Annotated in this window: 50 protein-coding genes, 1 tRNA gene and 1 pseudogene (1 of these 52 only partly in view); 41 read left to right on the top strand and 11 right to left on the bottom strand. The window is 51.9% G+C overall.

The window, feature by feature from the left end; translation table 11 throughout:
- The 7 genes and pseudogenes from PKO01S_RS10140 to PKO01S_RS10110 form a co-directional block, all read left to right on the top strand.
- On the top strand, nt 1-1916 hold a 1916-nt coding region (locus PKO01S_RS10140), incomplete at its 5' end, for an SbcC/MukB-like Walker B domain-containing protein (RefSeq protein ID WP_281278840.1).
- Nucleotides 1917-1932: 16 nt separating this feature from the next.
- Nucleotides 1933-2445: a YcxB family protein gene (locus tag PKO01S_RS10135; RefSeq protein ID WP_127531217.1), complete on the top strand. Its 513-nt coding sequence runs from the start codon at nt 1933-1935 to the stop codon at nt 2443-2445.
- Between the two features lie 325 nt (nt 2446-2770).
- Complete coding sequence (locus PKO01S_RS10130; RefSeq protein ID WP_127531216.1) at nt 2771-6658, top strand: endo-1,4-beta-xylanase; 3888 nt, start codon at nt 2771-2773, stop codon at nt 6656-6658.
- Nucleotides 6659-6853: 195 nt separating this feature from the next.
- Nucleotides 6854-7792, top strand: a complete 939-nt coding sequence (cysK, locus tag PKO01S_RS10125; RefSeq protein WP_127531215.1) for a cysteine synthase A — start codon at nt 6854-6856, stop codon at nt 7790-7792.
- A gap of 92 nt (nt 7793-7884) precedes the next feature.
- Nucleotides 7885-7960: transfer RNA gene (locus PKO01S_RS10120), tRNA-Thr, on the top strand.
- Between the two features lie 145 nt (nt 7961-8105).
- Nucleotides 8106-9062 (top strand): 3'-5' exoribonuclease YhaM family protein, encoded by a 957-nt coding sequence (locus PKO01S_RS10115; protein ID WP_127531214.1) that lies wholly within the window; start codon nt 8106-8108, stop codon nt 9060-9062.
- 135 nt (nt 9063-9197) lie between these two features.
- Nucleotides 9198-9476: pseudogene (locus PKO01S_RS10110) on the top strand (iron chelate uptake ABC transporter family permease subunit); the annotation flags it as partial.
- Between the two features lie 113 nt (nt 9477-9589).
- On the opposite strand, the gene yhbH reads toward PKO01S_RS10110, so the two are convergent.
- Nucleotides 9590-10753 carry a sporulation protein YhbH gene (yhbH, locus tag PKO01S_RS10105; protein ID WP_127531212.1) on the bottom strand — a complete coding sequence of 388 codons (1164 nt, stop codon included), beginning with the start codon at nt 10751-10753 and terminating at the stop codon, nt 9590-9592.
- Nucleotides 10754-11002: 249 nt separating this feature from the next.
- Between yhbH and PKO01S_RS10100 the strand changes: the two genes are divergently transcribed.
- Nucleotides 11003-11395: a DUF423 domain-containing protein gene (locus PKO01S_RS10100; protein ID WP_174818560.1), complete on the top strand. Its 393-nt coding sequence runs from the start codon at nt 11003-11005 to the stop codon at nt 11393-11395.
- A gap of 181 nt (nt 11396-11576) precedes the next feature.
- Nucleotides 11577-13475, top strand: a complete 1899-nt coding sequence (locus PKO01S_RS10095; protein WP_246070518.1) for a putative bifunctional diguanylate cyclase/phosphodiesterase — start codon at nt 11577-11579, stop codon at nt 13473-13475.
- 75 nt (nt 13476-13550) lie between these two features.
- Here the strand turns inward: PKO01S_RS10095 and PKO01S_RS28755 are convergent, their stop codons facing one another.
- The 3 genes from PKO01S_RS28755 to PKO01S_RS10085 all read right to left on the bottom strand — a co-directional run bounded on the left by PKO01S_RS28755 (nt 13551) and on the right by PKO01S_RS10085 (nt 15347).
- Entirely contained in the window at nt 13551-13697 is a 147-nt protein-coding gene (locus PKO01S_RS28755) for a hypothetical protein (RefSeq protein ID WP_164779557.1), read from the bottom strand.
- 1 nt (nt 13698) lies between these two features.
- Nucleotides 13699-14688, bottom strand: a complete 990-nt coding sequence (locus PKO01S_RS10090) for a hypothetical protein (protein ID WP_127531211.1) — start codon at nt 14686-14688, stop codon at nt 13699-13701.
- 80 nt (nt 14689-14768) lie between these two features.
- The gene (locus tag PKO01S_RS10085; protein ID WP_127531210.1) at nt 14769-15347 is read right to left on the bottom strand and encodes a hypothetical protein; all 579 of its coding nucleotides are present in this window, start codon (nt 15345-15347) and stop codon (nt 14769-14771) included.
- Between the two features lie 193 nt (nt 15348-15540).
- Here PKO01S_RS10085 and PKO01S_RS10080 point away from each other — a divergent pair, with 193 nt between their 5' ends.
- Complete coding sequence (locus PKO01S_RS10080; RefSeq protein WP_127531209.1) at nt 15541-15846, top strand: YunC family protein; 306 nt, start codon at nt 15541-15543, stop codon at nt 15844-15846.
- Nucleotides 15847-15972: 126 nt separating this feature from the next.
- On the opposite strand, the gene mtnA is transcribed toward PKO01S_RS10080, so the two are convergent.
- Nucleotides 15973-17037, bottom strand: coding sequence for an S-methyl-5-thioribose-1-phosphate isomerase (mtnA, locus tag PKO01S_RS10075; RefSeq protein ID WP_127531208.1), 1065 nt, complete (start codon nt 17035-17037; stop codon nt 15973-15975).
- Nucleotides 17038-17039: 2 nt separating this feature from the next.
- The gene (gene mtnK, locus PKO01S_RS10070) at nt 17040-18251 is read right to left on the bottom strand and encodes an S-methyl-5-thioribose kinase (RefSeq protein WP_127531207.1); all 1212 of its coding nucleotides are present in this window, start codon (nt 18249-18251) and stop codon (nt 17040-17042) included.
- Between the two features lie 231 nt (nt 18252-18482).
- On the opposite strand from mtnK, the gene PKO01S_RS10065 reads away from it, so the two are divergent.
- The 6 genes from PKO01S_RS10065 (at nt 18483) to sufB (ending at nt 24539) form a co-directional block, all read left to right on the top strand.
- Complete coding sequence (locus PKO01S_RS10065; RefSeq protein ID WP_127531206.1) at nt 18483-19061, top strand: DUF1802 family protein; 579 nt, start codon at nt 18483-18485, stop codon at nt 19059-19061.
- Nucleotides 19062-19305: 244 nt separating this feature from the next.
- A complete protein-coding gene (sufC, locus tag PKO01S_RS10060) occupies nt 19306-20085 on the top strand; it encodes a Fe-S cluster assembly ATPase SufC (protein WP_127531205.1) in 780 nt (259 codons plus the stop codon).
- A 22-nt stretch (nt 20086-20107) separates the two neighbouring features.
- Nucleotides 20108-21415, top strand: a complete 1308-nt coding sequence (sufD, locus tag PKO01S_RS10055; protein ID WP_127531204.1) for a Fe-S cluster assembly protein SufD — start codon at nt 20108-20110, stop codon at nt 21413-21415.
- A complete protein-coding gene (locus PKO01S_RS10050) occupies nt 21412-22638 on the top strand; it encodes a cysteine desulfurase (RefSeq protein WP_127531203.1) in 1227 nt (408 codons plus the stop codon). Before sufD ends, PKO01S_RS10050 begins: the two co-directional genes overlap by 4 nt.
- Complete coding sequence (gene sufU, locus PKO01S_RS10045) at nt 22625-23050, top strand: Fe-S cluster assembly sulfur transfer protein SufU (protein WP_127531202.1); 426 nt, start codon at nt 22625-22627, stop codon at nt 23048-23050. The genes PKO01S_RS10050 and sufU overlap by 14 nt, the downstream gene beginning before the upstream one ends.
- 91 nt (nt 23051-23141) lie before the next feature.
- A complete protein-coding gene (gene sufB, locus PKO01S_RS10040; RefSeq protein WP_127531201.1) occupies nt 23142-24539 on the top strand; it encodes a Fe-S cluster assembly protein SufB in 1398 nt (465 codons plus the stop codon).
- A 587-nt stretch (nt 24540-25126) separates the two neighbouring features.
- On the opposite strand, the gene PKO01S_RS10035 is transcribed toward sufB, so the two are convergent.
- Both PKO01S_RS10035 and PKO01S_RS29030 read right to left on the bottom strand, forming a co-directional pair.
- Nucleotides 25127-25669, bottom strand: a complete 543-nt coding sequence (locus PKO01S_RS10035) for an ImmA/IrrE family metallo-endopeptidase (RefSeq protein WP_127531200.1) — start codon at nt 25667-25669, stop codon at nt 25127-25129.
- Nucleotides 25602-26039: a helix-turn-helix transcriptional regulator gene (locus PKO01S_RS29030; protein WP_174818561.1), complete on the bottom strand. Its 438-nt coding sequence runs from the start codon at nt 26037-26039 to the stop codon at nt 25602-25604. The genes PKO01S_RS10035 and PKO01S_RS29030 overlap by 68 nt, the downstream gene beginning before the upstream one ends.
- 270 nt (nt 26040-26309) lie before the next feature.
- Here PKO01S_RS29030 and PKO01S_RS10025 point away from each other — a divergent pair, with 270 nt between their 5' ends.
- The 20 genes from PKO01S_RS10025 (at nt 26310) to PKO01S_RS09930 (ending at nt 42856) form a co-directional block, all read left to right on the top strand.
- Entirely contained in the window at nt 26310-26954 is a 645-nt protein-coding gene (locus tag PKO01S_RS10025) for an ECF-type sigma factor (RefSeq protein ID WP_246070517.1), read from the top strand.
- Between the two features lie 480 nt (nt 26955-27434).
- On the top strand, nt 27435-27872 hold the full coding sequence (locus PKO01S_RS10020; protein WP_127531199.1) for a phage tail terminator family protein: 438 nt from the start codon (nt 27435-27437) through the stop codon (nt 27870-27872).
- Nucleotides 27869-28051 carry a hypothetical protein gene (locus PKO01S_RS10015; RefSeq protein WP_127531198.1) on the top strand — a complete coding sequence of 61 codons (183 nt, stop codon included), beginning with the start codon at nt 27869-27871 and terminating at the stop codon, nt 28049-28051. Before PKO01S_RS10020 ends, PKO01S_RS10015 begins: the two co-directional genes overlap by 4 nt.
- Before the next feature lies 1 nt (nt 28052).
- Nucleotides 28053-29369 carry a phage tail sheath family protein gene (locus PKO01S_RS10010; protein ID WP_127531197.1) on the top strand — a complete coding sequence of 439 codons (1317 nt, stop codon included), beginning with the start codon at nt 28053-28055 and terminating at the stop codon, nt 29367-29369.
- Between the two features lies 1 nt (nt 29370).
- Entirely contained in the window at nt 29371-29832 is a 462-nt protein-coding gene (locus tag PKO01S_RS10005; protein ID WP_127531196.1) for a phage tail tube protein, read from the top strand.
- A gap of 38 nt (nt 29833-29870) precedes the next feature.
- Nucleotides 29871-30296: a phage tail assembly chaperone gene (locus tag PKO01S_RS10000; protein ID WP_127531195.1), complete on the top strand. Its 426-nt coding sequence runs from the start codon at nt 29871-29873 to the stop codon at nt 30294-30296.
- A 188-nt stretch (nt 30297-30484) separates the two neighbouring features.
- Nucleotides 30485-33115, top strand: a complete 2631-nt coding sequence (locus PKO01S_RS09995) for a hypothetical protein (protein ID WP_127531194.1) — start codon at nt 30485-30487, stop codon at nt 33113-33115.
- On the top strand, nt 33112-33861 hold the full coding sequence (locus PKO01S_RS09990; protein WP_127531193.1) for a LysM peptidoglycan-binding domain-containing protein: 750 nt from the start codon (nt 33112-33114) through the stop codon (nt 33859-33861). The genes PKO01S_RS09995 and PKO01S_RS09990 overlap by 4 nt, the downstream gene beginning before the upstream one ends.
- Nucleotides 33854-34822, top strand: coding sequence for an XkdQ/YqbQ family protein (locus tag PKO01S_RS09985; RefSeq protein WP_127531192.1), 969 nt, complete (start codon nt 33854-33856; stop codon nt 34820-34822). Before PKO01S_RS09990 ends, PKO01S_RS09985 begins: the two co-directional genes overlap by 8 nt.
- A complete protein-coding gene (locus tag PKO01S_RS09980) occupies nt 34823-35116 on the top strand; it encodes a DUF2577 domain-containing protein (RefSeq protein WP_127531191.1) in 294 nt (97 codons plus the stop codon).
- Nucleotides 35113-35511, top strand: coding sequence for a DUF2634 domain-containing protein (locus tag PKO01S_RS09975; RefSeq protein WP_127531190.1), 399 nt, complete (start codon nt 35113-35115; stop codon nt 35509-35511). The genes PKO01S_RS09980 and PKO01S_RS09975 overlap by 4 nt, the downstream gene beginning before the upstream one ends.
- Entirely contained in the window at nt 35504-36580 is a 1077-nt protein-coding gene (locus PKO01S_RS09970; RefSeq protein WP_127531189.1) for a baseplate J/gp47 family protein, read from the top strand. The genes PKO01S_RS09975 and PKO01S_RS09970 overlap by 8 nt, the downstream gene beginning before the upstream one ends.
- Nucleotides 36573-37157 carry a putative phage tail protein gene (locus PKO01S_RS09965; protein ID WP_127531188.1) on the top strand — a complete coding sequence of 195 codons (585 nt, stop codon included), beginning with the start codon at nt 36573-36575 and terminating at the stop codon, nt 37155-37157. Before PKO01S_RS09970 ends, PKO01S_RS09965 begins: the two co-directional genes overlap by 8 nt.
- Nucleotides 37154-37432, top strand: coding sequence for a ketopantoate hydroxymethyltransferase (locus tag PKO01S_RS09960; RefSeq protein ID WP_127531187.1), 279 nt, complete (start codon nt 37154-37156; stop codon nt 37430-37432). The genes PKO01S_RS09965 and PKO01S_RS09960 overlap by 4 nt, the downstream gene beginning before the upstream one ends.
- Before the next feature lie 7 nt (nt 37433-37439).
- Nucleotides 37440-40886: a hypothetical protein gene (locus PKO01S_RS09955; RefSeq protein ID WP_127531186.1), complete on the top strand. Its 3447-nt coding sequence runs from the start codon at nt 37440-37442 to the stop codon at nt 40884-40886.
- Nucleotides 40887-40949: 63 nt separating this feature from the next.
- Nucleotides 40950-41306 (top strand): hypothetical protein, encoded by a 357-nt coding sequence (locus tag PKO01S_RS09950; RefSeq protein ID WP_127531185.1) that lies wholly within the window; start codon nt 40950-40952, stop codon nt 41304-41306.
- Between the two features lies 1 nt (nt 41307).
- Complete coding sequence (locus tag PKO01S_RS29605; protein ID WP_127531184.1) at nt 41308-41451, top strand: XkdX family protein; 144 nt, start codon at nt 41308-41310, stop codon at nt 41449-41451.
- A 32-nt stretch (nt 41452-41483) separates the two neighbouring features.
- On the top strand, nt 41484-41711 hold the full coding sequence (locus tag PKO01S_RS09940; protein ID WP_127531183.1) for a hemolysin XhlA family protein: 228 nt from the start codon (nt 41484-41486) through the stop codon (nt 41709-41711).
- A 1-nt stretch (nt 41712) separates the two neighbouring features.
- Nucleotides 41713-42036: a hypothetical protein gene (locus tag PKO01S_RS09935; RefSeq protein WP_127531182.1), complete on the top strand. Its 324-nt coding sequence runs from the start codon at nt 41713-41715 to the stop codon at nt 42034-42036.
- Entirely contained in the window at nt 42017-42856 is an 840-nt protein-coding gene (locus PKO01S_RS09930; RefSeq protein ID WP_127531181.1) for a C39 family peptidase, read from the top strand. Before PKO01S_RS09935 ends, PKO01S_RS09930 begins: the two co-directional genes overlap by 20 nt.
- Before the next feature lie 165 nt (nt 42857-43021).
- On the opposite strand, the gene PKO01S_RS09925 is transcribed toward PKO01S_RS09930, so the two are convergent.
- The 3 genes from PKO01S_RS09925 to PKO01S_RS09915 form a co-directional block, all read right to left on the bottom strand.
- On the bottom strand, nt 43022-43876 hold the full coding sequence (locus tag PKO01S_RS09925; protein WP_307719828.1) for an HD-GYP domain-containing protein: 855 nt from the start codon (nt 43874-43876) through the stop codon (nt 43022-43024).
- 386 nt (nt 43877-44262) lie between these two features.
- On the bottom strand, nt 44263-45324 hold the full coding sequence (locus PKO01S_RS09920; RefSeq protein ID WP_127531179.1) for a ThiF family adenylyltransferase: 1062 nt from the start codon (nt 45322-45324) through the stop codon (nt 44263-44265).
- Nucleotides 45325-45348: 24 nt separating this feature from the next.
- Nucleotides 45349-46101 (bottom strand): molybdenum cofactor biosynthesis protein, encoded by a 753-nt coding sequence (locus tag PKO01S_RS09915; protein WP_127531178.1) that lies wholly within the window; start codon nt 46099-46101, stop codon nt 45349-45351.
- Nucleotides 46102-46223: 122 nt separating this feature from the next.
- Here PKO01S_RS09915 and moaA point away from each other — a divergent pair, with 122 nt between their 5' ends.
- From moaA to yfkAB, 5 genes are all read left to right on the top strand, one after another.
- Nucleotides 46224-47225, top strand: coding sequence for a GTP 3',8-cyclase MoaA (gene moaA, locus PKO01S_RS09910; RefSeq protein ID WP_127531177.1), 1002 nt, complete (start codon nt 46224-46226; stop codon nt 47223-47225).
- A gap of 40 nt (nt 47226-47265) precedes the next feature.
- Nucleotides 47266-47769 (top strand): hypothetical protein, encoded by a 504-nt coding sequence (locus PKO01S_RS09905; RefSeq protein WP_127531176.1) that lies wholly within the window; start codon nt 47266-47268, stop codon nt 47767-47769.
- 51 nt (nt 47770-47820) lie between these two features.
- Nucleotides 47821-49278, top strand: coding sequence for a bifunctional metallophosphatase/5'-nucleotidase (locus tag PKO01S_RS09900; protein ID WP_127531175.1), 1458 nt, complete (start codon nt 47821-47823; stop codon nt 49276-49278).
- A gap of 204 nt (nt 49279-49482) precedes the next feature.
- Complete coding sequence (locus PKO01S_RS09895) at nt 49483-50598, top strand: HD-GYP domain-containing protein (RefSeq protein ID WP_127531174.1); 1116 nt, start codon at nt 49483-49485, stop codon at nt 50596-50598.
- A 171-nt stretch (nt 50599-50769) separates the two neighbouring features.
- Nucleotides 50770-51899, top strand: the 5' portion of a protein-coding gene (gene yfkAB, locus PKO01S_RS09890; protein ID WP_127531173.1) for a radical SAM/CxCxxxxC motif protein YfkAB. Its footprint extends 13 nt past the window's final position; 1130 of the gene's 1143 nt are visible here — the first part of the coding sequence; its start codon is at nt 50770-50772; its stop codon lies beyond the right edge, outside the window.

Here is a 51899-nt window from a genome sequence, read left to right as displayed (position 1 = left end):
GGACGCTCGCCGAGCGGCGCGCCGAGGCGGAGCGGCTGCTGGCCGCAGAGCGGGCGCTCGCGGCGAAGCTGCAAGAGACGGAGCAGGCGCTCGCGCGGCTCCGTGAGGAGAAACGCGAGTCCGCCGAGCGCATAGCATCGGCGGATGCGGAGACGGCGAAGCTGCCGGAGCTGCTGGAGCAGCTTGCGAAGCTGCGGGACAAGCACCGCATTCTCGGCGAGCTGGCCGAGGCGGAGCGGAAGCTTGGCGATCTGTCCCGCGCGGAAGCGGAATTTACGGCGGGAGTGAAGCGCCTGCGAGGCGAGCATGACCGGCTGGAGTCGGCCTGGCTCGAAGGCCAAGCGAGTCTGCTCGCTGTACATCTGCATGACGGCAAGCCATGTCCGGTATGCGGCAGCAGCGAGCATCCGGCGAAGGCAGTGCCTGCCGGAGAATTGCCTTCCAGGGAATTGCTGCAGGCGAAGAAGGAGCAACTGCAGGCGGCTGAGCGCGAGCTGAGCGCCGCGATGGCCCAGGCAGCTGCCGAGCGGGAACGGCTTGATAGTCATAATCATCATTGGAATGAATACGGTATAGGTAAGGACTTGCCACTGCATGTACAGCAGACGTCGACGCTGGAGGAAGGTAAGCGGTTAAAGCAGGAGACCGAACGGCTGAAGACGGTCCGCGAGGGACTCGCTTCGTTACGGGATCGCGCGGCGTTAACCGAACGGCAGTTGGATGCGCATCAGCGGGAGAAGGACGTTCTGTCCGAGCAATTGCGGGAGCATACGGTCGAACGGAGCGCCAAGCAGTCTCGTCTCGAGACGGAACTTGAAGCGATCGAGGAGCCGCTGAGGACGCCGGAACGGCTGACAGCCCGGCTGCAGGAATGCAGCGGACGAGCGGCGGCGCTCGCGGCTTCCTGGAAGCAGGCGGAGGAAGCGCTGCAATCGGCGGCGACCAGGCTTGCTGAGCAGCGCGCGGCTGCCGCGCAGCTGGTCGAGACAGCTGCGGAAGCGGACAAGGAGTTGGAACACGCTTCGGACCGTTTTGCAGCGGAGCTTGCGAAGGACGGTTTTGCGGGCAAAGAGGAATACATGGCGGCGAAGCGGCCCGAGTCTGTCAGAGCGGCGCTCCGCGAGCAAGCGGACAGCTGTCGTGCCGCATCGGCATCTGCAGTTGATGCGGTCGTGCAATTGGAACGCGAGCTGGAGGGCCAATCGCAGGTCGATACTTCCGCGATCGAAGCATCGTTGACGCTCGTTCGCAGCGAACTGGAAGAAGCGCTGCTCGCGCTGCAGACGGCGGACCGATATGCGGAAGCAGCCGAGCGTCTTCGCGCGTCGATAGCTCAAGCGGCTGGACAATGCGCAACCTTAGAGGGACAGCTGGAGAAGGTTGCCGATCTTTATCAGATGGTGAAGGGCGACAACGCGCTGAAGATGTCCTTCGAGCGGTATATTTTAATCGAATATTTGGACCAGATTCTGCATGCGGCGAATGAACGGCTGCGCGGATTGTCCGACGGCCAATTCGTCCTGCTGCGCAGCGACCGCCTGGAGGCTCGAGGCAGGCAGAGCGGCCTGGGCCTTGATGTCTATGATGCCTATACCGGCCAGAACCGCGACGTGAAGTCGTTGTCCGGCGGCGAGAAGTTTAACGCATCGCTGGCGCTGGCGCTCGGGATGACCGATGTGATTCAATCGCATCAGGGCGGCATCTCGATCGAGATGATGTTCATTGACGAAGGCTTCGGCTCGCTCGACGAAGAATCGCTAGGCAAGGCGATCCTGACGCTGGTCGATCTGCAGAAGGCCGGCCGAATGATCGGCGTCATCTCGCATGTGCAGGAATTGAAGCAGGCGTTCCCGGCTGCAATTGAAGTGAGCAAGACGAAGGAGGGCCACAGCCGGGCATCGATCGTTCTGAAGTAGGAGGAATCGGCTGCCGATGCACAACGACGTGCGTTATCCTATTTTTCGCTATACGTTGTCGCTGGAAGATTACCGGCATTTTAACTTTCATCATAATCGGACGCTTGCTGTTCTATTGCTTATGCTTTACTTCGTCTTATTCGTCGGAACGGCGTTCATTGCCGGTGCGGAAGGCAAGCAATCCTATGCGGTTGTACCGATGGGAATGCTGGTCTGTTCCGTTATTGGAGCTATAATGTGGGGGAGCCACCGGTGGCAGACTTGGCGTTCATTCCGGTCTAATCCGTTCATTCGCCAAGAGCATACGATTGAGTGCGGCTCCGCCGGCATGCGGGTGCTGACTTCATCCAACGATCTTACGATACGATGGAAGGAAATGACGAAGATTGTCGAATTCCCTCGGCAGTACGCGGTCTTTATAGCCAATCACCAAGGGTTCGTTATCCCGAAAACGCATGTTGATCCAGGAGCCTTCCGCCGGATGCTCGAGCTCCATATTCCTCAAGATAGAATCAAGTTTAATGCGTAATAGAAGGCTGCGCCTTTGTTAGAAAGCCGAGTCCGGTTCGCCGGGCCCGGCTTTTTTGCACTCTCGTATCATCGTATCTTATATTGGATAACCATTGGAATTAGCTGGAACAGTCGCTGGCGATGCTCTCTTAAAGCTTCCAAAAATTATACCAATTTTCGACTTCGTATTAAAAAAGTAAAGTACAATCTTTAGTTCCTCTGGTAAAAGGATTTTGGGAAGCGCGATATAATCGAATGTAGGAAAGGGGGACTAGTCCGAGAAGTAAAATGAAAGCGCATTAATTGGTTTTAAATTATACAATACTTCGGAGGGGATCCACTAAATGAGCAGAAAACTTAAACGAGTTATCTCGATGCTGCTTGCAGCAGCTTTGCTAATTCCGACCGGCTGGCTCGCCAATGGCACGACGCAAGCGGCAGCGGCGGCAGCAACAGATACAGTATACCATCAGGATTTTTCATCCGGCAGCGTTAACAAAGAAAAAGTGAACGGCAGTGCGCATACGTCGTTCGTAACCGGCAAAGTATTTGCCGGCAATGATGATGGAGCAGCTATGTATGTAGATAACAGAACTCATGGCTATGATGCGATTGATCTTACATTTGCCGATCTTGGCTTAGTAAATGGCCAGAAGTACACGTATACCGTAACTGGTTATCTTGATAGCACTGTAACTCCTGCAGGGAAAAGTATGGTTGTTCAAACAGCTGGAACAACTTATTCACTTGCTTATGCTAGCGCCCCTATGGTAGCTGGTTCTGCTTTCACGATTACGAAGGAATTTACGATGGATTCGAGCCAAGATAAGGTCATCCGCATTCAAACAGATGAATCCAATGATCCAGGTACTTATGTACCGTTCTACATCGGAGATATTCTCATTATGACACCGCATAAAGAAGCGGGGCCGAAGGAAATTCTGCACGATACGTTTGCAACTGCTTCGGTCAAAGGAAAGGCAAATGGAGCGGCTCAGCTGTCGTTGGTAACGAACCAAGTGTTTAACGGCAATGCTGATGGCACGGCTGTATTAGTGGGCAACAGAGCAAACAACTGGGACGGGGTTGACTACACCTATGCTGATCTTGGTCTTCAAGACGGGCATACGTATACGGTGACTACTTCGGTCTACGTCGATGCGAATACGACTCTTCCATCCGGCACGCCACAATTCTTGCTTCAGAGTGCTGAGAATGACTATGGCTACATTTATGTAAGCAGCAATATGGTTGCAGGCGGCGCTGCGACATTAACGAAAGAGTTTACCTACGATGCCTCGAACGCCTCTACTCGCATCCGTATTCATACTAACGATGCAGGTGCAACTGTACCGTTCTACATTGGTGACGTATTGGTCACTGAGAAGGTGACGGAAGCCAGCAACGTAGTAGCTTCGGTCGATTTTGAGAATCAATCGGATGGGGGATTCGTTGGCAGAGGCAATAAAGAGACTCTGACCGTAACGAATGCAGAGAACCATACGACCGGCGGGCAATACGCTTTGAAAGTCGAAGGCAGACAAGATACTTGGCAAGGACCTTCGCTTAATATTGCGAGTATTGTAAAGGCGGGTTATGAATACAAAATTTCTCTATGGGCGAAGCTGAGTTCTTCTTCCAACGCTACACTCAGGTTGTCTACGCAAATCGGCGGTGACACTTATGTGACACTGCAATCTGCATCAGTAACGCCAACTAGCGGATGGGTTAAGCTTGAAGGTACTTACCGTTATTTCTCGAACAGCGCTGTGACGATTTATGTGGAGTCCGGCAACAAGAACGATACGTTCTATATTGACGATGTCTCCATCGAAGATACAGGCTCCGGTCCAATTATTTTGCAATCGAACGTTACACCACTCAAAGATGCATATGCAAACTTATTCCCAATCGGCACGGCGATTGTGACTGACGATGTGGAGAACGTAAGAAACGACCTTCTGAAGATGCACTTTAACATCGCAACGGCAGGCAATGGCATGAAGCCAGATGCACTGCAGGGTACCAAAGGGACCTTTACCTTCGATAGCGCAGATGCAATGGTAAATAAAGTGTTGTCCCAAGGCATGCAAATGCATGGTCACGTATTGGTATGGCATCAACAAACGCCTGCTTGGATGAATACAGTTAATGGTGATGGCAAAACTCCTCTGACCCGTCAAGAAGCGCTTGATAATTTGCGCACACATATTACGACGGTAATGGGGCACTTCCAGAATAAGGTAGTATCATGGGACGTTGTCAATGAAGCGATGAATGATAATCCTTCTAATCCTTCTGACTATAAATCGTCTTTGCGTGATGCCCCTTGGAAAAAAGCAATCGGCGATGACTACGTTGAACAGGCATTCCTGATTGCTAGAGAAGTGCTTGATGCTCATCCGGATTGGAATATCAAGCTTTATTACAACGATTACAACGAAGACAATCAGAATAAAGCAACTGCCATTTATAACATGGTCAAAGATATCAACGACAGGTATAAAGCAGCGCACAACGGCAAGCTCCTGATCGACGGTGTTGGTATGCAGGCTCATTATAATACCTCTACCAAAGCGTCCAATGTTGAACGTTCCCTCGATCTGTTCCTTTCCTTGGGCGTTCAAGTCAGCATCACCGAGCTTGATATTATGGCTGGCAGTAACTATGTCTTAGCCGATGCTGATTCTAAAAAACAAGCTTATCTGTATGCGCAGGTAATGAAAATTTTCAAAGATCATGCTAAGGCAGGAAAAGATATCGGACGTGTTACTTTCTGGGGCGTGGATGATGCAACGAGCTGGAGAGCAGAGAATAATCCATTGCTGTTCGATAAGAAGCTGCAAGTGAAGGAAGCTTACTACGCTGTTATTGACCCAGATAAATATTTGAGTGAGCATCAACAAACGGCAACTGAAACAAGAGTATCGACTGCAGTATATGGCACGCCTGTCATTGATGGTACAATTGATTCGATCTGGAATAATGAGAATATACCTGTATTGCCAATTGATCGTTATCAATCAGCTTGGCAGGGAGCACACGGACAAGCGAAAGCGCTGTGGGATGATCAGAATCTGTATGTTCTGTTCCAAGTCACGAACGCTGAGCTTGACAAATCAAGCACTGCTGCACATGAACAAGATTCCGTTGAAATATTCGTGGATCAGAACAATGGAAAAACGGCTAGTTATGAAGCAGATGACGGTCAATATCGCGTCAACTACGATAATGAAAAGTCGTTTAATCCAGCTAAAATCTCTGAAGGTTTCGATTCCGCTACGGTGCTTGACGGAACCAACTATACCGTTGAAGTTAAAATTCCATTAACTGCTATTACACCTGCCAATGATACGACGATTGGCTTTGACGTACAGATCAATGACGGTAAGGCTGGCAGTCGTCAAAGCATTGCATCGTGGAATGACGTGACAGGCCAAGGCTGGCAAGATACGTCAGGTTATGGCGAGTTGACTTTGTCCGGCAAAGTTCAAAGCCCTACTACTCCAGATCCAAATCCGAATCCATATATTCCTGGTGGACCTACACCAAAAGATCCAGATCCTAAGGATCCGGTAACGACCGACCCTGGAACGACAGATCCAGGTACAACACCAGGCAACGGTAGCAACGGCAACGGACCGAAATTCAAGGACGTGCCAGCTAACAACTTTGCTGCAGCTGCAATCCAGCGCCTCGTTGAGCTCGGCATCATTAACGGCGTTTCGAGCGACTCGTTCGCTCCGAAAGAAGATGTGAAACGTTCGCAGCTCGTCGTTATGCTCGTTCGCGCACTCGGACTCGAGACGAATGCGAATGCTGGTTCTCCATTTGCGGATGTACCAGCAAGCCGCAGCGACGCTGCAGCAATCGCAGCCGCGGTTGAAGCAGGTCTGATCAACGGCGCGAACGGAAGCTTCCGTCCGAACGATTCGATGACTCGCGAAGAAGCAGTCGTTGTCCTGATGAGAGCGTTCAACTATGCAGTCAAATCACTCGGTATTGACGCCAGCTCACTGGCAACTGTGGATGCAGCAGCATTCAAGGACGACGCTTCGATCTCCAAATGGGCATCGGAGAATGTTGCATTGGCAGTATCGCTCGGTCTTGTAACAGGCGATCCATCGGGCAAATTCCGTCCGCAAAGCGAAATCTCGCGTGCTGAAACGGCCGTTCTGGTCGACCGCGTGATTACGCTGCTGACGAAATTGCAAGCAGGAAGCGCTAAGTAATCTCGCAATATCAAGGCAACTCGAAGAAGGCTTGTCCGCATCGGTGCGGGCAAGCTTTCTTTGTTGTTTCCGTTCATACGGATTGCGCTGTCCGGATATGATATAGAAGATCGATTTTCGCTAACAGATAATGTAATTAGTTGAAAACAAAGCATGCCGCCCGGATGTTAATCGGATGGCACTGGAGGAGATCGTATGAGTCGCATTGCAAACAATTTAACCGAGTTGATCGGCCGTACTCCGCTGCTTCAGCTTACTAATTACGCGAGCCAGCTTGGGCTGGAAGCTTCGATCGTAGCGAAGCTCGAATACTTTAACCCGGCTGGCAGCGTGAAAGACCGGATCGGGTTCGCGATGATTAAAGATGCCGAGGAGAGCGGCAAGCTGCACCCGGGCTCGGTCATTATTGAACCGACCAGCGGCAATACGGGTATCGCACTCGCATTTGCCTCTGCTGCACTCGGATACCGGCTTATTATTGTGCTGCCGGAATCGTTCAGCTTGGAGCGCAGGGCGCTGATGAAGGCGCTCGGGGCGGAGCTTGTGCTGACGCCGGCATCGGAAGGGATGAGAGGCGCCATTAATAAAGCGGAGGAGCTGAAACAGCAAAATCCGGGCTCATACATTCCTCAGCAGTTCGAGAACAGCTCGAACCCGGCCGTTCACCGCCGCACGACGGCGGAAGAAATATGGGCTGACACGGACGGCGATCTGGACGTATTCGTCGCTGGCGTCGGTACAGGCGGAACGATTACGGGGGTCGGTTCTGTATTGAAGGAACGCAAGCCGTCCATTCACGTTGTGGCTGTGGAGCCTTCCGATTCGCCGGTGTTGTCCGGGGGCAAGCCGGGTGCTCATCGGATTCAAGGCATTGGGGCTGGCTTTGTTCCCGGTGTGTTCCAGCGGGAGGTTGTAGATGAGATTATAACGGTTTCTTCGGAAGAGGCATACGATACGTCTAGGAAATTGGCGAGACTGGAAGGTTTGCTGGTCGGCATTTCGTCTGGCGCGGCCGTGTATGCAGCGGCACAGTTGGCGAGGAAGCCGGAATATAGAGGCAAACGGATCGTCGTTATTTTACCGGATACGGGAGAGCGCTATTTGTCTTCCGGACTATACGGCGCTGTAGAATAATTTTTTCGACAAAAAACTCAATGATAAAGGTTGACTTGCTCCGGACAAAGGTGTATTCTATAAAAGTCGCTTCTGACGAAACAATCACAAGCGCTGATGTAGCTCAGCTGGTAGAGCAACGCATTCGTAATGCGTAGGTCGGGGGTTCGAATCCCTTCATCAGCACCATATGAACAAACCACGCGATCCGCTAGGATCGCGTTTTTTTGTGCGAACATACAAGCTAGATTTGCCAACCTATGATTTACGAGTCATCATAACGGCATCTCGTAGTATAATAGAATTATCGAACGTAAAATGATGGAGGACTGGCATGACGCAAATCAAGCAATTAGTAAGCTCGGATGAGTTTACAGGGTTTTATTTATTGAAGGAATTAGATATAAGACAGACGAATGCGACGCCGCCCAAAGATTATTTTGATATCGTAATTTGTGATTCAACCGGGCAATTGTCAGCGAAAATGTGGGACGTATCATCGACGGACAAAGAAACGTTTTTCCCAATGGGGCTTGTGAAAGTGCGGGGCATCGTGCAGACGTACCGTGAACGCCTGCAGGTCAAAATCGTTCAGATGCGCCCCGCGCTACCTGAAGATAACGTGTCGATTACCGATTTTATCCGTTCAGCTCCGATTCGGCCCATTGACCTCGTTCACACGATCAAACAAGCGGCTTCATCCGTTACCGATCCGGAAGTGCGTACAATCGTCGAATATTGTATCGGCAAAGCAGAGGACAAGCTCATGCATTATCCGGCAGCGAAGACGCATCATCATGCTTACTATGCGGGGCTGGCGTATCATATTGTAAGAATGCTTGAACTTGGCGAATTCGTCTGCCGGCAGCGTCCGTTCTTGAATGCGGATATGCTGAGGGCGGGCATTATTCTGCATGACGTAGCCAAGACAGAAGAAATGACGGCCCAGCTCGGCGTCGTATCCGACTACAGCGTCACCGGCAAGCTGATCGGCCATATTGCGCTGGCATCGTCTTGGATTACGGAAGCGGCCATTAAGAATGACTTGCCGCTTGATTCGGAGCGGGTCATCGGGCTGCAGCATTTGGTGCTGTCACACCATAATACGGGCGAATGGGGAAGTCCCGTACAGCCTCAGACGGCGGAGGCTGTTGCGCTGCATTATATCGATTCGCTGGATGCGAAGCTGCAGATGGTTGAGGATGCGCTCGATTCGACGCCGGATTCGGAAGCATGGACTCCTGTTATTCGGGGGCTCGATAATAAAGCGGTATACCGGACAAAGCCGTAACGTTAATATATGCTCTAATTGATAGGATGTTGACCGCGGTTCGGTAACGGTTAGCGCTGCATAGTCACGCGCTGCCGCTGCCGGACCGCGATTCATTTTTGAGCGAATGCATAGCGCCATTAAGTTATGGATGGGCTCTTTGCTGCCGCTGCGCTTGCGGGCTCTTGTGTCGCGGTGGGCGGGGGCATCAATTTCGTCGGTTTATTAGGTCCGCATCTAGCCCGTGTGCTGGTCGGTCCGAAGCATCAACTGCTGCTGCCGACGAGCGCATTCATCGGCGCGCTGCTTACGCTAGTTGCTGATACGATTGGCCGCGTCATACTGATACCGGAGATGGAGATGCCGACCGGTATTGTCGTAGCTGTAATTGGCGCTCCGTACTTCTTGTATTTGTTGGCGAGAACAAAAGCCTAGCCTATTGAATAGGCGAAGCGTAAGAAGCCTCCAGAATAGCCGCTCGATTGCGGCCGTTCTGGAGGCTTCAGTGATACTGGACGGGAGTCAATCCGGGACAGGCCTGATCTGCTTTAGCCTGGCACTTGATCTCTTTTGCGGAAGAAGGACTTCAAGGCATTATACACTTCCGTCTTCTCCCGGATGACATGGTACATGAAATGCGGGAATTGAATGTGCTTATAGGCGGACATGAGCGTACTCGAACGGTTGTATTGATTCACTTCTCCGTATCCGAACAGGTTGGCTCTCTTGAGCAGTTCACCAATCAGCTTGACACACCGCTCGTTATCGCTCGTCAGATTGTCGCCGTCGGAGAAGTGGAATGGATAAATGTTGTACATATTCGGCGGATACCGGCTGTCGATAATTTCGATCGCTTTAATGTAGGCGGAGGAGCAAATCGTGCCGCCGCTTTCGCCGCGGGTGAAAAATTCTTCTTCCGTTACTTCCTTCGCCTCCGTATGGTGAGCGATGAACACAAGCTCGACTTTCTCATATTGGTGGCGCAGGAAACGGGTCATCCAGAAGAAGAAACTTCTCGCGCAATACTTTTCGAACGAGCCCATACTTCCGGAAGTATCCATCATTGCCAATATTACGGCATTTGATTGCGGTTTGACGATTTCCTCCCACGTCTTATACCGCAGATCGTCAGGCGAGATATGATGAATGCCCGGCTGTCCGCTCGTCGCGTTGCGCCGCAAGTTCTCCATTATCGTCCGTTTTTTATCGATGTTGGACATAATGCCTTTCTTGCGGATGTCGTTGAACCTGACTTCCTTCGTCTCAAGCTGGTCGCGGTCTTTCTGCTTCAAGAACGGGAGCTCCAGCTCTTCGAACAGCATCGCTTCCAGCTCCGCCAGGCTGATCTCCGCTTCGATGACGTCCTCGCCAGGCTGATCGCCGGCCCCTTCGCCCTTCCCGGGACCTTGTGCCGCTTGCGGATCAACGCCGAGCACGTCGCCCACTTGGCTGTCGCCGTCCCCTTGACCGACATGTTTGTTCTTGTTGAAATTGTATACGATCCGGTATTCGTCGAGACTTCGGATCGGTACTTTGATGACTTGTTTGCCGTCGGACATGACGATGCTTTCCTCGGATACGAGATCGGGCAAGTTCTGTTTGATCGCTTCCTTCACCTTCTGCTGGTGGCGTGCTTGATCCTGGTAGCCTTTCCGGTGCAGCGACCAATCCTCGCGGGATACGATGAATAGAGGATCATGCTTGGAACTCATACCGGGACACCTCCTGTCTATAGCGGATCGATAACGTATGGATAGGGCACGTTTCTCGATATGGCCTCTTGCTCCTAACTATATTCAAGCAAGGGGACGGTTATGAGGGCGTATGTCCTCAGCCGTTTGATTGCTCTGCCCGGAACGCCACTGTTCTGTAACGGCTATTGTTAAGAAGCGAACAGTTGCTGTGCTATAATGAAGCGATAAACATGTGAAGTAGATATCAGCTTCGGAGGGATGAATTGAATGAGCGGGAAAGTGAACAAATACGGCGCATTCGGTGCTCTGCATGCGCTGCTGGCGGTGGCACTCGGCGCATTTGCGGCGCACGGGTTGAAGGACATGCTGGACGAGGACATGCTTACCATATTCGAAACGGGAGTCCGGTACCATATGTACCACGCCCTTGGTCTATTAGCTGTTGCGGCGTTGGCGGGCCGGTCGGACAACTCCAGACTGATGCTAAGAGGCGCGATGCTGCTTCATATCGGCATATATATTTTTTCGGGCAGCTTATACGTACTCAGCTTAAGCGGCGTTAAAGTGCTCGGAGCCATTACGCCGATCGGCGGCGTCTTGTTCATTGTGGGGTGGGCGATGATCGCAATCGCTTTGTGGAAGGGCCGCAAGGCTGAATAGGGCACCGGATAGAGCGCAAGAGCGGGGATCGACAATTGCGCTCTATTTTTGACGTCTAGTTCGACACAACCTAGCAATTTTTTCTATCGCGATCCGAATCATTCGTATATAATAGAACCATTAAACATTGATCGTTATTCGCAACAATGTATGAATATTCGGGTAGAGGAAGGTCATTCATTTGACGAGTCGGAACGAGACGCCTAAGACAAACCGGAATAGCTTCGATCTAAACGGCAATCGCTCCTTGCAATGGCTGTTCGTTAGCGTATGGTGCGCGGCAATCGTTGCAACGTTGTCCGCCGTGATGTTCGTCTTTCGGCAGCAATCGATGTATGCGGGGTGGTCTAGTGCTGCAACTGCCGTGATCGGTACTGCTGCAGTCGTACTACTACGCAAGACGTTGCGCGAGCGGCGGCGGTACGAGGCGGCCGCATTGGGTATCCGCCATAACCCGCTGCCATTCATCGAACTGGACGCTGAGCTTCGAATAACGCAATTGAACGCGGCAGCTGCGGAATCGCTCGGGTACTCCGGGGATACGCTGCAGCCGGTTGGCGAGCTGTTCGAACGGTTCGTGGAACCTGCGGATCACCGCGTTTTATCGGACAATGCCAAGCTTGCGGGGAACGGGATGAAGTCGCAGCTGTCGATCGGAATTTGTCCCTTATTCGGCGGGCAGACGCAATGGCGGGCGACTTTCGCTCCTTCCGGACCGATTGGTAGCGGGGGAACCGTCGGCTGCATCCTTATTGCGCAGGATTTAAGCGAGACGAAGCGGCATCATGAACGCATTCGTCATATGGCTTATTATGACGATTTGACCGGCTTGCCGAACCGCAGGCTGTTCGTTGAGCGGCTCGGGCAGATGCTTGAGGATTGCGAGGCAGCGGGGCGCGTCGTAACGGTCGCGCTGATCGATATCGATCATTTCAAACATATCAATGCTTCATTCGGTCATAGCTTTGGCGACATGCTGCTGCTGCAAATCGCCGACAGGCTGCAGAACGGCCGCAATGTGCAGCAGTTCGTATGCCGGATGGAAGGCGATAAGTTCGGGATTATCTTTACCGATGAGAGCGGGGGACAGCAGGCGAACGAATGGCTGCTGGAGCTGCTCCGAATGATTGAAGAGCCGTTCGAGCTGCAGGGCGTGCCGATTCATGTGTCGGCTAGCGCCGGCTATTCAACGAGCAAGCAAGAGTCTGACGACTGCGACCGGCTTCTGCGCAACGCCAATCTGGCGTTGATTAAGGCGAAGGAAAGCGGACGGAACGACTGCATGGCGTACTGCGAGGAGTGGGACGAAGCGTCGTTGGCGCGTCTTCGCATGCAGCACGATCTGCGGAAGGCTGTTGTGAACCGCGAATTTTTCCTTCATTATCAGCCGCAGTTCGATATGCTGACGGGCAAGATAGTCGGCGTCGAGGCACTGCTTCGCTGGCATCATCCGGAACGCGGATTAATTCCGCCGTCCCAGTTCATTCCGCTTGCCGAAGAGAGCGGCATTATCGTTCAGATCGGCCAATGGGTGCTGGAGGAAGCTTGCCGGCAGAACAAGGAATGGCAGGATGCGGGACTAACGCCGATTCCAGTATCGGTCAATCTGTCGATGCGCCAGTGCTGGCAACCGAATTTTCCCGAAATTGTCGCTTCCGTATTGAGCAACGTCGGCCTGGAGCCGAGGTATTTGGAGCTCGAAATAACGGAGTCGATGACGATGGATACGGCGAGACTGACCAGCTGTCTCGTTGCGTTGAACGAGCTTGGCATTAGCATCAGCATAGACGATTTCGGAACAGGATACAGTTCATTCAGCTATTTGAAAAACTTCCCCGTCGATCGGTTGAAGATCGACCGGTCGTTTGTCAGCGAGATTGATCAAGATCCTGACGATGCGGAGATCGTCGCAGCGATCATCGCCATGGCGCACAACTTGAATGTGCAAGTCATTGCGGAAGGCGTCGAGACTGCGCAGCAGGTGCACTTCTTGAAGCTGCACCGGTGCGAGAAGATGCAAGGCTACTACGGAAGTCCGCCGGTAACAAGTGAGCGTATAGCGGAGATGCTTGCCGCATAATGAAACAACGGAGCTGTCCCCATCGTCATGGTTGTCATGACTTTGGAGGCAGCTCCGTGTTTTTTAAGTGAGGAATTACCGTTTAGAGCCGCGCTTTAGGATTGTATCAAGAATACTTTCCCGTTTCTGTTTTCGTTCATCCATAATGACGTCTTGGCTCTTATAGACGAATGGAGCCGGTTTACGGGGAAGCGGGATCACGTTGGGTTTCTTATCTTTCATACTAGCTCCTCCTGCGAGTAAGAGTAGTATGAATTGTGCCCGATCGAGTGGGATATATACAAAAAAGCCCTCCGCTACTATACGGAGGGCACTTATTTAACCTAGCTTCAGCGTCATCATTGAGCGCAGCGTGCACTGCAGCGTATTTGCGAGCTGTAGAGGAATCAAGGCTCAAACGATCCGGACTCGCCCCGGTCGTTCCTTTGTCGGCAATCAACTCGAGTGTACGGTCGACTATTCGATAGAGGGAAAAGCCCGTCACGAAGTCCAGATCGTGCAACTGCAGCTTGCCGTTGATCAAACGATACAAATTCTCGTTTATTTTCTTAATCAATCCGACCAGATATGTCACCGTCTGATCAGATGTCCTCAGCTCACCCTCAAGATATTCGATGGCTTCCCCTTGATCTTTGCTTTTCTGAAGAAGAGTTTCCATTGATTCTCGAAGAATCCGCTCTTGGTTCTCGGAGTAGCCAATCAATCGGTCGATATGACCGGAAGCATCCGTTCGGGTGATTAGGATATCGAAGATTCTGGCTAATCCATTAAAAGTAAAGTCCGGCTTCTCGACAAGGTGAGCCCAGAACGCATAATCGGCCGGCCGCTTTTGCTTGTACACTTCTACATGAAACTCCGGGCTGCCAATAACGCTCATTTTGCCTATGTACCACTTCACAATCCCGTAATAAGCTGCTGTGCTAAGCAGGATGCATCCGAGAATGATAGACCATAGAGGGAAGTGACTATATTTCCCTGCGGCGAAACCGGCAATAATCGGGCCGATCACCGGGAGAGACGCCCATTTAATCGAACTGATGATTTTAAAATGCTTGGCATTCGCAATAATCAGCGTGACGGGCGAGAACCATGCCGTCTTTCGCCAAGGTTTTCCATTCTGCACGCGCATTTTGCTAATAACAGGATCGAGCTTCCCCTTCACATCATCCAGGTAGGCGTGATAATTGACTGGTGCGTTGAATTCTGGCTCCATTGCGGCAACCCTCCTGATCCTATATTACCAAAAAAAGAGCCGGTTCTTTAATGAACCGGCTCTGCTGAGCGATCTCTATGCTAGATCGAGTAATCGTCAATCTCGTTCAGTTTGAACGTATATACCTGCTTCTCGTCGACATGATAGACCGTAATTAATGAGGCCTCTTCATCCAAGTTGATGATTCGTCCCGGAATGTTCAACGAGACGCCTAATCCTTTGTTGATTCTGAGCCGGATCAGCTTATTCTGCGACATATATTCCCGGAATTGAGCAGCGATCAGAGCGAACGGGTTCGCAGGAGTTTCAGCCGCTGCTGCTGTGGAACGGCTGGCTGTTTTGGCAGAACTGCTGGACGACGATTGCGATGAAGCGGATTTCGACTTGGCAGTCTGTGTGTGCGGAGGAACCGCTTCTTCAGCAGAGCCTGCGGACGATCCGTTCTTTACAGATTTGGATGGGGAGCTGACAGTTGCTTGCTGCTGCAGTTGATCGATCAAACGTCCCAACTCACTGCCGGACAGTACACGGAAGTCAGGAAACCCGCCGTTGTTCAACACATGAAGCAGTTGCTCGAGCGCCTTTGCGTTCGTGTCTCCTTCAACAAGTATTTCTACTTGAAAAAGATGGGTCTTAAGTCCAGTGCTCTTGAGAGACATATAATTCCTCCGGCCTTGATTGATTATGATACTAATATACCAGATGATAGGCACATGGGACAACAAAATGAATGCGTTGTCATATAGGAAAAAAGAAACGTAGGCGCACAGCAGCACCACCTAAAATAGTGTGCATATAGTGAGGTAGGCAATACCGCCAGATCGATATTGAAGGAGGGGAGTCGGGAACCTTATGATGCGTATGGTCCCTTACGAACTGGATAACGGGCAAACGGTTATCGGCGTTGAGGTGAAGCTCCCGAAGACGACGCTGCTCGCCTGGATGACGGATAGAGGTTATATTATGTGCGGCGCTTTGGATGTGGGCTTGCTCAATCGCGATCTTGCCGACCGCGGCATATTGGCAGGCAGAGCGGTAGGCGTTCGCACGCTGGAGCAGTTGATGGAGGCGCCGCTCGAGTCGGTCACGACGCATGCCGAATCGATCGGTATCCATCCGGGCATGACCGGCAAGGATGCGCTGCTGTTGTTGTCCTAATGACTCAGAACAATTCACTATGCAGCAGCAATCGAAATCAATAAAATAAAGCCTCTGCTTCAAGCCGTTAAGATCATACGGCTTAAGGCAGAGGCTTTGATGGTTAGTCGAAGTCGATCGATCGGATTAATGCTCGAACAGCTTCTTCAAATTGACGTTGAACGGCGGTTTAATGATCCCTTTCTCTGTAATGATCGCCGTCACATACTCGTTCGGTGTAATGTCGAAGGCCGGATTGAACACTTTGACGCCTTCCGGCGCAGTCCGTTTGCCGAAGCCTTCCGTAATTTCTTCCGCATGGCGCTCTTCGATCGGGATGAGATCGCCGCTAGGCGTGTTCAGATCGATCGTGGAGAGCGGGCAAGCGACATAGAACGGTATGCCGTGCGCTTTCGCCAGGACGGCAACGCTGTACGTGCCGATTTTGTTCGCGACATCGCCGTTCGCCGCTACGCGGTCCGTGCCGACGATGACGGCGTTAATCCAGCCCTTAGACATGACCATTCCGGCCATATTGTCGCAAATAAGGGTCACGTCGACGCCGGCTTGTTGCAGCTCGAACGCAGTCAGGCGGGCGCCTTGGAGAACAGGACGAGTCTCATCCGCGAACACTTTCAAGTTGATGCCTTGTTCCTTCGCGAGATAGAACGGCGCCAGTGCCGTACCGTATTTGGCCGTTGCCAATCCGCCTGCATTGCAGTGCGTCAACACGCCCATGCCGTCTTCGAACAGCTCGAGCGCATGTACGCCGATCAGACGGCATGTTTCTTCGTCCTCGCTTTGAATCGCGATGGCTTCGTCCAACAGTGACTGTTTTAAGCTCTCAAGCGAGCCTCCTTCGGCAACGAGCTGAGCGGCGCGTGCTTTCATGCGGTCCAGCGCCCAGAACAAGTTGACGGCGGTCGGACGGGAGGTCGCTAAGTAATCGGCAGACTTGTTGACCGCCCCAAGCCATTGCTCCGGTGTACCTTCGGCATCCCGGGAGCCTAGAACGACGCCGTATGCGGCTGCAATGCCGATTGCAGGAGCGCCGCGGACGGCAAGATGTTTGATGGCGTCCCATACGCTCTCCGACGTGCGGAGTTCCAGATATACGACTTCGCCCGGAAGCAGCCGTTGGTCCAGCAAGTCGAGATGCGTCGTGGCCCAAATGACCGATTGAAGACCTGCATATTGCGAAGCGGTAGTCATGCTTAGAATCCTTCTTTCTTTACAATGTCAATCACGTGCTCGATCGAATCGGCTTGGCGGTTCGTTCGGATCAGCTCTGTGCCGACTGCCAGCGCAAGACGCTGCGCTTGCTCGCGAACGGCTGCGTCCGGAATTTTGTCAATGTCGGCTACGTGTGCAAGTCCGTATACGCGGCGAACCATTTTACAACCGGCGAACCCGATCGTATCTTGAAGGAGACGCTTCATATAAGCATCCTGATAACCTGGTGCGGACGCGGCTAAGCGATCAACGCAGTGATCGTTCCATAATGCGCGGAATTTCGTTTCGAACTGGTTCCATATGCTGCGGACCATCTCCAACAGATCGCTGCGGAAACGTGCGCGGGCATCGGCGTCCGAACTCCAATGCGCTTGGCCGGCAAAGTTAAGCAGCAGATTCGCAAGTAACGCGCCGATATCGAAGCCCATCGGACCATAGTAGGCGAATTCCGGATCGATCACTTTCGTCGATTCAGGCGTTGCGAAGATGCTGCCGGTATGAAGATCGCCGTGCAGCAGCGCCTCGGCGCGGATGAGAAACTTCTCGCGAAGCAGCGCAACTTCGCAATGAAGAGCGCCATCCTGCCAGATTGATTCGATAGCGTCTTGAATTTCGGCAGGGATGTCATTTGTATCTGCATTCGTGTAAGGATGATCGAATATGAGCTCTTCCGTTATTTTGCACAATTCCGGGTTAATGAAATCACGCACGAGCAGCTTCTTCTCCTGCTGGTTCATGCCCAGATCGGACGTGAAGAACAGCGTGTTCGCCATGAACGTCGAGATATGATCGGCGAACAACGGGTAAGACGTACCTTCCATCAGTCCGCGGCGCATAATGACATGGCTGCTGAGATCTTCCATAATGGTTAGCGCGAGCTCTTTATCGTAACGGTATACATGCGGTACTAGGCCCGGCGCAAGCTTGCCCTGCAAGATGAGCGCTTCGCTCTCGATACGGGCGCGGTCAAGCGTTAGAGGCCACGATTCGCCTACAACCTTCGCGTAGGGCAAAGCCTGCTTCATAATAAGGCTGCGGCCACTGGCCGGGTCGGTGATGTGGAAGACGAGGTTGAGATTGCCGTCGCCGATTTCGCGCGATTGCAGCGCAGCACCTTCCGGGAAGACGCCTTCGATAGATCGTGCGATCTCGATCGCTTCCTGCTCCGTTAATGGATGATACGTTGTCGTCACTGCAGAACACCTCCGTGATGAGTAAGGATAATTATGTCTTATAGGTTAACGGGACAGGTGCCCGCGTGAGCTGCCGTCCTTCTTACGTTGGACCATGAGCGATAGTCTGAATCACCTTACTCAGTATACTGAAATATGTTTCGCGTTGGAATAGCTTATTGGTATAATGGGGGATGGACTGCAAGGCTACTGTTGGCGGTATGATTGAACAGGGTAAGGGGGATACATATTATGGTAGAGACTAGTCAACCGGTCGCGCTCAAGGAATGGGCGGTCACCGTTCAATCGCTGGCAGCCGGCGAGTTGATCGTCGTGATGCGCAAGGGCGGCATCATCGAAGAAACGCGCGATTTTCGCCTGCTTCGGCCAAGCTTTTATTTGATGCCGGCATTCGAGCATCAGCGCGAGGAGCTATTGAAAGAATCGTATCAAGGCCGGATCGCTGGGACGCTTGAGGGGTGGTCGCGCGATGCGGAGTCGATGACGCTGAATGCATACGCGGAAGCGGTCGAAGATATTGAAGTGTACGACAGCGAGACACTTGACCGCATATTCGGCGAGCATATATGGACTGAAACCTTCGCTGAAGAACGACTGAAGTGGAAGAAGAAAAATCCGCTGCATGTCTTGCTGCTGCGCGTGTACAAGCTGGATCACCCGGTGGAAGTGCCGATGCGTCCTGCGTACACGGGGTGCAAGTCGTGGGTCGTACTCGAGGACGGCGTACCGGCAACGGGGATGACGCCGGTGCTGTCGGATGAGCAGTTCGAACAAGCGGCAGACCGAATCCGTGAGCTTCTTCAGGGCTGAAGTTTAAAAAAAAATTAGCCTTCATGCAAGCTTCATGCGGCTTCTATGAAACGCACATTGATTTGTAAATAAACTTATAATAAAATAATTATTGAGAATCAATGATAATCAGACTAGCTTGTACGTTGTGTGTTTCTCGCTAAGTCGGCATGGCTTCGAATCCCTTTCGACCTGAATGCGCGTCTAGTGAGTGGACAGCCACAACTGGAAGATATTTCTCAACTATTTGGAAGGAGCGGCATACATGTCGACACAATTCGTCATCAACGACCTGAAAGCGTCGGTTGAAGGTAAAGAGATCCTGAAAGGCATCAATCTTGAAATTAAAGGTGGAGAAATCCACGCGATCATGGGTCCGAACGGTACGGGTAAAAGTACGCTCGCATCTGCACTGATGGGTCATCCTAAATATGAAGTAACGGGCGGCACGGCGCTTCTGGACGGCGAAGACATTCTGGAGATGGGCGTCGATGAGCGCGCACTTGCAGGTATGTTCCTTGCTATGCAATATCCGAGCGAAATTACGGGCGTTACGAACTCCGACTTCCTGCGCAGCGCGATCAACGCCCGCCGCGGCGAAGGCAACGAGATCAGCCTGATCAAATTCATCCGCCAAATGGAAGGCAAGATGAAAGACCTCGAGATGAATCCTGAATTCGCACACCGTTACCTGAACGAAGGTTTCTCCGGCGGCGAGAAGAAACGGAACGAAATTCTGCAAATGATGCTGCTCGATCCGAAACTGGTTATTCTCGACGAAATCGACTCCGGCCTCGACATTGACGCACTGAGAATCGTATCGAACGGCGTGAACGCAATGCGTTCCGAAGACCGCGGCTTCCTTGTTATTACTCACTATCAGCGTTTGCTGAACTACATCAAGCCAGACTTCGTACACGTTATGATGCAAGGCCGCATCGTGAAATCCGGCGGTCCTGAACTGGCAGAACGTCTTGAGAACGAAGGCTATGACTGGGTGAAAGAAGAACTGGGCATCGTAGACGAAACGGTCGGCCAGGCTTAATCGGAGAAGGGGGCATTCGAGCATGAGCATTCAATTATCGACTCCCGTTAACCGGCAAGCTGCCGAGGCATTGTCGCGAAGCAAGGGAGAACCGGAATGGCTGACAGCGCTGCGCGCTGAAGCAGCAGAGTTGGCGGAGACGCTGGCGCTGCCGAAAGTGGAGAAAACAAGAATCGACCGCTGGAACCTGTCGGCGTTCGGTCAATATAAAGCGGCACAACCGGTAGCACAGCTAACGGAACTGCCGGAAGATGTACAAACGCTTGCCGCGAATGCGGAAGCTGGACTGCTCGTTCAACGCGGCTCCGGCTCTGTGTACGCGAAGCTGTCCGATGAACTGAAGGCGAAAGGCGTTATTTTCACCGATCTGGAGACGGCTGCGCGCGAGCACAGCAACCTGGTTCAACCGTATCTGCATACGGTCGTGCCGAATAACGAGGACAAATTGACGGCGCTGCACGGCGCGCTGTGGAACGGCGGCGTGTTCGTATACGTTCCGAAGAATGTTGAAGTTGAAATTCCGCTGCAAGCGGTTCTGTTCAACGATGATGCGGACGCGGCATTCGCGCCTCACATTCTGATTGTGGCGGATACGCACAGCCGCGTGACGTACGTCGACAACGTCGTGACGACAGGCGCTGCAGCATCGGCGGCAGCGGTTCATCATTCAATCGTCGAGATCGTAGCTAAGGCTGGCGCGCAAGTCAATTTCGCTTCCATTCATAACATGAGCGGCGAAGTGGTTGACCTGTCGATCCGCCGTGCAACGCTCGACAACGATGCCCGCGTGGAATGGGTTATCGGCGATCTGAACGACGGCAACACGCTGTCCGATACGAAATCGCTGCTGAAAGGCAACGGATCGACGTCCGATTCCAAAGTAATCAGCATCGGCTCGAACGCGCAGAAGATGAGCTTGACGACGCAAGCGGTTCATTGGGGCCGCAGCTCCGACAGCCAAATGATTACGCGCGCAGTAATGCGCGACGAAGCAACGGCTATTATTAACGGCATTACGAAGATCGAGAAAGGCGCAACGAAAGCGAACGGCGAGCAGACGGAGAAAGTGCTCATGCTCAGCCCGAAATCGCGCGGTGACGCTAACCCGATTCTGCTGATCGACGAGGACGATGTGACAGCAGGTCACGCAGCAAGCGTAGGCCAAGTTAACCCGGAGCAGGTATACTACCTGATGTCGCGGGGCATTTCCAAGAAGGATGCGGAACGGCTCATCATTTACGGTTTCTTGGCGCCGGTTGTATCGGAGGTTCCGATCGACGCCGTCCGTGAGCAGCTTCAGCGTCTGCTCGAAAGGAAGCTGGAGGCATGAATGTAAATGCGATACGGGAGCAATTCCCGATATTGCATCAAGAGATAAACGGGCATCCGCTCGTTTACTTAGACAGCGCGGCGACTTCACAGAAGCCGCGTTCCGTCATTGATGCGATAACACGCTATTACGAAATGGACAATGCCAACGTTCATCGCGGCGTTCATACGCTCGGCTCGCGCGCAACGGAAGCCTATGAGGGCGCCCGCGCAAAGGTTGCAGCATTCCTGAACGCAGCAAGTGAAGAAGAAATCGTGTTTACACGCGGTACGACAACAGCGATTAACCTGGTTGCAAGCAGCTATGCCCGCTCGGTATGCGGCGAAGGCGATGAGATCGTCATTACGCCAATGGAGCATCACAGCAACCTCATCCCGTGGCAGCAAGCGGCGAAGGCGACAGGCGCGACGCTGAAATATATTCCACTGCAGCCTGACGGCACGATTACGCTAGCCGACGTGGAAGCGACGATAACGAGCCGGACGAAAGTCGTCTCGATGACGTATGCATCCAACGTGCTTGGTGTTATCAACCCGGTAAAACAGGTCGCAGAGATTGCACACCGCAACGGTGCCATTATGGTCGTTGACGGCGCGCAAAGCACACCTCATCTGAAGGTGGATGTCCAGGATCTTGGCTGCGACTTCTATGCGTTCTCCGCTCACAAGATGTGCGGTCCTACCGGCATGGGCGCCCTGTACGGCAAGAAGTCACTGCTGAACAAGATGGAGCCGATCGAATACGGCGGCGAGATGATCGACTTCGTCGAACTGTATGAGTCGACATGGAAAGATGCGCCGACGCGGTTCGAAGGCGGAACGCCTCTTATCGCAGGTGCTGTTGGCTTAGCGGCTGCTATCGACTTCTTGCAGGAAATCGGACTGGATGACATTCACCGGCATGAGCAGAAGCTTGCTGCCTACGCCTACGAACAGCTGTCCGAGATCGAGGGCATTACGATCTATGGTCCGAAGCAAGGACGCGTCGGGCTCGTAACGTTCAATCTGGATGACGTTCATCCGCATGACGTGGCGACGGCTCTTGATTCTGAGGGCATCGCGGTTCGCGCGGGCCATCATTGCTGCCAACCGCTTATGCGCTGGCTGAATGTGAGTTCAACGGCACGGGCAAGCTTCTATTTGTACAATACCGAGGCAGAAATCGACCAACTGGTCGGCTCGCTGCTGCGGACAAAGGAGTTTTTCGGCCATGCAATTGGATGATTTGTATCGCAGAGTCATCATGGACCACTACAAAAATCCGAGAAACCGCGGTACGATGGAGCATGAGTCGGTTACGATTAACTTGAACAACCCAACCTGCGGCGACCGCATTGCGCTGCAACTGCAGGTGGAAGAGGGCAAAGTGATCGACGCGAAGTTCAGCGGCGAAGGCTGCTCAATCAGCCTGTCGTCGGCATCCATGATGACGGAAGCTGTCAAAGGCAAGACGTATGAGCAAGCGCTGGAGCTTGCGGATCGTTTCTCTTCCCTGATGAAGGGCGAGCCGGTCGAGTTCGATGAGCTGGAAGATATCGAAGCGCTGTCCGGCGTGAACAAGTTCCCGGCCCGCATCAAGTGCGCGACACTGTCGTGGAACGCACTCCGCAAAGGGATCGAGCATCAGCAGCAATAATAATTGTTGAATAGCGCCTGGGTTGGCTTGGACTGGGCTGAAGATAACGACAGCAATTGTCATAACTTTTTATAAGGAGGCGTGATCAGCCATGGCGAAGAAAATGCCAGAGATGGAAGAGTATAAGTATGGCTTTCGCGACGAGCATAAGGCGATATTCCAATCCGGTAAAGGATTGACGCCGGAGATCGTTCGCACGATTTCGGAAATGAAGGGCGAGCCGGAATTCATGTTGAACTTCCGTCTGAAATCGCTCGAGCAGTTCAACAAAATGCCAATGCCGCAATGGGGCGGCAACATGGACGATCTTGATTTCAACGACATCCAATACTACGTTAAGCCTTCCGAGAAGCAAGGTAAAACGTGGGAGGAAGTACCGGCAGAAATCAAGGAAACGTTCGACAAGCTCGGTATTCCAGAAGCGGAACAGAAGTTCCTCGCCGGCGTATCGGCTCAATACGAGTCCGAAGTTGTTTACCACAGCATGCAGGAAGATCTCGAGAAGCAAGGCGTTATTTTCACCGATACGGACACGGCGCTTCGCGAGCATCCAGAGCTGTTCAAAGAATATTTCGGCACCGTTATCCCGCCGGCGGACAACAAGTTCGCAGCGCTTAACAGCGCAGTATGGTCGGGCGGCAGCTTCATCTACGTGCCAAAAGGCGTGAAGTGCGAAATTCCTCTTCAAGCTTACTTCCGGATCAACTCGGAAAACATGGGCCAATTCGAGCGTACGCTCATCATCGCGGACGAAGACAGCTTCGTGCACTACGTAGAAGGCTGCACAGCGCCTGTATACAGCACGAACTCGCTGCATAGCGCGGTCGTTGAGATTATCGTCAAGAAGAACGCTCGCGTTCGTTACACGACGATTCAGAACTGGGCACCGAACATCTACAACCTCGTTACGAAGCGCGCCGTTGCGGAAGAAAACGCGACGATGGAATGGGTCGACGGCAACATCGGCTCCAAGCTGACGATGAAATATCCTGCGGTTGTCCTTAAAGGACGCGGCGCGAAAGGCATGGTATTGTCGATCGCGGTTGCAGGCAAAGGCCAGCACCAAGACGCAGGCGCGAAGATGATCCACCTGGCACCAGATACGACGTCGACGATCGTGTCGAAGTCGATCTCCAAGCATGGCGGCAAAGTAACGTACCGCGGCCTCGCTTCGTTCGGACGCAACTCCGAAGGTTCGAAGGCGAACGTCAAGTGCGATACGCTCATTCTCGATAACGAGTCGACGTCGGATACGATCCCGTACAATGAGATCCTGAACGACAACATTACGCTCGAGCACGAGGCAACGGTATCCAAAGTGTCCGAGGATCAGCTCTTCTACCTGATGAGCCGCGGTCTGTCGGAAGCGGAAGCGACGCAAATGATCGTCATGGGCTTCATCGAACCGTTCACGAAAGAACTGCCGATGGAGTACGCGGTCGAGATGAACCGTCTCATTAAGTTCGAGATGGAAGGTTCGATCGGTTAAGGTGTACCATGCAAGCCCCTCGCCGGATGGCGGGGGGCTTTTTGCTTTATTGGGAGAATGGTCAGCTGGCGCTGCGCGGACGGCATCACGGCTACGATCGCTGTTGTTGCCGGATTGTTAATGAATATGTAAGACCGTGAATCGGTTACAATCCGTCAACAAAGGCGACCGCTGACGCTTCTTCGCTCGTGATACCGCCCGCTCCGCTGGCGTTACTGCCCTAAGTACCAAAGCAAAACGCGCTTTGCATGAGCAGGGCTCGGAGCTTGCATTGTACTGGTGGGGGAGGAATGGGTCGCTGCACGGATTACTGTCGCCGCGGCGGCTAACGAATCGTAGAAGCGCTATTTGACTTCAAAATACGAGTTTGCAAGTCTAACGAACTCCAGCGACGTTATTAAAGCATTATCGGCGTGTAAGTAACGTAATTGGATCAAATAAGATCACGTGGGTTCGTTAGATTTGAAAAGAGCTGATTCATCGCCCAATAACGCTTTTCCAGTTCGTTAGATTACCGCCAATGAAAGCGGGAAGGCGAATCACTAGCAATAAAAAAGAATCCTCCGATCAAATCGAGGGATTCAATCTCACCATGGCGCAAATATCTCCGCAACGCCAAGAGGTTCGAAATAGATGATGTAACGATCGTCGAGCATCGTGAACACCCCATACTTGTCACGGTAGCGATCGATAGCGGACTGTAAGAATGGTTCCGTTACGCCTAAATATTCCGCCAGTTCGAATCGGCCCTTCACGCGCGCTTTATAAGCATCGACTAGTCGATCTAACGGAATTAACCGCTCGTATGCCCACCTTCTAGCACGAAGCTCCTGCTTCCGATTCATCGAATCGCGCTGATCTAATATATCCCCCGACGAGGTGTGATAATGACCAAGCTCTTCTGCAAGCACGCAAGCCTTCTCAGTCGAGGTCGATATGGATTGATTAATCCATATGGTTCCGTCTCCGTATAGACCTTTGATCGAAGGAACCATAGGGCATTCTTGAATATCGATGCCTTGGTTAGCCGTATCTCTCAACAGCTTTTCATAATTCGTAGCTTTATACCTGATGGTTGCGTTTTGACCGGATGTACGCTTTGAAGCGCTCAATTTCTTCACGTTCTTCATCTGTCCACTCTTCTCCATCATGATGTGCAGCGATCGTATCGACATCACTGCTGTTCTTGCCTCTGGCCAGATGATGGTTCCGCTCCAACTCAACGGTCAGCTCCGCCAGGAAAGCCTCATCTGTATCTTTATCGGCATGTTTGTTGCCTGGGGAAAGCGTCTCCCCCTCTGGAACAGATAATCCAAGCAGGAAATCTACCGTAACGCCGTGGAATTGAGCCAATGCTGCCAGCATCACATGATCGGGATTGGATATGCCGTTCTCCCATGCGTTATACCGGGCACGTTTGACGCCGAGTACGCTTGCGACTTGTTCTTGGGTAAGACGCTTGTGGCTCCGTAACGCAGAAATTCTTTGATTAAGATTCATGGCTGGTCTACCTTTCGAATTATTGATAATATTATTATCAAAACCTCATTGACGATAATAATTTTATCAAATATAATCGGAATACGACAGCCGCTTGTCAAATATTGAGGGAGAGCTGTCGGTTGGTTGATAAAAATATTATCACAACCAAGCATAACTGATCGAAAAGTTTTCGTCAATATTGTCAGTTAAGTCGTCTTTTTTATACCGAGTGATAATTTTTTTATCAATATAAAAACATGTGAAATATAACGAAAGGGTGGCGTAAAAATGAAACTGCAACACACGGCGGAGCAAGCTTCTTATTATAAAATGCACGAGTCTGAAGCAATTGAGCGTCTTACCAGCTATAAGAGAATACTAGCCAGGCTTAAGGTGCTCGATAATTATTCGGTCGGCGCGGGGATTACCGTAAGTCGAATCAATCAGGATGACCATCTAATGGAATTACACCGAAAGCTGCGCGGAATGCCATCGTATATGTACCTCACGAAGCGGGAGCAAGTGCTGGAGACGACGGCTCATGCTTACTTGACCGGTTATCCGACAGGTACGAAGGCACAGTTAGCTGCTGTACCGAAGACGGCAACTGACGAGGAGGACGCTAAAGCATTGCGGGAAATCCGTAGTAAAATTCAGAAAGTAATTGAAGCGCGCACAGGCAATAGGGAAGGCTACGAAGGTGTTCTCGACCGGTTGAGCGAGTACCAAGATCTTCAGAATGAGCGAGACCAGATCGATTCGGCTTTATCGGCATTGGAGAGTTACAAGCCGGACTATGCAAAGCTGCTGCGTCTGCGGTATGTCGAGGGGCTGGAGATTAACGAGGTGGTGGACCGAATGCAGACCTCGCGGCGCACCTTCGAACGAAGCCGTCCGAAGGCGCTGCAAGAGTTCGGCCGGTTGTCCGTGTAACGGCGGGCGGTTGGCGGCGAGATGGCGGAACAAAGGCGTAGCAAAGCATGTCAACCCGTGATAAGATGCTAGTATGAAAACATTATCGAGATGAGCGAGGCCGTCCAAATGGGCGGCCTTTTGTATTTATGAAGCAAGATAATCATGAAGAATCCCTTTAGTTAGGGCTGCTGCAGTTCATCCGAACTGCGGCGGGCGGTTGGCGGCGGGATGGCGGAACAAAGGCGTAGCAAAGCATGTCAACCCGTGATAATATGCTAGTATGAAAACAATATCGAAATGAGCGAGGCCGTCCAATTGGGCGGCCTTTTCTGTTGTTCCTTAGGGCCTCGGCTGAGACTGCCGTGGCCCTATTATTTTACCGGCTGCCGCCGGATCGAAAGAGAGGTTAGGTCTTTATGGCAGAGCGAAGGACAGGGCTCCTCGCATTCCGAAAACGAAGAGAGCCGCCAGACAAGGCAGCTAAAGGGGGCATTAGCAATGGCTGAGGGAGAGACGGCAGATAACGAAGTCCGCGAAGCGGTCGCTGGCGTATTGGCGGAGACCTTCCCCGGCGTACCGATCCTTTCGGAGCCAACGAGTCAGGGGATTCCTGAACCGTACTTTAGGTTGATGGAACCCCAAGTAACGTATAAGCGGATTATGGGCCAGCGTTACGAACGGTTATATGCTTTTACGATTCAATATTTTCCGTCCACAGACGAGCCTGTCCAAGAAGCCGGCCTAGTGGCCGGGAAGCTTGCAGATGCGTTGGAGAACATTCCATCAGGAGGCGGGCAGCTCCGCGGGACGGGGATGCGGTATGAGACGGTTGAAAGAGTTCTGCAATTCTTTTTCACAGTTAGAGTGCAAGTGTACAAGCAAGTGCAACCAGTGCCCCGAATGGCGGCAATGATTATGGAAGGGTGGATAAAATGAGTAAATCGGTAGAGCAAGCATCAGAAGCGTTGTACAGCAAACAGCAGTTTGCGGCTTCGAATCGTTTCAGTCCGCAGCAGAAGGATATGCTGTCGGCTATTTTGACAGATGGTGAATTCTATACGTTCGGCGCTGTAGAGCGTCTAATTCGAGATTTCGAGAAAAGGTCGGTGAAGTAGAATGGCAGGCGGAGTATGGGCAGCTCAAAATAAGGTGCGTCCGGGCGTCTACATCAATTTTGTGAACGATGGCGGATCGATTGGTGCAATTGGAGAAAGAGGAACGGCGGCGATCGGTCTTCCGCTCTCGTGGGGACCGGCTAAACAAATGATTCGAATTCAGGCGGGCGAGAACGTCAAGGATATCCTTGGCTACACCATAACCTCATCGCAATTGCTGCTGATTCGGGAAGTGCTCAAGCGAGCGTCCACGTTGTTGCTGTTCCGGCTGAATGCAGGAACCAAGGCGAGTGCGGTAATCGGCGCTTTGACGGGTACGGCTGCACATGGCGGCGTACGCGGTAATGATTTGAGCTTAATTGTTCAAACCAATATCGATGATAATTCGAAGTTCGATGTGACGACTGTGCTGGATGGGGATTCGATCGAAACCCAGACGGTTTCTCAAGTGGATGAACTGAAACCGAACGATTGGGTTAGCTTCAGCGGCACAGGATCGCTTACTCTGACTGCAGGTGCGGCGCTGACGGGCGGCGACGACGGAAGTGCGACGAATGCCGACCATAGCGAGTTTTTGGCTGCGCTTGAGCTGGAGGACTTTCAGACCGTGGCGCTGACCGCTTCGGATAATACGCTCAAAAGCGTTTATTCTGCTTTCGCTAGACGACTTCGCGAATCAGATGGCAAGAAGATTCAGGCTGTCTTGGCGAATTACCCGCTGGCCAATCACGAAGGCGTTATTAGTGTCAAAAATGGCGTTGTGCTGTCGGACGGCACGAGTCTATCGGCTGCTCAGGCAACGGCTTGGGTGGCAGGGGCAACAGCGGCGGCAGGCGTGGCGGAGTCGTTAACGTACCAGAGCTACGATGATGCAGCCGATGCGCTGCCGCGTTATACGAATTCGCAGACGATTGCCGCGTTAGAAGCGGGCGAATTCTTATTTACAGCGAATAATGGCCGGGCCATCGTCGAACAGGACATTAACAACTTGATCAGCTACGGCGGCGAGAAAGGCAAAGCGTTCCGAAAAAACCGGGTTATTCGGGTACTCGACGGCATTGGCAACGACATTAAGCGGATTTTCGAACAGTACTACCTGGGCAAAGTGAACAACAATGCCGATGGACGCAATCTGCTGAAGTCCGAGATCGTCACTTACTTGACCGGTCTGCAGGACTCGAATGCAATCCAGAACTTCGATTCGCAGACGGACATCGCGGTGCTTCAGGGGGCCGACTCGGACAGCGTTACGGTTGAAGCGAGCATTCAGCCGGTTGACAGTGTTGAGAAAATTTATATGAAAGTGAAGGTGAAGTAGAATGTCCTACATTCGCGCTAACGATACGATCAACGGACGTGAAGGCCGGGCCTATGCGGTCATTAACGGCAAGGTCGAAGAAATGTTCTATATCAAATCGCTCGAGGCGACGATCGAGAAGGAAAAGGCCGAAATTAAAATGTTAGGCCAGCGCGGCACGAAACATAAGGCGATCGGCTGGTCCGGCAGCGGCAGCATGACGATTTACTACACGACGTCTCTGTTCCGTGAGTTGATGCTGTCCTACGTCGACAAGGGCGTCGATACCTATTTTGACATCCATATCGTGAATGAAGATCCGAACTCTTCGGTTGGCAAGCAAGACGTGACGCTCAAAGGCGTCAATTTGGATAAGGTCATCATGGCCAAGCTTGATACGGATAGCGAAGCCTTGGAAGAGGATATCGACTTTACGTTCGAAGGCGTAACGATTAACGATCCATTCGGCAAGCCGGGCATCTGATCATAAAAATACGATACCTGTACAGGAGGATTCGACTAATGGCAAAAGATCTTAGCGCATTCTATGCGCAGAATGCAGTAATGGAAGAAGCAGAGACGTTCATCGTCTCAGAAAGATTTCGGAACAGCGAGGGTGCGCCCGTGCCGTGGAAGCTTCGCAGTATGACGGAGGCGGAGAATGAGGAGTGCCGGAAATCGGCGACGCGTAAAGTGAAGGGCAAGCATGGCCAGCAGACGGTGGAAACGAACGCTGACGAGTATTTGGCTAAGCTTGTCGTCGCAAGCATTACGTACCCGGACTTGAAAGATGCGCAGCTGCAGCAGTCGTACGGCGTTCTCGGAGCAGAAGGTCTTTTGCGGAAAATGCTGCGTCCCGGCGAATACGCCGGACTAGTCGCGAAGGTTCAGGAGCTTAACGGCTTCGACCGCGATATGAACGACTTGGTCGAAGAGGTAAAAAACTGATCGAGGAGGGCGACAGCGAGGCGGTTTACGCCTACTACGCCCTCCATGAATTGCAGATTTTGCCTCATGAATTGATGCAGATGGGCCGCCTTCAGAAGGCGGCCATCTATGCTATGATCGACGTCCGGGTCAAGAAAGAAAAACAAGCCTCGAAATCACGCAAAAAGTAGCAAAGCGAGGTGTTTATAATGCCAACGATAAGCGTGAGTTTGAACAATATGGACCAGTTTACAACCACGCTCCAACGTTCAGAGCAAGCGCTGAACCGAATGGTCAGCGCGGCAGAACGTCTGCGGCGGCAATTGGAGAAGCGCATATCGGTTCATGTAGATACCTCCGGCGCCGTCAGCGAAATCGATAAACTGAAGAGAATAGACCGCATCAATGTCGGTGTTCAAGTTACCGCTCCGAATGCCGCCAGTTTACGCGCCCAACTAACCGGAGGAGGCTTAAGGCCCGTGGCGATCTCTGTCACAGTCAACGGGAATGCGGCGATCCGGGAGGCGAGGTCCATCCGCCAGCGAATTGGCCAAGTGCTCTCGTCGGCGTCGGTTGGGGTAGGTGTAAGCGTGGCGAATCTGGCGCAAATCCGGGCTCAGATGTTGGCTGCCTTACAGCGAGCTGGCACAATCGGGCTGCAAGTCAATGCTGCGGACATTGCTGCCATTAAGCAGCGGATTCAGTCGGAGCTCGGGACGATTCGTGCCCACATTCAAGTCCAGCTTCCGTCTTCGCTCAATGTTATGTTCGCCAACCTTCAGCGGCTTGTATTACGGCTGCTGGCCGCAACTAGACAGCTAGGATCGGCGAGCGGCAATACGAGGCAGCTTGAAGCCGCACTGCAGCGGATCGCTGCGCTGGAACAGAAAATCAATGAGCTGCAGGAACAGTCGAACGCGAAATTGGACAAAGCCGGGGGATTCTCGAGGAAGCTATTGAACTATCTTAAAGGAGTTGCTGCGACCTATTTAAAGCTTGCAGGTGCGCAGATCGGAGTATCGGTTGGTGCTGCGATGGAGGAGCAGAAGCTGAAGGATATGTTCATTGCCCGAACGGGCAAGGCCGATGTCGGCAGCGCCATGTTCGAGAAGTTCAAGCGGGAGGCTCTGGCGAAGGGGCAGGATATGCCGACATATCAAAAAGGGCTGATGTCTTTATTCCCCATGACGAAGAATACCGACCAAATGAGTCAATTGGGTCAGCTGGCTTCTCAAATGGCGGCATTCGATCTTAATGGCGGCGGTCTTAAAGGAGCGTTCAGCGCGTTAAAAACGGCTATGGGCGGCGATGTCAAGAGTCTAACGGATAGTTACAATATACCGAAATCTGCTTTAGCTGATTTTCAAAAGGATTACGCTAAGTATGGCAAAAAGGATAAAGCAGCCGGCTTCATCCAAGCGTTCAGCAACCTGCTGGAGAGCCAGAACATGGGGGAGCAAGCGTTCCGGACGATGCAAGCAACTCCAGCCAACCAAGTCAAAACGCTCGGCGGCAATGCCAAGTCGGCATTGGCAGAAGCGGGAGGAGCAACGGTTCAGGCTTTGCTTCCACTTATCTCAAAGCTCAACGAGATGTTCCAAAGTGGCCAAATGCAAGCGTTCTTTCATGCTTTAGGCGCTTCAATTGGGTGGGTAGCAACGATACTAGTAGGATTAGTTCGCGGCGCTATATGGCTTGCTGAAGTGATAGGCAATAACTGGACGATCGCCAGCTCTGTACTTGGAGGAATTGCGTCGCTTATTGGGATGCTGGTTATTCCGCGTATCTGGGCTATGATCCCTCCTATACAAGCTATGATTGTGTCCTTGTGGTCATCCATTCCTCCTCTAATCATAATGGCTTACAATTGGCTCCTTATGAATTGGCCGATTGCGCTTATTGCAGTGGCTATAGGAATTCTAATATACGCCTTGCAAAAATGCGGCGTAACAACGGCGGACGTTATCGGCTTTATTGTTGGGTTATTTATGACGTTAGGCGCCATTATTTACAATACGGTCGCAACACTGTGGAACCTTTTCGCCAGTTTCGCAGAATATTTGATTAACCTGTTTATTGATCCAACTTATGCAGTGCAGAAGCTGATCTATGATCTTGCCATGACTTTTGGCGGGTACATGGTGAATATGCTCCGCAGCGCAGAGGGCTTTGCCGGCGGCTTCATGGAAGTCATTCTCGGCGCAATCAATGGCATATTGAAAGGTTTCAACTGGTTAAGCAGCAAAATAGCGGATCTGACGGGTGTCGATCTTGGTACGGTTGACATGTTTGACACTACTAACATTAATGCGATGAGTGACAGTCTGCAGGGAATGCTTGATAAGCTGGAGAAGCCGGAGAGTACTAAAAACGTTGTATCGATCGGACGCATGGAACAGAAAAACCTGAAAGATAGTTTTGATTTCGGGTTCAATAAGGGCTCTGCATTTGCGGACTCGTTCCATTTTAAGAAGAATGACGAAAAGAAGGAAAAATCGATACTCGATGAATGGAACAACTCGCAGAAGCCAATGGCGTCGGACGCGGATAAGTGGAACAGCTCGCAGAAACCAATGACTTCAAACGTGGATAACATTAACCGAGTCGGCGAAGTCGGCAAAATTAACGATACCGTCGATATCTCCAGCGAGGATCTGCAAATCATGCGCGAGCTCGCGGAGATGAAAAACATTCAAAACTTCGTCTCGCTGCAGCCTCAGCTAAGCTTCGGGGACACTCATATCCGTCAAGACGGTAAATCCGTAGACGAGATTATTGCCAACATTAAGGTGAGATTACAGGAGGAGCTCGTCTCGTCGGCACAGGGGGTGTATGGATGAGTTACGGCATTTGGCTCAGCTGGGATGATCAGAAGGAAGGGTTTGATCTGCCGGTGCTGCCAGCTGAGATTGGCGTAGAAGCGAGCGGCGAAGGGTCTGAGCACGAGGTGCAAGGTCTGGGCAAGATCAATGTTATTAAGGATCGAGGGTTAATGTCCTATTCGATCGAAAGTCTGTTTCCGGCACATTCGTATCCGATCGACGATTCTTATTTCCCATTTCTCCGAACGATGATTCCGTCTATACGAGAGAAGCGACATTACTACTCTTCGCATTATCCGTACATCCAGTCGAGGTATCCGCTTCAGCCGAAGCAGTACGTCGATCATATTATGCGTTGGTGGGAATCCAAGTACCCGATCCATTTTATATATGTTGGGGACACCATGGAAATTAATACACCGGCGAGTATCGAGTCGTTCGAGTGGCGAGAGTCTGCAGGTGCACCAGGCGATATCGAGTATAAGCTCAAGCTGAAGGAATACCGCTACTTCTCGCCTCAACGCGCCACATTCGACAATAATAAGCTGACGAAGGCAACCGCGAAGCGTGCGGATGAGCGTGTCCCTGCGAAGACCTATACGATTGCCGCAGGCGATTCGTTGTGGAAGATCGCCCAGAAGACGCTCGGCAACGGAAGCCGCTGGCGGGAAATACAAGCGTTGAACGGCATTAGCGACGCCCAGACGAAGATGCTCAAGATCGGCACAATTCTGAAACTGCCTGCGGTGAACGCACATGCTTGAGATTCTGATCGATAACAAGAACGGGCGCGTATGGGACGTATCGACGATAGTGACGGATGTTTCCTGGACGACTTCGCGCGTTGGAAAACCAGCGGCTCTCGAACTGTCCGTCGTGAATGGCGGCTTAGGGCAAGATTCGGATTTCTCGATTCAAAATGGTGACGTCATCCGCGTGCGGCTAGGGGATGCGAATGTATTCTATGGCTACGTCTTTCGGTTGAAGCAGAACGCCGATCAGGAGATTAGCGTCACGGCCTATGACCAGACGCGTTATTTGCTGAATAAAGCGACGTATGTATTCAAGAATGTGGAGACAGGCGATGTCATTCGGCAGATCGCGAAGGATTTTCAATTGAAGACGGGCAGGATAGATCCAACCGAATATAAAATCCCTTCTATGATGGAAGACGGTCAGACGCTATTCGATATGATTGAGAAGGCGAATGTGCTGACGCATAACAATGCCGGCCAGTTTTTCGTTTTCTTTGACGATTTCGGGGCTCTTTCCCTGAGGAGGACGAGCCAATTGCAAACTGATTTTTATATTGGCGACGGCAGTCTGCTCACCGGTTACGATTACGGGAAAGATATCGACAGCGATACTTTCAACCGGATCAAACTATACCGCGATAACAAAGAGACGGGAAAACGGGATGTGTTCCAGATACAAGATAGCGCCAATATGGCGCAGTGGGGGGTGCTGCAGCTGTATGAGAGCATAGACGAGAACTTGAATAAAGCACAAATCGATGAAAAGCTTAAGCAGCTTGCAGTGCTGAAAAACCGCGAGCAGCGCACGTTATCTATCGATGCCATCGGCGATATTCGAGTTCGCGCAGGCATGTACGTGCAGATTATCATTTCGTCGCTGAACATCCGTCAGCTGATGCTAGCGGAAGAAGTGAAGCATAGCTTCGGCAACGCCGAGCATAACATGTCCATGACATTGAAGGTGGTCTAAATGTTGGATGCCATACGCAAGGCTGCGATGAGCGCCGTAGAGGCGTCGAACCCCGTAGCTTTCTTATACGGCACCGTAACCAAATCGAATCCGCTCGAGGTAAACGTCGATCAGCGTTTTACTCTCGATGCGGATTTTTTAGTTCTGACCGAAGCGACCGCGGAGCTGAAGTTTAGCATTGGCAGCACGGAGTATGTGATCCGCCGTGCGCTGCAAGTCGGCGATCAGGTGCTGCTCGCCAGGCTTCAAGGCGGTCAGCATTATTTAGTTCTGGATAAGGTGGTGGTAACATGATTCCGCTCGGCGGACAAATAAGGGCAGACAGTATCGAGTTCCAACCGCCGTCCCTTACATGGAAGCTGGATTTCGATAGAGGGAGAGTCGTCGGCATGATCGACGGCATGGAGGCTGTGAAGCAGGCAGTCCGCAAAGCGTTGCAGACGGACCGGTTCGCTTATTTAATTTATGATGCCGACTATGGCAATGAAATGGCAAGATTGATTGGGAACAATCCGGGGCTTGTACGCTCGGAGCTTCGCCGCCGCATACGGGAAACATTGATGCAGGATGACCGGATTCGTGATATTGCGGATTTTACAGTCGAAATTAGCGGGGACATCGCAACGGCTGTATTTTCTGTCGTATCGGTATTTGGGGATTTTAAGGGGGAGGTGACAACCCATGTATGAAACGCAAACCGCTGACGTGATTTTGGAACGAATGCTTGCGAGGGTACCGGGAGACATCGATAAGCGTCAAGGCTCTGTTTTGTACGATGCTTTAGCCCCAGCAGCGGCTGAGTTGGCTCAAATGTATATCGAGCTCGACGTCAATTACAAATTATCATTTGCGGATACGGCCTCGGGAACGGAGTTGGCCCGGCGTACAGCCGAATTCGGGGTTAATCGAGAACCGGCAACGGCTTCCGTAAGGGAGGGCAAATTTTATGGGACAGGAGATACGCTGATCGACGTTCCGTCCGGCAGCCGATACTCGATAGGCGAGGTCATATACACCGTTGCCTCGCGGATCGGGACCGGAATTTATTCGCTAACTTGCGAAGCAGTAGGTACCATCGGCAACCAACCGTATGGAGCGCTGCTTCCGATCCAGTTCGTACCCGCTCTGGTCCGAGCAGAGCTCGGCAAGGTGCTGGTGCCTGGCGAGGATGAAGAAACCGACGCAGCCCTGCGCACGAGATACTTGGATCACGTGAACCGTCCTGCGTTCGGCGGCAATGTCGCAGACTATAAGCAATTGATCGGATCCATGAACGGGATCGGCGGCTTGAAGGTATATCCGATCTGGCAGGGCGGCGGAACGGTCAAATGTACGGTGATTGCTTCGGACTGGTCCGTACCGTCGGCTGCATTGATTGATATGGTCCAGACGGATGTTGATCCGACAGGAAATAGCGGGACGGGAAAAGGACTGGCTCCGATTGGTCATAAGGTGACCATTGCCGGCGTAGCGAGTAAGACGGTGAACGTTCGAACGAACGTAACTTTGTCTGGGGTTACCGTAAGTCAAGTTCAAGCCTTCATAACGGCCGCCATTCAAGAATATCTGACGGACTTGCGGAAATCTTGGGCGAATCAGAGCCAGCTCGTCGTTCGAATTGCTCTGATAGAAGGAGCAATACTTACGGTCCCTGGCGTAATCGATGTTGCCGGAACATTGCTTAATGGAGCTGCTAACAATCTGACGCTAGCACAGGATGAGATACCTCTTTTGGGGACGGTGACAATCAATGCCTGATGCGATATTGACGTATCTGCCGCCATTTTATCAAGAAATAAAAGATTTTGTAGAGTTGTCCGTATCGGAAGATCTGGAGCTGGAGCGGCTCCTGCAAGCTGTACAACTTCTGCACGACGATCAATTTGTGGAGACGGCCAGCACTTCGGCCATCGAACGGCGGGAAGCGATGCTTGGCATCCAGGCGAGCTCGGAGGAGACGCTTGATTTTCGTCGGCTGCGCATTTTGAACCGGTATCAGATCAAGCCGCCGTTCACCGTACGGTACTTGCAGGAGAGGCTCGACTACATTGCCGGCCGGGGTAAAGCGACGGTATCCCTTGAACCCGGATTGTATCGATTGAGCGTCACGACAGCTATTCAAGATGCGCCTGTGTTCGGAGAAGTCGAACGAACTGTTATGATGTTGAAACCGGCTAATCTGGAATACAGACAGCAGACGGCGTTAGTAGACAAGATACACCTTCGCGAACAGATTACGAGTCATAAGCTGTCCCGCAATACCAAATTGGGGACAAGCTGGAAAGCGGGTATAACACCGTTTGCCGAACCGGGTACAGGGGTGGCTGCCGTATGATTACGAAGGTGTTTAAGAACGAGATGGCGCAGTACGCTGCGGATCGGATTGATAAGATAGCCCTGAACGCAGGCGCGTACACCATATCGGCGTTTACGGTTAAGCAAGTCGAAGAAGGCACGATTACGCTCAATTACATTATCCCGATTGGCGCGGTGCCGACTGTTAATCGAATTGAAGTGAAAAGTTTAACCGGTACGATAAGCGATAATGCGGTGAACATACCCATCACAACGGATACGCTCATCGTGCAAGTCATCTCGGTAGAGGAGTGAATCTGGCATGGCGAAGACGAACTGGCAGTATAACGATGTTGTGAAAGAAACCGATCTTAATCAGATCGGACAAGAAATTAATGCAGCAGCTTCATCTGCGGTTAGCGCCCAGCAAAACTTGACGACCCACAATACGGCAGCTGTGCTGGATCATCCGGACGGATCGGTAACGACGGCCAAGCTGGCTGCGAAGTCCGTTACGCAAGCGAAGATTGGGGATAAGGCAGTTGGACAGGGACAGATTGGGGACAAAGCAGTTGGAAGCGGGCAATTAGGTGACGGTGCAGTTACGGATACGGTTATCGGAACCCGCACCGTTGCAGACGGTACCGCCCCGACAGGCGATAGCGGCACGGTTACGACTTTGCTTGGATGGATGGCCAACATGGTGAAATCGATCACAGGCAAAAGCAACTGGCGGACAGCCCCGGCGACGTCGCTCGAAGCGGCGAAAGCGCATATGGATGCAACTGCAAGCGTGCATGGAGCGACGCCATCAGCAAATTCCAATGCGCTCATGCAGCGGGATGCGAGCGGCAGAGTCCAGGTCGCCGCCCCAAGTGCTGCTGCAGATGTGGCACGCAAAGATACGGTTGACGGTACAATGTCCGCGCACGTGGGGTCGGCGGATCCGCATACGCAGTACGCGCCTAAGGCTTCTCCGACGTTTACGGGAACCGTCAATCTCCCTACTACAAAAGTAACAGGGGACGCGACAATTTCTGGCGGAGGACTCCGTCTCGACTCTAATGCGGATACTTCGAGCCAATGGTCGCGAAGCGTCAATTTTTATACAACGGATTCGGCCGCGGGTAAGATTACGAATAACGCCTTGCAGGCCAATTCGTCCAATGACCTTGTATATAGCAAGGCGGGGACAACATCACAAGTAATCCATCATGCGGGCAATCACAACTCTACAGGCGACCCACATACGCAGTATGCGCCAAAAGCTAGCCCTGCATTAACTGGAATTCCTATAGCTCCTACCGCTGCTCCCGGAACCAGCACGACTCAGATCGCTACGACGGAGTACGCAAAGTTGGCGGGCGACGCGATTAAATCAGCAGCGCAGATGATGAAAATCACGACGGACGCAGGCAGCTTTACGATCAGTGCAAGTTCAGTAGGCGACGATCTGCTGACTATGGTTCAAGACAAGATGGGCGTAAACACTATTTACTGTAACAGCAATGCTACGGGAACTCCGTCCGCGTCGTCTTATCGCGGTATGTCTTTTATGAGCGGGTCAGGAGCAAACGGATTTGGATTCATTATTCTTGTCGGGACGGACGGCATTTACACCAACTACTGCAACGGAACAAGCAGTTGGACAGGCTGGAGAAACCACCAGTCTTGGAACCTGACGGCGTATAACGGAAACGGGCAGACATACACTGGCGACATGAATGCTCTGCTCGACACAGGCTTCTACACTGTCGCTAGTAACGTCTTGAACGTACCTATGGCGATGACAGGGACCGTGACTGTTGTTCGTCGTAACGCCACGACAACTACTCAGACGTGGTTTAGCGCATCTAACAGCGCTTCAAATTCTAGCCACGGAATCTACACTCGTAACACGTCGGACACAGGAGCTAACTGGACATCTTGGAGACAGCTCGCGTTTACAGACTCTCCCGCACTTACCGGAAGCCCTACGGCCCCGACTCAAGCAGCTGGGGCGAATAACACAACGCTCGCAAATACCGCTTTCGTTAAGACGGCTGTTGATGCATCCCAAGCGTTCCCTATTACGGCCATAGACGGGACAGCCAAGGGCGGGTTCCAAAACGTCGATGCTAACACGCTGATCGCTACTGGTATGTATAGCTTAGACGCTGCATCCGCTAATATCCCTGAAGCTGCAACCTCGATGATGTTCGTTTATAAACCAGGATCACGAATCCATCAAGTATGGTATAAGTCGATTAACAGCACTAGCACCTACACACGTGTCTCTACAGATAACGGCTCTACTTGGGGAGCATGGGCGAAGTTTGCGACAACGGATGTTGCCCAAATGAGTAAAATTACGAAGGATGACGGGAATAACATCATCAATCTTACAGCTAGCACGGACGACCTCCTCGCTACTGTAATTTCTCTAGGTCCGGGACTTCGTACGATCTACTCAGCGGGAGTCGTCCAGAATAACCCGAATACTAACTCCATTCGAGCTATATCGTTTATGCAGGGCGGCGGGCCTTACGGATTCATCTATGCCGTAGATTCAAGCAACAATGTATTCACGAACTATCTCCTTGACGGAACGACTTGGCGGGGATGGAAACAGTTCGCGATGACCGCTTCACCGACTTTCACAGGGACGGTCACTCTACCGGCAGTTACGTTGAGCGGAAATATCGATGTCACGGATACATCCGAACGTCGTTTTGCCAAGAACAATGCTACTGGTACTCATGGATTCTTTGTTAATGAATCCGGCATGGGATTATATGATTGGAAGAACTCTCGCAGCGCCATGTCCTATCATGCTGGTAACAATGTACTTACCCTCGGAGGGCCGGGCCTCGGTTCTGTTAACTTCTACAATAATTCCGTAACGGCTGCAACACAAGCAGCAGGGGATAACAGCACAAAGCTGGCGACGACAGCATTCGTAAAGGCTGCCGATGATGCAGCGAAAGTGAATCCGACTTTAACGGGTGCAACTACAATACTCGGCAGCGGACCAAGCCTTCTAATGAAATCGGCTGGCGGTAATCACTCGTTCATGGAGTTCTACCCACGGGAGGCCACACCAACAACGCGGGGCGGCTGGTTTGGGTACGGCGGGGCAGGGACGAACATAATGTCGTTGAGTAACTCTCTCGGGGCTATTGAGCTTGCATCAACGGCTACGGTGAACATTACGGCCCCGAACGGAATCTACCTAAACGGTACTTCAATGGCTGGTACGCGTGTTACTAATGGAATCATGGAATTTTGGAATGGAACGGAGTGGAGACCAGTGGGCGGCGGAGTTTACGTAGCAAGCAACACAGCAAGAGAGACGTTCTCGACCGAATATACCTATTCAGGAGGGAGTGGAATTGGTAAACTGGTGGCGAAGTTTGCCCCGAGATATACCGGCGAGATCCGTATTACCTTCGACGGACGTAATTCGGGTAATACATCATCGGACCTTGTGGTGTATTCTGGCGGACCGCAGGGGACGGGTAACGGAACATTTACACAGACAGTTACACGTGTGATTCGCAGCGCGGTCCTGGATTGGACGACTCCTGTTGGTACTGCGATGGGGCTGTCCGCTTTATACAATTTCGGGAGTGAATCTGTATCGTTCGCAGACAACGGCTCGCCGACAGTCTATCAAACGTATACTCTGACATTGACAGTAACTACAGGTGTCCCGGTGTATCTGGTGATGCGAAATTCCCAGGGCGATGCGTATATCAAAAACCTAACTTTCCGATATGACATTCAGTAAGTAACTAAAGGTGCCTCTAAAGGGCGTCCTTTTTCTTAACCAAAATCGAGAGGGATGACATTTGTGCTGAACCTACTTATTCGATCCGACCGGTATATCGGGTATCTTGAACGTGAATTGACCCCTGAGGAAATCGAAGTTGGCGAATTCACTGTAATTCCCGTTGAGAAGCTGCCCGAGGTAATTGCTAATGTGCCAACCGGTCACTATGTAGCCTTCGACGGAGAATCGTTTACTACAGTAGCTTGGCCGGCAGTACCGGAACCGCCGAAGTCGCCGGAGCAGTTAAAGATTGACCAGTTAGAAGCGGAACATGCATTGGTATCATTAGAGTTAATGGATACACAAATTATGCTGGAGCAGTTACAGCGCGAGCAGGCAGCATTGCTTCTTGAACTAGTTGAACGGGAGGTGCTATAAGGTGGATTGGTATGTAATTGTAAAACGTCATTTTGATGCAGGCCGATATCGTGCGGTGGATGTAGGAAAGTTCGTTATCGCAGGGAAAATCACGTCAGACCAGTACGAGGAGGTCACTGGTCAAGTTTACGAGGTCTCCGTATAAACGGGGACCTTATTAATTGAGGGGGATTCGAGATGCCAGAAGAAACGAATGAAATTCTTCAGCGGTTGACCAGACTCGAAACAAAGCTCGATATGATGGGTACCGCTAAAGATGTGGCGAACGAGGCGCTTCAAAGGGCAAAATCTGCTCATCGCATGCTTGCTGCTATCGAGGACAACCAGCGTTGGCTCTGGCGTACGGTTGTTGGAGCATTGCTTACAGGTGCGATTGCGATTCTTTGGAAAGGGATAGGTAGCTAATATGGAAACAGCACAACTGTTCAACTGGGAAGCTCTCTCCGCTATGGGGGGGGCTTCTTTGCTCACTTACTTCGTAGTCGCATACAGCAAAACACTTCTGAAGCGTCTGCCTACAGATATATTAGCCGTCATTATAGCCTGGGTTATTTTGACATTGGCCCAGCTTGCATCCGGAGCATCAGCCATGGATTGGCGGTTGTACGCCTTGTCTTTCGCGAATGCATTTTTGGTAGCAGCTGCAGCAGGCCAAATGCAAAATAAGGCGCTGAGCCCCCCGGGTACTGCGAAGGAGGCAAACAAGTCAGATGAAAATCGTTTACTATAGTCAGGAAGATCCGCGCTGGCGACATATTCCGTACAGCAACCATGGCGATTCTGAGCAGACGATTGGCACATCGGGGTGTGGGCCAACGTCTGCAGCAATGGCAATCAGCTCGCTGATTGGATGTGAGTTGTTGCCAACCACGGCGGCAGCCTATGCAGTCGCCAATGGATACCGCACCTATGACAGTGGTACGTCTTGGAGCTATTTTGCCAGCATCGGGAAAGAGTACGTTGTTGCTGTTGCTCAAACCGGCAATTTTGAGCTTGTGAAGAATGCCTTATCTGACGGGCACTTGGTTGTCGCTTCGATGCGCCGAGGGCATTTTACAGGCGCGGGACATTACATTTTGTTAGTTGGCATTCGTGATGGCTGGATCGAGGTGTACGATCCGAACATGGACAACACCAAGTATGGAGCTGATGGGCTAGTTGATCAGGGGATCCGGAATGACGGTAAGGTGTCCGCCAAAGAATCCGTATTCAAGGCCGAGGCTAACCAATACTGGATATTTAATAAGGAGGAAAATGGCATGACGACCTCAGAAAAAGCAGCTTTCGAGTTGCTGGAACAGACGGTAAAGAACCAGGCTGCCATAATGGCCGGATTGACGGATGGATACGATCGGCTGAAGGACTGGATAAACAAGGTGGATGAACGTGTTGCGGTGATCGAAGCTTACCGCCAAATGGAGAAAGTGCCTGAGTGGGCGAAAGCTGCCGTTTCCGCAGCCGTTGAGGCAGAGTTGATTGATATACCGGGGGGCCGTAGCTACGATTTTTACTCGTTATTAACCGTATTTCATCGTAAGGGCCTATTCTAAGGCTCAATCCCAAACATTGTCCCTGACAGTCAACGCAAAAACACCCTCAAGTGTTCTCCACATCTTATGACATGGAAGCATTCTCTTGAAGGCGTTTTGATTTGTATCACGATAAGGTGAGGCGTCAGTAACCCCGCCGACTGCGGAAACAGATGCTTCTTCCTTTTACAAATAAACCGATTTCACTTCCAGCTCCCGCTCGTTCGTCAGATCAACGAAATGTTCTCCGATCTGGATCAGAGGACGGAAAAATTCGGTTGGATGAGTCATGACGATGACGCCGGTCTGACCATTGCTCAGTTCGGCGCGCTTGCCGATGAAATTCGGAATCATATGCTTGATGAACGTATGCGCCGTCTCCGGATCGAGTTCATAGAAGCTCATCCGGTAGATTTCACGCAGAACGTGAAGCAAATCGCGCTTCTCGCGGTATACACGCATCGAGATCATGGCGCTGTAGACATCAACAACGGCAACGATCTTCGCTACAGGATGAATCTCCTCGCCTTTCAGTCCATTCGGATATCCAGTGCCATCCATCCGCTCATGATGCTGGGCGGCAACGACGGCAGCGAGTTCGTTATCCATTGATTTGCTAATAATTTCATATCCATATATCGGGTGACGTTTAATTTCGTCGAATTCTTCATCCGTCAGCCGCCCCGGTTTGTTAAGGATTTGCTCATTGATGTGGGACTTGCCGATGTCATGCAGGAATCCGGCTTGACCGATCTCGACGGCTTCTTCCTCGCTGTAACCAAGCCAAGAAGCCAAATAGAATGAAAGCATACCAACTTGCACGGAGTGCTGATAGGTATAATCATCCTTCGAATTCAGCAGCAGCAACATGGAGACGACGTCGCGTTCCATTCTAAAGTTGTTGACAAGCGGCTGAAAGGTGTCTCGTACTAGATCCGCTTGAATAACGCCTTCTGAGTGTGCCTGCTCGAACAAAGCTTTACAGCCTTGAACGGTGTCTTCGTAGATCGGCTGAACAGTAGGTATCCATTTAGGGCTCATACCGGTTTCTAATGTCCGACTCGTTTGTGTCTCAGGCATTTTCATGCCTTGTGAAGTTGACCTCATATCGATTTCTACGTAATCAATTTGGTGCTGGAACAACATTGAGATCTCTCGGTTGCTTAGAGTGGTACCTTTAGACAGGACGTGAAGGCCAAAGTCATTAAAAGTATCCTCAACTAGCCGATCGCCGTCCCTTAAATCGGTGACGTGTACCCGCATAAGACACCCCTGCTAGAATGATTTGATAGTCTAATAGTATCAATTGTTATCAGCATTGGCAATATGATGAATATCGAATATAAGCGAAAAAACGGAAGAAAACACGAATAATAATACCGAAAAAATAGGATGATAACGTTTTCTTGTCGCAAAATGTCGAATAATCAAGCTCCCAGCAGCGATTCGTACAGCCTTTGCGCCGCAATAGGGTCATCCGTCCCTTGGACTAGAGCGCGTCCATCTGGAAATAAGACGAAAGACACCCCTTGGTTGGAGAGCTCCAGACGAAGCAGAAAACGGGTCAAATAAATGCTGCCCGCTGCCGAAAGACGGCGTGCAATTTCCGGCAATGCTGCCTGCATCGCATGAGCCGGTGTAATTTGTACGGTATCGCGGCCGCATAGCGAGGCTGCGCATGGCTCTTGATGCCTTGCTTCCAGCAAATCGAAACGGCGCGACTGGCAGACGGGGCAATCCGATCTCTTCGACTGGTCCGTTCGTACGCCGAACCACTGGTTATGCCATACGTCGGCTTGCATAAGCGTCGCATTCATCGCTTGCCGGTTTCCTGTAAGCCACTTTAAGGCTTCTGCCGCCTGCATTGAAGCGATAATATCGATAATCGGTGAAATGACCCCCGCTGTTTCGCAAGTGTCGACGGCACCGGCTGATGGAGGAACCGGAAACAAGCAGCGGAAGCAAGGTGTTTCATTCGGGATGAAAGAAGCGGTCACGCCAGAACCTCCAACCGCTCCTCCATATATCCAAGGGATTTGATGCTTGATGCTCACTTCGTTGATTAGGTACCGGGCTGCGAAATTGTCGGTGCCGTCCAATATAAGATCAAAGCCGGTTAACAATTGCTCGGCATTATGAGGAGCAAGGTCGGCGACGACCGGTTCGAGCTCGACGAGCGAGTTCGCTGCTTTGAGGCGATGATAGGCTGCTTCAGCCTTAGGCAGCATCTGTTCCGCGTCTTCTTCCATATATAAGAGCTGCCTGTGCAGATTGCTCCATTCGACGATATCCCGGTCGATCATACGAAGCCGGCCTATCCCGCCGCGTACGAGATGCTGGGCGATGACGGCGCCGAGCGCCCCCATGCCGACAATAACAGCCGATCGTCCGCCCAGTCTCAATTGTCCCGTTTCTCCGATCGGGGAGTAGCGCATTTGACGGGCATACCGGCTGTGCGGCCGGTTACCAAGTTGAAGGTCTTCGGTCATAAGTTATCGCGCCTTTCCATACGTTTAGCCTAATAAGGGGGATTCGGATCGTTCGAGAGGGTTCCACGGTCCTTGCTGATGGCCTTTCCATTCCGAGCCGTCTTCCCATATTTCCTTCTTCCAGATCGGCACGATCTGCTTCAATCGCTCGATCGCATAGCGGCTCGCATCATAACAGGCTTCGCGGTGTGGAGATGACACCGCGATAACGACGCTAATGTCCGCGATGTCAACGACACCTGTCCGATGAACAATCGCACATTGTGTACCCGGCCAGCGGTCCGATATTTCGCTGCCGATCTGCTCCATGGTCTTGATCGCCATCGGCGCGTATGCTTCATATTCGAGACGTACGGTACGCTGGCCGTGCGTCCATTCGCGCGTTGTGCCGATGAATGTGAGCGTTGCGCCATTATTCGGTGAAATAACGAGGCGCGATACGGCTTCGACCGATATCGGCTGATCGGTTAATTGGAATAAGCTTTCTTGGTCCGTGTTGCCGGCTTGTTGTGTCCCCAGTTCTTCCCCTCCGGATACGGGGGGAAGAAGCGCCAGCTCGTCCGAGCACCGAATGACCGCATCATCCTGTGCGTAAGCCTGGTTGCAGGCAACGAAGCAGAGCTGGAGCAAATCTTGATGATCCGGATATTGGGCAGCAAGCCGTTGCTTCAATTCGCCAGCGGCCAGTTCAGCTTGCTCCAGCGTCAGATCGATTACCGGAGTGCCGAGCCGTTCGTTCAACCCCGCGAATAATCGAATCGTCCATCTATTGTTCATGGCAGAAAACCTCTCATTGCTATGGAATAAATATGTTTATAGCATATCATAATTGACTTAAAAATGTTATGCTAGTTCATATTGAAACGATTGCGTATCGTAAGTAAAGGAGGCTGCCGACGATGCAATCTTTGACGGATCGATTTGGTCGGGTACACAACTATCTTCGAATTTCAGTGACGGACCGGTGTAACCTTAGATGTCTCTATTGTATGCCTGAGGAAGGCGTACAATTTACGGATGCATCCAACCTGCTCTCGTATGATGACATTACCGAGGTTGTCAGGACGGCAGCCGGTCTAGGCATAACGAAGCTGCGGATTACAGGCGGGGAACCGCTTGTCAGACCTGGATTGGACGGATTGATCCGTCAAATGTCCAGCATCCCCGGCATATCTGACATATCCCTTACGACAAACGGGCTATTGCTCGCGAAGCAGGCGGACGCACTGCGGGATGCCGGATTGAATCGCGTTAATATAAGCTTGGACACGCTCGATTCCGCGAGGTTCCGATTTATTGCAAGGCGCGGCGAGCTTCGCCGGGTTATGGAAGGGATCGAGGCAGCGGGCCGGGCCGGCTTTGATCCAATCAAGTTGAACTGTGTATTGCTCCGCGGCGTGAACGAGGATGAAATCGGATCTTTCCTGCAGATGGCAATGGAGCAGCCGCTCCATATCCGTTTCATTGAATATATGCCGATCGGACATGCGGACGATAACTGGCGCAACCATTACTTGCCGCTTGCGCGCGTACTTGAGGTGGCGGACAGTATGGGACTGCAGTATCGGAACCGCGACGATATGCGCGGCAACGGGCCATCCGACGATTACGAGCTGATCGGAGGCAAAGGTTCGTTCGGATTAATTCATCCGATTAGCGATGAATTCTGCAAACGGTGCAACCGCCTTCGGCTGACGGCCGACGGTTACTTGAAGCCGTGCTTGTATTGGATGGATGAATTGAACGTGAAGCCTGCTCTGGGCAGCAGCGAAGCAATGGAAGCGATGTTCCGCAAGGCGATGGACTTGAAGCCGGCAAGCCATGAAATGGCGGCGAAGCTTGCAGACAGCGCATTATCGCATATCCCGACGGAACGGAGAATGTCGCAGATCGGCGGTTAACCAGGCCGGGCATTCCAAAGTCGAAAGGAGAACTGACTTTATGGCGCATATATCGTACAATGGAGGGAAGAAGGACAGCATAGAGATCGAGCATGAGCAATTCGGCATCGAACTGTGGACGCCGAGTATGATGGCAGAGCTTGCGGGAGTCGTATTCCCGATTGAAGAACGAGTACCTGGCGCGGTCGGCTTCGCTTTCGATTGGACAACATGGTATACGGAATGGCTCCATCTCATAACCCATACAAGCCAATGCTCACTCTCTCCAGCTACTCATTTGAAATTATATGCCGCGGATTCATTTGAAGCGGTCATTCCATGGTCCCAATTGAAGGATGCGGCTGTACTGTATGCGAAAGAGGAGGAGCAGCGGCTGGATAGCGCCGGTCCGCTTCGTTTCTACGTTCCGAACGGCACGAGCAAGTGTCTGAATGTAAAGAACGTCGTGCGCATTGTCGTCTGTGTCGATGAGGAAGGCGAGTCAGAAGCTTCTTATGGTTTTAAAAGTCAGTTCTCTGCCGATGATTTAAGATTGAAAAAATGATTAACGAGTTGAGCTCGTGCTAATAACGAGTCGATTGGCAAGGAGGCAGGCATGGAAACAGCGAATAATTGGCCGGTTGAAGCCGTGCTGCTGCACAGCAATGACATTCATAGCCGTCTGGAGAATGCCGCCAGAATGGCGTCGCTCATCGCGGAAGAGCGTCGTTTCTATGGAAGCGACCGCGTCCTTGCAGTCGACATCGGAGACCATATGGACCGAATGCGTCCCGAAACAGAAGGCAGTGACGGCGCAGTTAACATTGAGCTGCTTCATGCCGCATGCTGCGAAGCAGCAACACTTGGCAATAACGAAGGGTTAACGTTTGTCCCGGAGACGCTTGAATCGGTATACCGGAACTATGCGAAATTTCCGGTGCTTGTCGCGAATGTCAAACAGCTGCATGACAGCGAATGCCCGGCTTGGCTGGCGCCTTCCACGATTATCAGCAAGGGCGGCATTCGGATCGGACTGATTGGCGTAACCGCACGATTTCCCGACTTCTATGAGCTGCTCGGGTGGGAAGTGACCGATCCGATTGCTGCTGCAGCTGCCGAGGCAGCGAAGCTGCGGCCGCATGTTGATGTACTCGTCGTGATGTCTCACATCGGACTGCCGCTTGACCGCCGCATGGCAGAAGAGGCCCCAGGCATTGATCTTATTCTTGGCGGCCACACGCATCATCTGCTCGAGGAGCCGCTCGTAATCGGAACAACGACGGTATGTGCTGCAGGCAAGTTCGGCGAACGGATTGGCCGCATCGAGATTGGAATCGATCCGGCGACGTCCCGGCCCAGGTTCCGGGCATCCTGCGTTCCGGTCGCAGCCTATGACGAGCATCCTGAGGCGGCTGACATCATAGAGCGTTACCGCGAGCTGTCATCGGAAAGGCTTGGGTGCGTCGTTGCGCACCTCGAGACGGCGCTGGAAGCCCGCACGGATCAGGAATCTCCGCTTCCGAACCTGCTGGCAGCGAGCCTGCGACGCTGGACGCAAGCGGAGATCGGTCTTGTGAACAACGGCCAGCTGCTTGCCGGACTTTCTGCTGGCGATGTGACGGCCGGTGAGCTCCATGCTATCTGCCCATCCCCGATCAACCCTTGCCGAATGAAGCTGAGCGGTGCTCATATTCGAGAGGCGCTGGAGCAATCGCTGCAGCCTGAGTATATCGAGATGCCGATCCGAGGGTTCGGCTTCCGCGGTTTGGTGCTCGGCACGCTGTCGGTGGATGGGATGAGGCTTGAGGTGGAACATACGGCATCCGGGCAACTGCAATTGTCAGCCGCCTTTGTCGGGGATGAGCCGTTAAATGATGAGCGTGAATATACGGTCGGGACGATCGACATGTTCACATTCGGGGTAGGGTATTTGTCGATAAAGCAAGGAACGGAAGTCCGCTACTATTTGCCGGAATTTATTCGGGATTTGCTTGCGGACGCGCTGCATGACAGCGATTCCATTGCAGAGGCTGCCAGAGAAAGGATCATCGTTCGAGGCGGAGCGGCAACATAGCTCCTACTCGAACGATTTTTTTTGGCGTAATATGTCGGATTTTCCCGAAATATTGGTTGCTCTTTTCTTATTTATCTCTTACATTAACAATACAAGCATTGCTAACCGATATAATATAGTAGATTTCTCGCTCGACAAATGCCGATAGCGTTTTGTCTTGCATTAGGATTAGAGCATACACCAGTTGCGGGGCGGGATAATAAGATGCGCTTAATGCCCATATCGATGTGTCAGCCTGGTATGAGGCTGGCGAAGAAGATTTTTTCCGATGAAGGTCTCGTACTGCTGGCTGAGGATATTGAGCTTACCGCTCGAATGATCAGACGGTTGAAGGAAACCGGAATTTCTTACGTCTATATAATGGATAAACGTCTGGACGATATGGTCGTTCCGGACATTATTAGTGATGACACTCTCCGTTATGCGCTGAAGGAGATTCGGCAAACGTTCCGGCAAATGATGGACCGGCCGAACGGCAAGCGGGGCGTTACGTATCCGTATATATCGAAAAATTATCACAACATCATGAACATGGTTTTGGATGATTTGACCGCGCAGCCGGACGCCATGATTATGCTGATGAACTTAAGCTCCGTCGACCATTATTTGTACCAGCATTCGTTGAACGTCTGCGTCTATACGACGCTGCTTGGCATTGCCGAGGGGTACAACCGCGATGAATTGAAGGCGCTTGGGATGGGGGCGATTCTGCACGATGTCGGGAAGAGCCAAGTTCCGGTCGAAATATTGAAGAAGCCCGGCAAGCTGACGCAGGATGAGTTCGAAATTATGAAGCAGCATACGGAGATTGGCTACAAGATGCTGAAGGATGAGCCTAACATTCCGCTCTTGACTGCACACTGCGCACTACAGCATCATGAAAGGCTGGATGGCAGCGGTTATCCGAGAGGTCTTCATGGCAACGAAATCCACGAATACGCGAAGTGGATCGGTCTCGTTGATTCGTATGATGCGATGACGTCGAGGCGAGTTTACCGGGAAGCGATGCTGCCGCATCAGGCGATCGAGCTGTTATATGCCGGTACGGGCACGCTTTACGAGCAGCATATGGTTCAACAGTTCCGCGACAAAGTCGCGATCTATCCGATCGGCTTGACGGTCACCATGAATAGCGGAGAGACGGGAGTCGTCGTTGATATTAATGCCGCTTGTCCCCACCGGCCGATTATTCGTGTATTGGAAGAATGCGGCGAAGCAATCGGATCGCCTTATGAAATCGATTTATCCAAACAATTAACAACGATGATTGTAGGAGTCAATAACGAATCGACGGAAGTGCCGAATGCTGCAGGATTATAATAGCGCAACAATCCCGCCCTGGTGGCGGGATTTATTTTTTGTCTACCAGGGCCAGGTATACGCGGTGTTGGCCTCACGATTTGAAGAAAACGTTATTTGCGTCCCGCCGCTTCGAATATTACAATGGAAGGTAAAGCTTTCATTCATAAATGTTGAAAATAGGTGCTGAACATGAATCATATATTAGCGTTGAACAATCAATCCGTCCCGAGCAAGCCGCTATCGCCGGCGAATGACCCTTGGGATCCCATCGTTTCGCTGCAGCGGCACGGACGCCATGTGCTGACAAGCGTCGAAATGACCGTTTCGAATTTGTGCAATATGCGGTGCGAGCATTGTGCCGTCGGCGATACGCTCGTCATGGCTGAACCGGCGAAGATGCCTCTGGATCTTATGCTGCGCAAGCTGGACGAGGTCGAGCATTTGGAGACGATCAGCATTACCGGAGGCGAGCCTTCCTTCTCGGATGCAACGGTACGGAATTACATCGTGCCGCTCCTTCGCTACGCACGCAGCCGGGGAATCCGTTCGCAAATTAATTCGAATGTAACGCTCGACTACAAACGTTATGAGCAAATGGCGCCGTATCTTGACGTCATGCATATATCGTTCAATTATACGACGGCAGACGATTTCCATCAGGTTGGGTTCGCGAAGGCAGGTCATTCGGTGTCTCGGGAAACAGCTGTCCGTCTGTATGAGCGGATGATCGACAATGCGCGCCGGTTGAGCGAAGCAGGAGTTCTTGTATCCGCTGAATCGATGATCAACTATCGGACCCATAATAAGATAGCGGAGATTCATCAGTTGATCGTGGAGATGGGTTGCCAGCGGCACGAAGTGCATCCGATGTATCCGAGTTCTTTCGCTCGCGACCTGCCAATGCTTTCCCGTGAGGAAATGCGTGCTGCAATCGAGCGTCTTCTCGATGCGCGTGACCAATCGATATGGATGCTGTTCGGTACACTGCCGTTCTTCCGCTGCAGCACGAACAAGGAAGAACGCGCACTGCTCACTCGGCTCGCTTCGGAGCCTAACGTGACCGTTCGCAACGATCCGGACGGGCGCAATAGGCTTAATGTCAATTTGTTCACTGGCGACGTGTTCGTCACGGATTTCGCTGACGTTCAGGCATTCGGCAACGTGAAGGAGGACCGGTTGGATGACGTCTTCGAACGGTGGCTCCAAGGAGATCTTGCGCAGTCAGTCGGATGTCATTGTCCTGCTGCTGGCTGCTGCGGACCGAACTTGCTCGTGAAAGATATGTATTATAAAAATGACGATTTCCTCCGGCGTACGGC

The organism is Paenibacillus kobensis NBRC 15729, from assembly GCF_004000825.1.
GTDB classification, from domain to species: Bacteria; Bacillota; Bacilli; order Paenibacillales; family Paenibacillaceae; genus Paenibacillus_T; species Paenibacillus_T kobensis.
This window is presented reverse-complemented; position numbering and strand designations above follow the sequence as displayed.

Excerpts from the sequence above, each read along its gene's own strand:
- PKO01S_RS10135 (WP_127531217.1), top strand. The coding sequence starts at position 1,933 with ATGCACAACGACGTGCGTTATCCTATTTTTCGCTATACGTTGTCGCTG.
- PKO01S_RS10130 (WP_127531216.1), top strand. The coding sequence starts at position 2,771 with ATGAGCAGAAAACTTAAACGAGTTATCTCGATGCTGCTTGCAGCAGCT.
- cysK (WP_127531215.1), top strand. The coding sequence starts at position 6,854 with ATGAGTCGCATTGCAAACAATTTAACCGAGTTGATCGGCCGTACTCCG.
- PKO01S_RS10115 (WP_127531214.1), top strand. The coding sequence starts at position 8,106 with ATGACGCAAATCAAGCAATTAGTAAGCTCGGATGAGTTTACAGGGTTT.
- yhbH (WP_127531212.1), bottom strand. The coding sequence starts at position 10,753 with ATGAGTTCCAAGCATGATCCTCTATTCATCGTATCCCGCGAGGATTGG.
- PKO01S_RS10100 (WP_174818560.1), top strand. The coding sequence starts at position 11,003 with ATGAGCGGGAAAGTGAACAAATACGGCGCATTCGGTGCTCTGCATGCG.
- PKO01S_RS28755 (WP_164779557.1), bottom strand. The coding sequence starts at position 13,697 with ATGAAAGATAAGAAACCCAACGTGATCCCGCTTCCCCGTAAACCGGCT.
- PKO01S_RS10090 (WP_127531211.1), bottom strand. The coding sequence starts at position 14,688 with ATGGAGCCAGAATTCAACGCACCAGTCAATTATCACGCCTACCTGGAT.
- PKO01S_RS10085 (WP_127531210.1), bottom strand. The coding sequence starts at position 15,347 with ATGTCTCTCAAGAGCACTGGACTTAAGACCCATCTTTTTCAAGTAGAA.
- PKO01S_RS10080 (WP_127531209.1), top strand. The coding sequence starts at position 15,541 with ATGATGCGTATGGTCCCTTACGAACTGGATAACGGGCAAACGGTTATC.
- mtnA (WP_127531208.1), bottom strand. The coding sequence starts at position 17,037 with ATGACTACCGCTTCGCAATATGCAGGTCTTCAATCGGTCATTTGGGCC.
- PKO01S_RS10065 (WP_127531206.1), top strand. The coding sequence starts at position 18,483 with ATGGTAGAGACTAGTCAACCGGTCGCGCTCAAGGAATGGGCGGTCACC.
- sufC (WP_127531205.1), top strand. The coding sequence starts at position 19,306 with ATGTCGACACAATTCGTCATCAACGACCTGAAAGCGTCGGTTGAAGGT.
- sufD (WP_127531204.1), top strand. The coding sequence starts at position 20,108 with ATGAGCATTCAATTATCGACTCCCGTTAACCGGCAAGCTGCCGAGGCA.
- PKO01S_RS10050 (WP_127531203.1), top strand. The coding sequence starts at position 21,412 with ATGAATGTAAATGCGATACGGGAGCAATTCCCGATATTGCATCAAGAG.
- sufU (WP_127531202.1), top strand. The coding sequence starts at position 22,625 with ATGCAATTGGATGATTTGTATCGCAGAGTCATCATGGACCACTACAAA.
- sufB (WP_127531201.1), top strand. The coding sequence starts at position 23,142 with ATGGCGAAGAAAATGCCAGAGATGGAAGAGTATAAGTATGGCTTTCGC.
- PKO01S_RS10035 (WP_127531200.1), bottom strand. The coding sequence starts at position 25,669 with ATGAAGAACGTGAAGAAATTGAGCGCTTCAAAGCGTACATCCGGTCAA.
- PKO01S_RS29030 (WP_174818561.1), bottom strand. The coding sequence starts at position 26,039 with ATGAATCTTAATCAAAGAATTTCTGCGTTACGGAGCCACAAGCGTCTT.
- PKO01S_RS10025 (WP_246070517.1), top strand. The coding sequence starts at position 26,310 with ATGAAACTGCAACACACGGCGGAGCAAGCTTCTTATTATAAAATGCAC.
- PKO01S_RS10020 (WP_127531199.1), top strand. The coding sequence starts at position 27,435 with ATGGCTGAGGGAGAGACGGCAGATAACGAAGTCCGCGAAGCGGTCGCT.
- PKO01S_RS10015 (WP_127531198.1), top strand. The coding sequence starts at position 27,869 with ATGAGTAAATCGGTAGAGCAAGCATCAGAAGCGTTGTACAGCAAACAG.
- PKO01S_RS10010 (WP_127531197.1), top strand. The coding sequence starts at position 28,053 with ATGGCAGGCGGAGTATGGGCAGCTCAAAATAAGGTGCGTCCGGGCGTC.
- PKO01S_RS10005 (WP_127531196.1), top strand. The coding sequence starts at position 29,371 with ATGTCCTACATTCGCGCTAACGATACGATCAACGGACGTGAAGGCCGG.
- PKO01S_RS10000 (WP_127531195.1), top strand. The coding sequence starts at position 29,871 with ATGGCAAAAGATCTTAGCGCATTCTATGCGCAGAATGCAGTAATGGAA.
- PKO01S_RS09995 (WP_127531194.1), top strand. The coding sequence starts at position 30,485 with ATGCCAACGATAAGCGTGAGTTTGAACAATATGGACCAGTTTACAACC.
- PKO01S_RS09990 (WP_127531193.1), top strand. The coding sequence starts at position 33,112 with ATGAGTTACGGCATTTGGCTCAGCTGGGATGATCAGAAGGAAGGGTTT.
- PKO01S_RS09985 (WP_127531192.1), top strand. The coding sequence starts at position 33,854 with ATGCTTGAGATTCTGATCGATAACAAGAACGGGCGCGTATGGGACGTA.
- PKO01S_RS09980 (WP_127531191.1), top strand. The coding sequence starts at position 34,823 with ATGTTGGATGCCATACGCAAGGCTGCGATGAGCGCCGTAGAGGCGTCG.
- PKO01S_RS09975 (WP_127531190.1), top strand. The coding sequence starts at position 35,113 with ATGATTCCGCTCGGCGGACAAATAAGGGCAGACAGTATCGAGTTCCAA.
- PKO01S_RS09970 (WP_127531189.1), top strand. The coding sequence starts at position 35,504 with ATGTATGAAACGCAAACCGCTGACGTGATTTTGGAACGAATGCTTGCG.
- PKO01S_RS09965 (WP_127531188.1), top strand. The coding sequence starts at position 36,573 with ATGCCTGATGCGATATTGACGTATCTGCCGCCATTTTATCAAGAAATA.
- PKO01S_RS09960 (WP_127531187.1), top strand. The coding sequence starts at position 37,154 with ATGATTACGAAGGTGTTTAAGAACGAGATGGCGCAGTACGCTGCGGAT.
- PKO01S_RS09955 (WP_127531186.1), top strand. The coding sequence starts at position 37,440 with ATGGCGAAGACGAACTGGCAGTATAACGATGTTGTGAAAGAAACCGAT.
- PKO01S_RS09940 (WP_127531183.1), top strand. The coding sequence starts at position 41,484 with ATGCCAGAAGAAACGAATGAAATTCTTCAGCGGTTGACCAGACTCGAA.
- PKO01S_RS09935 (WP_127531182.1), top strand. The coding sequence starts at position 41,713 with ATGGAAACAGCACAACTGTTCAACTGGGAAGCTCTCTCCGCTATGGGG.
- PKO01S_RS09930 (WP_127531181.1), top strand. The coding sequence starts at position 42,017 with ATGAAAATCGTTTACTATAGTCAGGAAGATCCGCGCTGGCGACATATT.
- PKO01S_RS09925 (WP_307719828.1), bottom strand. The coding sequence starts at position 43,876 with ATGAGCCCTAAATGGATACCTACTGTTCAGCCGATCTACGAAGACACC.
- PKO01S_RS09920 (WP_127531179.1), bottom strand. The coding sequence starts at position 45,324 with ATGACCGAAGACCTTCAACTTGGTAACCGGCCGCACAGCCGGTATGCC.
- PKO01S_RS09915 (WP_127531178.1), bottom strand. The coding sequence starts at position 46,101 with ATGAACAATAGATGGACGATTCGATTATTCGCGGGGTTGAACGAACGG.
- moaA (WP_127531177.1), top strand. The coding sequence starts at position 46,224 with ATGCAATCTTTGACGGATCGATTTGGTCGGGTACACAACTATCTTCGA.
- PKO01S_RS09905 (WP_127531176.1), top strand. The coding sequence starts at position 47,266 with ATGGCGCATATATCGTACAATGGAGGGAAGAAGGACAGCATAGAGATC.
- PKO01S_RS09900 (WP_127531175.1), top strand. The coding sequence starts at position 47,821 with ATGGAAACAGCGAATAATTGGCCGGTTGAAGCCGTGCTGCTGCACAGC.
- PKO01S_RS09895 (WP_127531174.1), top strand. The coding sequence starts at position 49,483 with ATGCGCTTAATGCCCATATCGATGTGTCAGCCTGGTATGAGGCTGGCG.